We start from the raw sequence: 57,671 nt of genomic DNA, 5'->3' as shown, positions 1-57,671 counted from the left end.
GCAAACTATCGTCTGACTCTACAAAAAGTTCACGACGAATCTCTATGCCCTGTGCTCCAAGATCAGCAATACGTGTAGCTACTTGTGATTGTGCAACTTCTCCACTAACGACATCTGCAAAAACAGAAGTAGGAATAATAGTAATCGACATTGATAATCTCCTTTCAACTACAAAGTAGAGCATTACTATCTATTTCATCTGCTCGATTGATATGAAAATGTTCAACATAATAAGTGAATTTCAATTTAATAAATCGGTTTAGTAAATCGGTTTACGAGGTCAGTATAATGCAACTATTTTATAAATACAAGTCTTTTTGTAAACGTTATCTGTATTTATATGGTAAAAGGTACTTTGGACCCATTCTGAAATAAATAACTAATAATCAACTAATAAATATAAATTTATTTGCATTTAAATTCATAATTATGTATATTTATTTTTTACATATAAAGGAGATGATGTTTTTGGAAACTGTGCCGACAGTGATTCGTCAAGCAACTACAGCAGATATCGAGGCGTTGATAACTATTATGAACGAATATATTGGAGACTTTTATCAAAAGCCCAAACCGCCTGTAGAAAAGCTACATCATCTGATTACAACGTTATTGGATCTGCAATTAGGGGTACAATTTGTAGTCGAGCAAAATGATCAGACTGTAGGGTTTGCCACATTATACTTTTCATTCAGCTCGATCAAAGCTGATAAAGTCACGATTATGAACGATCTTTATCTGCAAGAGCATTTGCGTGATACCGAAGTGGAAGTTCAATTGTTTAAGCACTGCCAGACGTATACTCAAGATCATGGATTTGCTCATATGAGCTGGGTAGCTGCACCGCATAATACACGTGCGCATCGCTTTTTTGATCGAATGGGATGTACGAGAGTCGATTGGGTCGATTATATGATTGTATAGCACCAAAAAAGACCGTCTAACATCAAGTTGATCAGATGTTGGACGGTCTTTTTTTGATCACAAACGTATAGTTCTATCTTCATTCTGATGATCAAGTATTCATTTTATTGTATATTCATCGATTGTGCCGAAGATTCGCGGATCATTAATGTACAAGTAAATTGCTTTTCTTGTATAGCTGGTTGTTCTTGTTGTGTACTCTGTGCAGAAATCGAAGCAAGTAACATTTCTGCGGCTTGTCTGCCCATGTCATGCGAAGGTTGAACAATCGTAGACAATGTAGGGGTTAGCAATTCAGCAAACGGTATATTATCAAATACGATCAATGCCATATCTTGCGGAATCTGCAATTGATATTCTTTGAGAAAAGCAAGAACTTCAAGCAATACCAGATCATTACCTGCAATAATTGCTGTTGGTAATTGCTGTTGCTGTGCCCAGGTGCTTAATGTATGACGTAATTGCTTAACTTCATCCGATAATATCATCGGTGTGATCTGTGGTAATAGCTCCTCCATCGCACGTGTATATCCATGTACTCGCTCTACACGAGTAGAAATAGACAGCGGTGCTGTAAGCATTGCAATATGTTGGTGCCCCGTATGGATCAGATGTTCTGTCGCTTTATACGCAGCTTGTTCATTATCTACAACGACACGACTTACCTGTACCCCTTCCAGCTTCCGATCTACAAATACTAATGGGAAGCCTTCTTGAACTAGCTTCTGATACAAAGGAGTTAGTTGACCGGACGGAAAAGCAATCACTCCATCTACTTGCTTGGAGCGCAACAATTCCAGATCTTCACGTTCTCTTGCTTCATCTTCATCGGTATTGCATAGAATTACGCTAATGCCCTGTTCCCGACAATAACTCTCAATCCCCCGACAGATTTCCAAAGAAAATTGATGCAACATATTTGCAACGATTACGCCAATCGTAAACGTACGTTTTTGTTTGAGACTACGTGCCAGTACATTCGGACGATAATCCAATGCCTGAATCGCCGCAGCTATTTTATCTTTTGTATTACTGCTCATATATTCATAACGCCCGTTAAGATATTGGGAGACTGTACTTTTGGATACTCCTGCTTCACGAGCTACATCTGCCATTGTCATTTTCGCCATAGTTACTGCCCTTTCTCTATGATCCGAGTGTAGTTACAGATGCTCATACGGATATGGTTGATCTGTGTTTGAATATTATCATAGCGTAAGGACTCATTGTAGCACAAATGGCTATTTTTGAAGAATATCTCATCTGGTTGCTACGCTGTAAAACAAGCATAAAGATTGACATCAACAAATATGTGTATATACTCATATTTATGAGAAACGATAATTCTAATCTGCCCAAAACAATCGATTACACAGCAGAGTGCGCCTGCTTAAATTTTAGAAAAGCGTCACGTTTTATTACTAGCCTATATGATGAGTATTTAAGACCTGTAGGGCTTCGAGCGACCCAGTTATCATTGCTGATGGCACTTGAACAAGCAGGATCGGTCACTATTACGACTCTTGCTGAATTACTTTTGATGGATCGGACTACACTACCACGCGATCTAAAACCACTTGAACGAAATGGATGGGTATCAATTACACCAGGAGAGGATCGTAGAAAACGTTTTATTGCTTTGACACCTGACGGTCAGCACCTTCTTAACACAGCCTTACCATTATGGGAACAGGCACAAGTTCGTGTACAAGAGTATATGGGCGAAGATCGTTATAGAGGTTTACTTGGACAATTATCTGATATTGTGAAGCTAAATAGACAAAATTAATTTTTTTTGATCAATTAGGTGTATATACACTTATTTTAGAAAGGATCGATATATATGGCTGATATGAAAAAACATCCTACTGTTCTTCGTTATTATGAATCGGTTGCGCAATCTACCCCTGTCAAAAATGAAATTCTTGATTATGATTGGATACGTGAATTATGTCTGGACGCTGGAGCAGATGATGTCGGAGTGATTTCTATGGAACGTTCCGAATTGGATGATCAACGTGAAGATATTCTATCTGTATTTCCACATGCTAAAACGATGATTAGCTTTGTTGCTAAAATGAACCGAGAACCGATCCGTACCCCTGCTCGCTCACTTGCTAATATTGAATTTCATCATACAGGGGATAGGGTAGCAGATATATCTCATAATATCGTATCTACATTAGAAGCACGAGGCATACGGGCTTTGAATGCAGCTATGGGGTTCCCGATGGAAATGGATAAGTTTCCCGGCAAAGCATGGGTCGTTTCACTTAAACCTGTAGCGGTTGCAGCAGGCTTAGGTAAGATGGGGATTCATCGCAATGTCATCCATCCCAAATTCGGTAATTTTATTCTACTAGGCGCTATTATACTAGATGCTCCGGTTAGCAAAGAAGACCGTCCAATCGACTATAATCCTTGTCTGGAATGTAAACTTTGCGTAGCCGCCTGCCCGGTAGGTGCAATCGGTGCGGATGGACAATTCAATTTCTCATCTTGTGCTACACATAATTATCGGGAATTTATGGGGGGTTTTAGCGATTTTGTAGAGACGGTAGTAGAGAGCAAAAATACGAAAGAATTTCGGAGCGAAGTACCGGCAACTGAAGCGGCTTCATGGTGGCAAAGTTTGAGTTTTGGTGCTAATTATAAAGCGGCTTATTGCTTATCTGTTTGTCCGGCAGGCGATGATGTAATCGGGCCATTTCTAGAAGATCGCAAAGGATTTATGAAAGATATCGTAAAACCGTTGCAAGCAAAAGAAGAGACTATTTATGTGATACCTAATTCAGATGCAGAAGCGCATGTCAAAAAACGTTTTCCTCATAAAACGATCAAACGCGTTGGTAATGGATTAATACCGAATTCGATCGGTCTTCTGGTGACTCTTATGCCTCATGTATTTCAGCCAAATCAGTCAGCAGACTTAAACTGCACGTATCACTTTACATTCACAGGCAATGAAAATAGACAAACCACATTCGATATTCGAGATAAAAAGCTTCAGGTACAAGACGGTCTACAGGGTACACCCGACATCCAGATTACAGTAGACAGCAAAACATGGCTTAAAATCGTAGCGAAAGAAAAAAATGTAGGCGTAGCCTTACTCACAGGAAAACTACGGCTCAAAGGTAATCCTAAATTGCTGATGAAATTTGAAAAGTGCTTTGCATAATAGCAAATGTAGCATAATACTAGAATACATTTTTATTTTGTAATTGATATGAAAAAGAAACCCTGATAAGTGATACCGTTCAGGGTTTCTTTTTTTTAGTTTAGCATGTAATAACAGAGACATATCCCTATATAAGCTAATATTACTTATGATTTGGAGCGAGCTGTATATTCTTTTGCAAGTATAGAATACAGAGAAGAATCATGAAATTCGCCTTTATAATACCAGTGTTCACGCATAATACCTTCGCATGTCATTCCAATCTTCTGCATCACTTTCTCTGAAGCGATATTAGCCGGGCGACAGGTAGCATAGATTCGATGTACATCCAATGTCTCAAATCCATAAGCCAATATAGCACGCGCAGCTTCTGTTACATAACCGTTGCCCTGGTAATCAGGATTCAGCACGTAACCTATTTCAGCATTAGTGTTGTGGACATGGATACCAATCCCACCCATCAATACCCCTTCATCTTTCAAGCAAATAGCAAATTCATAATCTTGACGAGAAGATTGCTGTTGCTGAGCGATAGCCTCTTCAACATACGCCTTAGTATCTGCTTCAGTATTAGGCCCCCACGCAGTATATTGGGTCACCTCTGGCAATTGCGTATAAGTATGAATCGCTTCCCAATCACTATGTTGTATTTCACGAATAAGCAGTCGCTGTGTTTCTAATTGCATATATAATTCCTCCGTTTTATTGTTATTGTATTGAGATACTATAGTTATATGTAGTACAACTCTCTATACTGATGATCTTAGAGAAATCTTATTTTATTTCAAAATAATCGTCACACCAACCCGCTCCAAGTTCTCTACTACTGCATCTATTAAAGGACGATCTCCGATTTCTTCAAAAAAATCTTCTTCATCGATATGATTCTTTTCTTGGCGTACAGCTTCAATCTCTTTTTGCCATGCGTGTTGATCTAGACTATTTTTTGCTATATGACTATTCGTCCATATAAGTATAAATGGAGATAATGCTCCATATCCGCCATACGTACAGTCAATCATTGAATTAATGTTTTTGCCAAAATAACCACCTGCTCCATTCACTGCTTCTCCGATTGCACAAAAAAATGAACAATAATCTACAATACATGTACCATCGAGTTCAAAACGTTGAGGAACTGAATCGTTAACTTGCTGTATCCTGTGGGAATCATGATAAAGACTCACTATGTTCAACCAATCTCGCTTACCGTCTTCATTGTATATAGCCCATTCATTCTTTTGAGTAGGCTTACACTCTCTCCACCGTTCCCATAGCTGAAGCTGATTAACAGAAGGAATGTCGTCTGAAGAAATATTCAGATTGAATTGGACAGGTATAGTGGGAAAACCTAGCTTATGATACTTGATATCGTCATGGATAAAAATCGGATATCTTCCGATTACATTGTGATGTTTATTAAGTATTCCGATATAAGCCAGTCTAGAAAAAGATTCTTTGCGCTGTATTATGTATTGTTTGAATTCTTCTGTAAATGTAAATAGGTGAAGTGCGAGTTGGTCACTTTGATTAGCTACTGAGTGAACGGATGCATTTGAGAACTGGATAGTGTTACAATACCCGATCGTCAGGTTGCTATCATCATCTATAAGAGAATATTTGAAGGACATATTAAACAGCTCCTTTCTGTATACATTATTTTTTCATAAATGCACCTCATCTACTTAGACAAATTTATCTACATCTTAATTAGGTAATACTACTGTATATTCTGAATATTGAAAATTAAGAAATCGGTCTTTATATTCATGTATATTAGCATAGCGCCTTTTAAATTTTCTGTAAAAAAATAAGTTTTATTTATTCTGTTTGTACAAATAAATTTTGCCCATCTACTATCCAATACCAATATTTCTCAGGGATATCTTCAACAGAATTTTTATAATATCCAATCCATCCGTCGGGTACATATAATTCGTAAGAGGCAGGTTCAGGATAGTAAGATATTAATTGTTTGTGATCGAAATTTACATATAAAGAAGGGTACATATCTGAAATATCTATGTAGGTGTCTTGATATGTAGCTTGCTTCAATATATGTTTGAGTTCTTCTACTTCAACTTCGTCGTCTGCAATGTTCTCCAAAAATGCTTTTGCTGTATCTTCGTTAACTACGGGAATATTAAATCTTTCTGAAAAATCATTTGGATTTGGAACATAAAATCCCTTCTCAACATAAGCAGCAATTAACTTTTTGAAATCTAAAAACCATATCTCCTTATCTGTCACAAACCATCGGTAAGAATCCATATATTGAACTAAAACGATTATATTTTCTGCATACTTCGGCTGCGTCTTCAATTTTTCTTCTCCTTTGTCTAACATGTGCTTTTCGTTAGTTCTCATTTACAACATATTATTGATCAGATAACATAAAATGCAATTTTATTTTACTTTCAATAGTACTATCCATACCATAGATTTCAAAATAGGAAGTATCAAATGGTCGAATTTCGATTTCCGCTTCAGGATGCTGCAATCCTTCATTTTCTTCTGTATCTGGTAACCTATCAAAGTTCCATTCTACATGTCTGCCTTTCTTGATGCCTATAAATACTCCTGAATAGAACTGAATAACCCCACTTGCCTTTTCAATTAATTCGTCTGTACTTAGAAATTCCGAATAGGCATTTGAAAATAATTCTGCAAATGCTCGGTCACTACTCCCAAATACATCGAATGCAAACCAAATAAGATCAGAAGTTTCCTCTCTAATACAATTTATGATTTCAACAAGTTGTTCTCCTAAACAATTGATCTCACTTTTAAAATGCCTTTCATGGAGTCTAAGTAGAAATGTGGATTTTTTTAAATCATTATCATTCAATTTATGCTCTCCTTACATCTAATAATATATTATGTTCTAACGGATTTCGCACAAGAAATAAGAAATGAATTTTTAATGTAGTGACTCCATTGGCGATGCGTTCTCCTACAGATCGTTGTTCACCTGTAATGTAGTTAACTCCGCTAATCGTTTCTTGAATCCCCTTCACCGTTCTTACGTACCGAATCGCATCAGCTCCATAGCTTAATCCTGTTGCGAACCAAGAATGTCCATCCGCACTCAGTCCAAATGAATCAATATATGAGATTGGAGTCCCATTTACATATGCATAGCGGTTCATCGTCAATCCATCATCAATACTTCCACTCAGAATATCTCAATTGACGAAACATTTGATCTCTGGATTGTAGTACGTTTTTCATGTCGTGTACCACTTGTTTAGATCGGTTATAGCTTCATCGCATCCTAAAGATTCAATGTAGATGTCGTACAGATTTGAAGATTTAATAGTTTATACGTATAGTATGATTAGAAAATTATTAAATAAAAAGAAATCTTGAAAGATAAGTTCTTTCAAGATTTCTTTTTATTTTTTTAAAACAAACCGTTATAATTCTACTGGTTGTCCATTTTGACCTAACATCCCCATTACTTTACGATCTCGATCCGATACAATTAACGTATAATCTTCAAACAAAAAAGGGTTAGGTGGTAAATCTACTGTTACTCTCCATGCTGGTCGAATATCATCATTTTCTCTGTTTTCTCGATCTCTTTTGAACGTATATCCTTCATCAAAATATAATCTTTCGATTTGTTCATTTACGATCCCTTCCTCTTTATTTTCTTTATGATATTTTTTAGCAATTTCTATTGCTTCTTCCGGTTTTAATACAGTATCCATAGTGATCTCGTTTATTCTACGATGATGTCTAGGAAAATTCCGATCTACTTCCTCAAGTATTTTTTTTAATTCTTCTTTAGTTCTATTATATCTTTTCAATTCTACTCACCTTCCAAATCATTAATATATTCTTTTGAATGATTGATTGAGTTATCATCAAACAATTCTTCATTTTTCATAACTCTTGAAAATACATACTCTTCTCGCTCTAATCGACTAAGATTCATATACGTATCTTTCCCTATGGCTAACCATTGCTCTGCATGATATCCTTCATGATACAATTTAATTAAACTCGGATTTTTCTTGGTCCATATTTCTGCATTACTATAATCAAATCCTGCTTCATATTTCCCTGTAAGTACTTTTCTTCTTTTATCTACATTTACAGTGACTCCAACTTGTCCCCATGTTTTCTTGAATTGTCGAATCTCTTTCCTAGATGCTAAATTTTCTCCTATACTATTTTTGAGAATTTGAACTTTTCGGTAATCTAGGGTTTCATGGATAACTTTGCTATCAATACTAGTCTTCCCAAACTGCTTAATAACACAACCTCCAGCATCAATAACTCTCTCGGTTCCATACTTTCCGACATACTTCGCCCCAGGAATTGGGATCAAGCTTATTAATGTACCGACACCATTGGCTACTCGATCTCCTACAGATAGTTGTTCACCTCTAACATAATATTTCATTTAAATAATTGCTATAAATAATTTATATTCACCAAATCAGGAATAGCATTTGATAAGGATATTTTCACTGCATTAAACATCTTATCACTATCTGCACTCACTTCATCTAATTTCACAAATTTGAATCATTAATCTCTTATAGCTTGAGTTTGAACTATTAAAACGAATAATTAAACGATTTTCAAGTTATTTTAAACTACCTTTAATTATAATACCCTTGACCAACAGCCCATAATAAATATTCAAGTTTTGCAAGCAAAGCAACTTTATCCGTTGTAGAATAACTTTCTATCGGATTAGACCAATCTAAATTTTTAATTAATTCTAATTCATATTCTCCTTGAGGGTCTGCTTCTGGATACCCTCCAATATCTAAAATAATATGATCTCGAATATAACTCATCTGAAGTAAATCTTCTGTGAAATTAATCCATTTCTCATCTTCTTCATTCAATGTCTTTGGATCTAATTCTACAAAACTATTGTAGTCTACTTTCCAAGAAGACGGTATCCGTATGGGTTGCAATGTTAATATTGGTAGTTCTGGTTTAACTCTCATACTAGCCACTCCAATTTTTATATTTAAAAGACTAATAAACAGCTTTGAATATCACATAAAATAATAAACAAAACTAGCAAAAAACAGGTCTATTCTAGTAATAGTTTACTAAAATAGACCTGTTTAGTGTAATTAGATAGTATACGCAAATGTATTAATAGAATTTTTATTATTTGGTTTGGAATATTTTATTAAGAAATATTAAGTTTTTTTTTAATCTCCTTTAATTGAGCTTCAACTTCAACCTTTGCATTTGGATTGTTTATTAAATAATCTATACTTGCTTCTTTTAAATGATGATAGAAAGTAGTGTAATCTAATACTAGCGTTTGATCTTCTTCCACTGCTGGGTAATCAAAAAAATAACAAACTCCTATTTCACCAAAATAGCCTTCATCCCATTCATTTAGTTCATTCGCAAAAACACACCACACATGTTCACTTCCACCAAATCCTTTTTCTTCACAAAAATTTTTAAGTGCTTTTAAAAAGTATCCCCCTTCAAGATGTCTATAATACATATTCAATAATTCTTTTTCTGTTAAATTGTCGCTCATCACAGCATCCTCCTAAAAATTATTTTGATAAAGTCGGGAAGAAATTCGTTATTATACCGTTCTCATCAGGTATCCTGTGAATTTTAAACCATTTGAAGCTGTTCCTCTAATTTCTCTACCTATTATCTCTCCATTCTCCGTTGCTTCCTTACCCCATGCTATCATTTGGTTATTGGAGATTACATTTGGATCATATACTGTTTTGGGATGGAAAATATTTTTAAACTGATTAGGTATTACTTTTAATTCTTTATCAAGAGCAGGAAGTCTGTACTGAACCTGAAACACTCCAGAAACTGTAGAATGCGATGTTTTGGAAATAATGATATCGTCTAGGTTCCAACCTTGGTCTGTTATAATTTTTTCAAAGCTTTGTAAATTGTGTCCTCCAACAACTCCCTTATTCCCTTTTCTAACAATACCTTGAGCGTTGATTATATGATCTTCAAAATTAGCCAAGTATTTAAAACTATTTTTATTCTTGGCTACTCTTGCTATAACCCAACTACCGCCATCAATCGCTCCTTTAGTTAAGGCTTTCCCTGCAATTTTGCCTCCAGGTACCCAACTTAAGAGAACTCCGCCTCCATTGGCTACTCGATCTGCAACCGATAATTGATCTCCTGTGACATAGTTGACTCCGGTAAATATTTCTTGTAGCCCTTTGAGTGTACCTAATCCTGGCACAGCATCCGCTAAGAAACTACCAATCGTTTTAAATATCTCGTCACTATCCGCACTCAATCCAAACGAATCAATATACGAAATCGGATTCCCATACACATACCGATTCATTGTCAATACTTCCACTCGACACATCTCGGTTCACAAAGCTTTTGATCTCAAAACTCGATAGTACTTTTATACACTTAGAGATTACTAAAAACATTACAGTCGTAAGTATAGATGATTTGTTTTTGATATATTGGCATGCTTTTCTTTATCTAATTCCGTATATAGTAATAGCTCGTTTAACTTAAGGAAATAAAAAAGAAGCTTTGACGGGCTTAAGCCTATCAAAGCTTCTTTTTTAAGATTCAAATGTCATTTTATCTAGAAAAATCCCATTTTCCTTAATCACACACCTTGCTAGTCTTTGAGCTGCTCTATCGAAGTAAAATTGATTTGAATGATTCACATTATCAATCGGTTCCAATTCAGAGAACATTCTGGTTTCTTTATTTAATTGAATTTTCCCCATAATATTTTCATTAGGACCAAATCTGTAAATTACAATCTGCTCATCTTCATACTCTTTAAAAAGTAAAACAAAAGCTCCCATCTAGTAATCACCTCTAATCTATTTCCCATGGACGACCTGATTTAACAGCAGCATCATGAGCAGTTTCATAATCAGTCTTAAATATACCTTCAAATCTTGACTCAAATAATTCATGATTCAATAAATCAATATCTTTTTTAGTATAATTTCCTTGTTGTAATCTAATCCAAGCCTGAGCAATTTCATAATCTGAATGAAATCTTCCATACCCACTAGACTTTATATGCTCTTTAAAAAATACATGGTCTTTAATTCTTTGAATTCTACTTTCTTTCATTTCACTATTTATAGCTATTTTTCGAACATCAGTATTGGAAGATCTAATGTTATCATACATTTTGTCTGCTTCAGCTTCAATACGAAAATATTCATCTATTGATGAGAGATTTTTACGTCCTCCTGTTTGGATATTTTTTGTACGTTTCCCAAACTGCTTAACAATCCAACTACCCGCATCGATTGCCGCTTCGGTTCCATATTTTCCAACATACTTCGTCCCTGGGAATGGAATCAATCCCGTTAATGAACCAATTCCATTGGCGACTCGGTCAGCTACAGACAATTGTTCGCCTGTAATGTAATTGACGCCCGTAATCGTTTCTTGGAAACCTTTCACAGTTCCCAAAATAGGAACGGCATCGGCTCCGTAGCTCAATCCTGTCGTTACCCAAGAATCTCCATCCGCACTCAGTCCAAACGGATCAATATACGAAATCGGATTTCCATTCACATACGCATACCGGTTCATGGTCAGTCCATCATCAATACTGCCACTTAGAACATCTCGATTCACAAAGCGTTTGATCTCTGGGTTGTAGTACCTTGCTCGCATCTGGTACAACCCGTTTGGATCGGTCATGACTCCATCGCGTCCGTTGTATTGGAACGGTTGCTCGGTCGTGCCTTCGTGCCCTAAAGATTCACCGTAGGTGCCGTAGCTGTACGTATCGGTCAGTTGTCCGTTGGCATCGGTCAACGCTATTGTACTTCCACGACGGTCGTAGTGATAGCTTTGGTACGCTCCGTTTGCGTCTTGCCGTCCAATTAAGCCGTTACCGTACACATACCATGCTGTCGGTTTGCCTGATGCATCGGTTTCCATCAGTACTTGAGACAGAACTGCTTCTGGATTGATCACATATTTCGTTGTTGTTCCGTTAACGGTCATCGACGTGCGATGATTTTCGTTATCGTAGCCATATTGTACACCGCCAGCTTCTACCAGACGGTTACGTGCATCGAAGGTATAGTTTTGCATTTGTCCTGCCAGTGGGCCGACTAGCATATTCCCTTCGGCATCGTACTTCACAGCTTCGCCATTGACCGTAGCCAGACGATTGTCTGCACTATAGGTCATCGTCATATCGCCTGTACCGTAGACATCTGCGGTTACACTTGCTGGTTGCGTGTATACATCTGTTTGTACATCGGATGATACGTTGTCTGTGGTTTCTGGTAATCCTTCGCTTTGGATCATCACATCTTCAAGCGATGGAGATAGTCCAGGGCCATAGACATCCGAAGTAACGCCAGTCAGATCAGTGGTGATTTCGCCACCGTCTTCATTCGTCACTTGTCCTACCTGATCATACATGTAATTGTATTCGTACAATACCGTTCCATCCGCTTGCAGGTCTTTCAACGTTAATACTTGTCCTGCGGCATCGTACGTACGAACTTCTTTCGTTCCATCTGGACGGGTTGTCGATAACAAGCGACTATTCGCATCATACGTATAAGATGTTTGACGTCCTGCCCAGTCTGTTACTGTCGACAATCGACCGTTGGCATGGTACGTATACGCTACTTTTTTGCCATCTGGATACGTGAGTCCTGTTAATTGTCCTGCGGCATCGTAACTATAAGAAATGGTCTGTCCATCTCCATTAGTGAACGATTCAACACGGTTCAATTGGTCATAATTACGTACCAATACTTCGCCATTGCTACCTTTAACCGAAGTAATATTTCCATTGGCATCGTAGTCATACGACACACTACCTGCTTCATCGGTAAATTGGCTCAAGTTCCCTGCGGCATCGTAGCTATATTTACTATTGCGACCGTTTTTATCGGTATCGCTACCCAGTAATCCTACGTTGTTGTACGTGTAGCTATGGTTACCCCCTGCTTCATCTTGCTCTGAAGTCAGACGTCCAAGCAGATCGTACTGATATTTGGCGCGATTACCGTTGGCATCGACCATTTGAGTAATCTGGCTAAACGCATCAATCGTCTGCAATGTACTGCCTTGAATCGCATCTTTGACTGATGTTAATTGGTTTTTACGATCATATCCATAAGTGGTTGTGCGTTTTAATGGATCGACTGATTGTGTTAACTGATTCAGATCGTTGTACGTGCTTGTGTACGTATATCCTAGTGCATCTGTCATTTTGACCGGATTGCCTGCAGTATCGTACTCTACAGTGTACATTTTGTGATTGAGTGCATCATAGGCTTCAATCGGACGACCTAGCTTGTCGTATGCATATTTTACAGTAGCGCCTGCGGCATTGGTCTCCGTCATTAGGCGACCGGCTGCATCATACGTAAATGAACTCTTACGACCAAGTGGATCAGTGACAGCGGTCATATTGCCTTCGCTATCATAAGTGATCGAGAGTGTACCACCCAGTGCATTACGAACCGATGTTAACTGTCCATTGGCATCATAACTGTAGCTTGTAGTGTTGCCACGTGCATCAGTGACACTTGCTAGATTGTCTTGACGATCATAGGTGTAACTTACTTTATTTTTGAGCGGATCAATCATAGTGATTAATTGATCATTATCATTATATACAGCTTGTGAAAGGTTGCCTTCTGCATCGCTTTGAGTCGTCATGCGACCTGCGGCATCATAACCTACTTTCATCATCTCGCCTGTAGAAGCAGTGACTGTATCTAACTTGTATCCATTGTAGCTATAGATCGTTTTGCCACCACGTGGATCGGTTGCGGCAGTTAGCATGCCTTTGTCATTGTACTCATACGATACTTTATAACCTTCTGTATCGGTTGTACTGATTAGACGACTATTGGCATCATACGTGCTTGTAATACTGTTGCCGTCAGGTCCTGTTGCTTTGAGCAAGTTCCCTTTCGCATCATAAGTCAATGTCATCGATAGACCAGATGGATCGGTATTTTTGGTCAAATTTCCTTTGCTATCGTATTCGAACTTCGCTGTCTGACCTAGCGCATTCGTAATACTTGTACGATTACCTTGAGCATCATAGGTATAACTTGTTTTGCCGTTATTCGCATCTTGTACTTCAACCAATTGATAATTGATATTATGCACACGTTTTTGAATATCACCGTTGCGATCTGTAATCGTCGTGGTGAGCATTCCGTCTGCATTACTATAAGCAAATGTTGTTGGTTGATGAGCTGTGATCCCATCATTTTGACGTAGTATTCTGCCTTTGCCATCATAAGCATTTGAGAATACAAGCTTGCCATCTAGTGAACCTGTCAAAATTTGATTGTTCTTATTGTACGTATACGTCGTCTTGTGACTACCCGGGTCTGTTAGTGTAATCAATCGACCGGTATCGTCATAAGTAAACGTAGATGTACGACCCGCTTGATCTGCAACAGTCGCTACTTTACCGATAGCATTGTACGTTAAGACTAACTTCGCTCCACTGGTCGGTTCAGTCACAGATAGTAACTTACCTGCATTATCGTACTGCATCGTCATCGTAATTCCGCCACGTTCACCCATTGATTGCAGCGTTCCGTTAGCAGCGAAAATATAATGCGTTCCATCGTAACGCGTCAAGGTGTATGTGCCATTTGCATTTTTTTGCAATTGGTCATTACGGATTGCACGTTCTACAGGTGTATAGGTTGCTTTGTCGCTATTGAGCGTAAAGTTATTGGTGCGGAAAGCATTCCAATACACGGTCATCTGACCGGTTGTATTGTTTTTACTCAAACGTATTTCAAAGTTATGACTCCATCCTTTACCCAGACCACCATTGCCTTGTAAAAGCGCATAGTACTGAGCTTGGAAAGGAATATCTACAGTTCCATGAGCAACCATCATCGTTTTGTTAATGATTTGTGCTCCTGTAGAAGTATCAACTGGATCAGCATAATACGTCTGTTGATCATAATCGGCTGGATCGATCGTACCGACAGAAGGATTTACTACAGGTGGAACAGGAACTGGAATCGTTGTTGTAGCTTCCATTTGGAACGATCCGTATGGGCTGTACAATTCATACGTCGTTGTTCCTGTATTACGAATAACGGTCGTATTACCCGCTCCGATAGTAACAGTACCTGAACCTGTCTGTTCTTCTCCTTGTTCTGTCCAGTAACTGAACTTACTACCTACATTAAGCGTACGTGCATGATCATGTACATTGGTTGCTTTGACCAGCGCATTCGGTGCTAATGTATAAAGCGATAATGCAGGGTTCACTTGATCTTCAAAATTAAAATTGTCTTTATTTCCATTCACCAATGTATTGGCAGCTTGTTGCCCTGTAAGAATCGCATAACCACCTGCTGGAACAGATACCGAATTACCCGTTGACTTGCGATCAACATTTACAGGTTGGCCTGAAGCATCGTATACAGCCACATCGTATTTACCATCTACAGATAATGTAGCTAAACTACTTGATGTATTAGTGGCTTTCATCGTCTGATCCATAGTCAATGTTTTGACTAACAGATCATCACCTTGTGTGACTTTGATCGCTTCAGTTGGTGCATAGACTGTAATAGGTGCTACATCGACATTCGTCACTACCAGACGTGATGAAGCAGGAACAGCATGATAACTAGCTGTTGTTCCTGTACTCGAAGTGGTTAATGTGCCATTCGCATTGTACAGTTGATAACTATGATTACCTGCTAATTTGACGAAAAAGCTTCCTGGTGAAATATTACGGATTGAATAGCTTTCACCGATTTCAAGCGTTTTGATCGTTACCGGTTTACCGCTCACTGTTGCGATTTTGTATGCATCGTACGAACCTTGAACCGTTACGTTAGCTGTACCTGATGCTGCAACAACAATACGATCTCCTTTGGTCATCGCTTGTGAAGAAAGTACTCCCCAACCATACTCACGCACTTCTTTATTCGCTTTGTACTGTGCGTAATCATAAGGATTCCCATTGAAATATAAAAACATTTGATTTAGTGCATTTTGTTCAAACGCCATAGAATCATTCGTAGATAACGTTTTGATAAATGTGACTGGATTGCTTCGGTCGACGAACTTAAACGATTCGAAAGGACCATAGACCACATTGTACATGTCATCACTATTTTGAATCGCTATTTTGGCGTTAGGATCTAACGTTTGTCTAGGTGTTCCACTTAATCCAAAGCTATATTGTTTTAAAGCTCCTGTACTGTCATAAGTCGCCATATCATAGATTTGCTCAATCGTTAATTGAGAAGGAATACTGTCTATATTGGTCGCTTCTAGACTTTGACCAGGTGCTAGTGCTTTTTTCACCAAAGCAGGATTCGTACGATTCGCGATCTTAAGTGCATCATAAGAACCTTCAATCATTACTGAATGTGCTGTTGGTGTTGTAATCGCAATACGCTCTCCATGCTCTAGAAGTTCAACTCCGCTTGTTGCTGCTCGTGCTACTGCATCAATTCCACCGTTTGCATCTCGTTTGACATAATCGTAGATATTATCTACAGCGTTGAGATACACATTAAATGACTTCGCAGGTTGTGTATTCGTAATATCTACACTCTCATCGGTATTCAATACCTTCTGGAATGTAACTGGATTGGTACGTGAAGTGACTTTGAATGTGTCATATGCTCCATACATCAATCCATTGATCTCAGCCATATTTTGCACAGCTAGACGTTCACCGTTCTCTACTATTTGTGCAGTAGAACTGCTATGGTTGCGGCTATATACATTTAATACGTTATTGGTAAATAAGGCTGAATCATAATCAACGGTTAGACGTATTTGTCCTGATTTTACTCCTGTGTATTCTGCTTCTACACTTTGACGTGGAGCTAGACTATATTCTACTAGAGCAGGATTTGTACGTGCTTGAATAGTAAAAGCATCATAAGGGCCTTCTACTGTGAGATCGGTAGAGATCGTATTTGTAATCGACATTCTATTAGATGTAGGGATACTTTTAGTAGAACTTGTCTCATTTTTGCCCATATCTATAGATTGCCCTGCTTGATACTCTGCAAAATCGTATGTTCCTGTTGGATAAACAAAGAATGTTTTGCTTGTTTTATTCGTAAAATCCAGACTTTGTTTTGTAGATAATGTTTTCTTAAAGGTTACTGGATTGATACGATCTTTCCCTGTAAATAATTCAAATGCGGCGTACGCATCTATTGTTTTGACATCTGTGTTCATAACAGCTAAGCGCTGATTAGGATCTACAGAACGATATGTTGTCGCTGTACCACGATAATAGCTGTTAGGCTGATCTGCGGTATCATAATCCATCAAGTCATGTTTACCTGTAAAATAAACCATTTCGTTTGATTTATCTTTGTTGATAAACTCGGCACTCTGATTGATCGCTAATTGCTTCACAAGTAGTGCAGGATCGCTACTCGATTGAGCTGTTGTTACATCATACGGACTCAACACTACAAGCTGACTACTTCCAGAATTCGTTAGTGTCACTCGTTCTCCATTATAAAAAGGGAGTGACTTGGCGACACGGTCATGGTCTAGTGAGCGTAATGTGTCATCTGCACGATAACTCGCTTGATCATACATACCATCTGTATACATACTGAACATCGCCGGACTGGTGTTTGTTAATTTCACACTTTGCCCTGCATTAAGATATCCTTTGTATAGAGCAGGTTCGGCGCGACTACTGATATCAAATGCGTCGTAAGGACCGGATACCGTCATCGCTTGATTACCACTATTGGTGGTGATTATTTTCTCATCTTTACTAATTAGATGTCTTGCATTTACGATTGGATTATCAAAATCATCCACTTTATTGTTCTCTTTTTTGTAGACAGCATAATGATGTTGTCCACTTGCCGTAATATAAAATGAATAGTTAGACGTATTGATCGTTTTTAACGTTTCGCCTACATTCAGTACACGATTAAATGTCACTGGCTGTGTACGAGCAGTCGCTACAAATGCTTCATAAGGCCCGTTGATACTCATCGTAACATTGCCTTTGCTTGTGTTGGTTACTGCTACTCTTTCACCTGGATCAGGGTATACATGTGAAGATCCTACGTTAGGTGCATAATCATTAATACCCGCACTATCATATAGAGCATAGTCAAATTCACCTGTCACAAACAAACCTGTTTTGGTAGGAGATACGTTCTTCACTTCTACCGAATTACCTGGAGAGATATTCTGTTCCAGTAAAGCAGGATTAGTTGAATCGGATATCACTGAATTCACTTTAGGAATTTTAATTTTAATCGCTTGTCCATTGTAAGCAGGGTTGGTAATAACAACATAGTTACCAATTCCCATAATGTAGCTAGCACTTGTATTTAAAATATCATAACTATCTACAGCCCCATTGGACTTGTACTCGGCAATCTGGAAACCTTTATCTCCGTTATCAGTTAACAGTTTCATGGTATCGCCAGAGTTGTTGAGCACTTTAATACTTTTGCCGGGTGCTAATGTTTTGGTTATCATCGGCGGTTCAACTTGAGTCGTGGTATAGAATGCCCCGTATGCACCACTAACTAACATGGATGGCCCATCGACATTGGTCACAATCAATGTCTCACCAGCACCAACATACTTGGTCACTGTTTTGGTTGTACCTGTTGAACTTACAGAACCATCCTCATTATATAGTGTGAATTCGTAAGTCCCTCCATTGTCAATATAGACATAAAAAGGCTTACTTAGTTGGTTTGTTGCTTGAAACGATCCACCAATAGGAACGTTATAACGAAAATCTGCTGGTTCAGTAGAACCCAAAAAATTAATAGGAAATGCAGGAGCAACAACATCATATGCTACTGTGTCACGATTTGTTACAATCATTGATCCATTTTTCGCTACAGTTTCTGAACCTTTAGCTTTTTTACGTGTAAATGTAGGAGATGATAATTCTCCGTCTGCTCCATAATGAATATTGGCATTAATTCCACCAATATCAATCGGCTGTGAATAATCTGGATTCAAATTTTGTACGAAAACACTGTTACCTGGTAATAAATTAAATCGACTTAAAGCTTGTCCAGCAGTCGTTAATACTGTGAATGTTTTACTCTTCATATCTATAGTTAATGGTGAGGGTGAATTATTAGTTAAACGTAGTTTCTGATTAATTGCCAAAGTAATAGGAGCATATGCTGTTTTAGTATCATACAGAGATACATCTCCATTGGATAAATATTTTACATAATCGTAATTATTACCTGTAACATATACTGTTGCGGAAGTAGAATAACCATGCGTAATGTCTACACTTTGCCCTGAGCCAAGTGAATATACACCTGTTGCCGCAGAAGCAGAATGCATTTTAAAACCTACAAAGATAGCCAATAAGACAACAACAAGAAAGGCCAACCGTACATATTTATTTTTCATTAACGGTTATCCTCCTGTGTTGTCTGTTCAAATGTACGATCAGCAAATCCTGCTTGTGCTGTACCCTTTGATTTGAGAAGAACAATCTGTAAATGAACTCTGGCTTTGACTGCTTTCGCTGGAGCTTTTAAGTTAGCACCATATGTATGCCAGTCCGAATTTTGCTTGAGATTCAAAATGTTATTGTAATGTACTAATTTATTGTTTTTATCATAATAATTAATAATGACTTGCACGACAGCATCTTTTACATTGTTACTCTGCACCCAGCCATTATAAGAATAGGTTTGCCCTGCTTTGACAGGAATATCGCGGTAAATATTAGCTCCGCCTGTGCGTTTGGACGATACATCGATCCATTGTGTGTTCATCATAGAAGAAGAGGAATGGTATACATCGCTTGCTACGGTAGTGTCGCTATACACATTATGTACAACTGATTGAGGTGTCATATTTGCTATAGGTGCATATACATCTTCTGTTGCTGTACGATAACTTGCTTTAATTCCTTTCGTGGTATAAGCTGTCCACCCTGCAATAACGTTAGAAGCTTGCCGTAACGATTTACTATTAGTATTGGAGGTGACACTTAACAAGTTTCCACCCTGATCATACGTATATATCGTTTGCTTGCCATCTTTGGTGACTGATGTGACCCGACCTAGATCATCGTATTGATACTCTGCTGCATACATGAGTGGAGCTGTGAGTAACATGCTAATCATACTGAGTACTATCATCGTGCTAATCTTTCTCATTTTATTAAATTCCTCTCCCTTTTGAATATCATTGACTCATACAACTTAGTTAGCAAATGTTAGACGTTCACTATATTTGATGTTCGCCTCCTCTGTAATGACAATCTTTTTCACCTTTAGATCATTCTTTCCTTAAAAAGAATAGTCCTTACTATCTAATCAATATATGGGAAATCAGTCAACATAATTCTGGAAAATAACCGTAAATTTTCTGTAAAATATTTTTTTACGTCATTTTATATTTCATACGCTTACTTAGCTGTATAACTTCAAAGATCATATCAACACAAAAAGCCGTCTGTTTTTACCCAGACGGCTTGCTGATTTTATACCTCTAACATAGCTTTGGCTGCAATATCACTACGTTGATGCTTACCTTCAAATGTAATTTTTGCGGCTTGTTCATACGCTTTGGTGCGGGCTGAAGCGATATCTGCTCCTAAGCCAACTACACCCAGTACACGTCCACCGTTTGTCACGACTTCACCGTTCTGACCTTGCGCTGTACCTGCATGAAAAACAAGTGCTTGTTCATCGGTATGCTGTAGTCCGCTGATTGGCAATCCTTTAGCATAAGCCGCTGGATAACCGCCTGAAGCCAAAATCACACATACTGCGGCTTCCTCGCTCCACTTGATCTCAATATCTGCAAGTGTACCGTTAACCGTCGCTAGAAAAATCTCAAGTAAATCACTTTCTAGACGCGGTAATACCACTTGCGTCTCTGGATCACCAAAGCGCGCGTTAAATTCAATCGTTTTGGGCGTACCATCTGGTGAGATCATTAGCCCGGCAAATAATACTCCGCTAAATGAACGTCCTTCAGCAACCATCGCTTTAGCTGTGGGTACAATAATCGTCTCGATCGCTTGATCGATAATACTTTGCTTGATATGTGGTAATGGTGAATAGGTTCCCATTCCACCTGTATTTGGACCTAGATCATTATCGTATGCTGGCTTGTGATCTTGCGCAGCAGGCATGGGACGAACCGTTTCTCCATCGACAAAAGCCAAAATCGACATTTCTTGTCCGGCTAGAAATTCCTCGATAACCACTTTGCTACCGGCTTCGCCAAATACTTTATCTTGCATAATGGACTGTAACGCATCGATTGCTTCATCCATATCATGAGCGACAGTTACCCCTTTACCTGCGGCAAGTCCATCGGCTTTGATAACGATAGGTGTAGATTGTTGCTGGAGATAGGTGAGTGCAGACTCATAATCGTCGAACTTCGCATACGCAGCAGTTGGAATATTGTATTTATGAAGCAAGTCTTTCATAAATGTTTTGCTACCTTCGATAAGTGCTGCATTTTTGCGAGGCCCATAGACAGGAATTTGACGCTTTTCAAAAACATCGACAATTCCATCAGCTAACGGATCATCCGGGCCGATCACGACCAAACCTACTTTTTTCTCAGTGGCAAAATCAGCTAACTTTTCAAATTCATTCACTTGAATCGGAACACATTCTGCTAATTGTGCAATCCCTGCATTACCAGGTGCACAGTAGATTTTGTCTGCTTTTGAGCTTTTGGCAAGTGACCAGATGATTGCATGCTCACGTCCACCACCACCAACAACTAAAATATCCATAACGTCACGCTCCTTTGAATAGAGAAGGATTTTTCCAACTATGTTCAAGCATTATTTCACTTTTACAAAAGTCTCAAACTAGCATAATAATGCTCTACAGCGAGTACATTAAGTAAGTGCACCCAACTAACAAAGCAACAGACCGAACAAGAAATATTCGGTCTGTTTTGTTGCTTATTGCAAGTGGATTTATAGGAATACCAAGCATTGTTGATCACGATCTATCATCTACATTTCTGCACTCTTTCTAAATACTATTTTGAAGTGCTTAACTGTTAACGCATCTCACACTCTCTCAGTGAACCTATCTCCATTTTTGCAAAATCATATGATTATACTTAGTGTTTGAAATGACGTACGCCTGTGAATACCATAGCGATTCCGTATTCATTTGCCATTTTGATCGATTCTTCATCTTTGATTGATCCACCTGGTTGAATAATAGCTTTGATCCCTGCTTTGGCTGCTAATTCAACTGTATCGCCCATCGGGAAAAAGGCATCTGATGCCAAAATCGCTCCGTTTGCTTTGTCTCCTGCTTGTTCGATTGCAATTTTGGCTGCTCCGACACGATTCATCTGTCCTGCACCTACACCTACAGTCATATCATCGGCTGCTAGTACGATTGCATTGGATTTTACATGTTTGACAACTTTCCATCCGAATAACAATTGTTTTAATTCTTCGCCAGAAGGAGAGCGATCAGTCACGACTTTTAGATCGTCTGTTGTAATGGAATGCACATCGCTTTCTTGTACAACCATACCGCCTTCAATCGTAGTTACTACATGCTGTGCTGTACGTTCTTCCGATGAAGTCAGTTCACCCATTTTGAGCAAACGAATATTTTTCTTTTTCGTCAAAATTTCTAACGCTTCCGGTGTAAAGTCAGGTGCTAATACGATCTCTAAGAAAATTTCGCTTAAAGGTTGCGCTGTTGCTGCATCGATTGTACGATTTGCTGCTACAATTCCACCAAAAATAGAGGTTGGATCTGCATTGTATGCTTTGTTGTATGCTTCAGCGATCGTCTCGCCTACACCGACTCCGCAAGGGTTCATATGTTTGACAGCCACGACAGCAGGCTCTGTAAATTCTTTTACAATTTGCAAAGCCGCATTTGCATCGTTGATATTGTTATAAGATAGTTCTTTACCATGTAATTGTTCAGCCGTTGTTAATGTACCTGCTGGAGCCATTGGTTTACGATAAAATGCCGCTGCTTGATGCGGATTTTCACCATAACGAAGATCTTGAATTTTCTCATAAGTAACCGTATAACGCTCTGGCAAAGGATCTCCCAAAACTTCACATAAGTAATCAGAGATCAATGCATCATAAGCCGCTGTATGACGGAATACTTTAGCCGCTAGACGTTTACGTGTATCCAGTGTCGTATCACCTTCTGCACGTACTTCTTCTAATACTTTGGCATAATCGCTAGAATCAACGACTACACTAACAAATGCATGATTTTTAGCTGCACTGCGTAGCATTGTCGGCCCACCGATATCAATATTTTCGATCGCATCTTCATATGCAACGTCTGGCTTGGAGATCGTTTCCTGGAAAGGATATAAATTAACAACAACAAGGTCGATATATCCCAGTTCCAAATCTTTCATTTGTTGCTGATGTTCTGCGCTATCTCGAACCGCCAACAGACCACTATGTACTGCCGGATGTAACGTTTTTACACGACCATCTAGAATCTCTGGAAATCCAGTAACATCTGAAATTCCAATAACCGGTACACCTGCTTCAGCAAGTAGATTTTTAGTACCACCTGTCGAAATAATTTCTACACCCAATTGAGACAACTCGCGGCAAAAATCAACCACACCTGCTTTGTCGGACACGCTTACTAGCGCTCTTTTGATACTCATGATGGATTTATTCCTCCTTCAATTTTAAAAAGAATTTAAGCTTCCACAATCACCTGTCGTCCTTCAAGTGTTACTTTTCCTTTAGCAATCTGAGCTACAACCTGCGGATACAATTTCCGTTCGATATCATGGATCCGCTCTGCTAATGTCTCTGCTGTATCTTGTTGCTGTACTTCGATCGATTGTTGCGCAATAATCGGCCCTGTATCCATACCATTATCGACAAAATGTACCGTAATTCCAGTTACTTTCACACCATAAGATAACGCCTGACCTAACGCATCTTTTCCTGGAAAAGCAGGCAATAACGATGGATGTACATTAATCATCCGACCCATATATGGATCTACAATGGTTGGCGTAAGTAGGCGCATATAGCCTGCTAACACAATCAGATCAATCTCGCGGCGTTGCAATTCAGCTACGATTTCCAGTTCATATTGTTCACGACTGCTATATTCTTTGGGAAGAAATACATACGTATCTACACCTGCCTGAATTGCACGCTGAACTACAGGAGCCTGCGGCTTATCAGATACTAACAATTCGATCGTAGTCGCATCTGGTTCACCAAAATATCCATCTTGCCATGCATCGATCATTGCTTGAAAATTAGTGCCCTCGCCCGAAGCGAACACAGCAATTCGAAAAGGCTTCATTACACATCGACTCCGGTAAATGTTACCACTTTATTTCCTTCTTGCACTGTACCTATTTGATACGCCGTTTCGCCTTGTTCTGCTAGTAATGTCAACGCTTGTTCTGCTTGATCCGCAGGAACTACAATGACCATACCGATTCCCATGTTGAACGTAGTGAACATATCTTTATGGCTGATACCGCCTTTAGCTTGCATCAATTGGAAAATCGGCAAAATCGGCCAGTTTCCGTACTCGATATCTACATTTACATGTTCAGGCAACATCCGCGGAATATTTTCGATAAATCCGCCGCCTGTAATATGTGCCATTCCTTTGACTTTAACGGCTTCTTGTAGCGCGAGTGTAGACTTAACATAAATTTTAGTAGGCTCTAGCAATACATCACCTAGCACGGCATTACCCAGTTCTGTTACGGTGTCTTTGAGATCATATCCAGCATCTTCAAGCAATAATTTACGTACCAGTGAGAATCCATTACTGTGAATACCACTTGAAGCTAGTCCTAGCACTACATCACCTGCTGCAATTTCACTGCCTGTGATCACTTTAGCTTTATCTACGATACCTACTGTAAATCCAGCAATATCATATTCGCCTTCTGAATACATCCCAGGCATTTCAGCTGTCTCGCCACCGATCAACGCGCATCCTGCTTGACGACAACCATCTGCAATACCAGATACGATCGCTTCAATCTTTTCAGGAATGACACGATCACATGCTAGATAATCAAGGAAAAATAACGGTTCTGCGCCTTGTACTACAATATCGTTCACACACATCGCAACAGCATCAATACCGATTGTATCGTGCTTATCCATTGCAAATGCTAGCTTCAGCTTCGTACCGACACCATCTGTACCGGATACGAGTACAGGCTCATCGTATTTATCTTTGTTCAGGCCAAACAATGCACCGAAACCACCAAGCTCTGTCATCACTTCCGGGCGAAACGTTGTTTTAACGTGCTTTTTCATACGTTCTACTGCTTCATTCCCTGCCGCGATATCGACCCCGGCACTTTTATAGGCTTCTGACACTGTAAATCGCACCTTTCGTTTGGGCTTAGGAAATGGGGTGTGGTAGAAAGAGGTTGGGAGCTACAGCGCTGCGAGGAAAAGGTTGTTCTGTCGTCGCTGTTAAGATTGGATATCTTGATGGACTGCTGGGCAGTCGATATCCAACCTTAAAGGCGAGCGCTTCGCTCTTTCGAACAATCCTTTTCCTCTCCGCTTGAGCATGGTTCAACTTTTCTAAAGCACACCCTAATTCTCTAAGGTTGTTTTGGTAGTCTAGTTGGGTGAGGCTCTACTTCGTAATCGCTGGTTGTATTGGATATTAGTTCGTATTGATTCTGTGGGGCTTGCTCTTTGCTCTTTGCTCTTTGCTCTTTGCTCTTTGCTGACTAATTTTATCTTTTTATATAGATAAAGTTATATTTTTTAAAAATAGCTACCTATAGTAGGAACTTATATTCATTTTTTTTAGAGAATATCTCGCTATTCAAAATAGATTTCACGATACCCAATAAAAATAAAACGAATACTCAAAGTAAACAAATACTTTTCATGCAATTCAAAAGCATAGTTTCCTTAAAGGTTCTACTTCATCATCCCCAAATAATACTGAATATAATTCCATCCAAAATGCCTAGAACTCCATAACACTATACCTATCATACAAATAGATATCTTCCTCAAATCCATCATTCTACACATTCAAGAAGTTCCAAAAATCCCTACTGTGAGGACGACAGGACAATACAGTGCTCTACCATCTTTCTACACTCCCACTAAAAGAGAGAATGAAAGCCCACTGCTGTAGATCATTCTGATCTACCCTGCCACCCCCACTAGATCGAACTTTACATCACTCTGGAATGGTGGCTTTTGAGCGGCGGAGTGACGGGACAGGAATGAATCTGTGAGAAGCGTAGCGTTCGCCTTTGTAGATGGATTTTAACCGCACAGCGGTTGTTCAAAAAATCCATCTACAACAAGCGATCGGGAAGATCATTCCTGTCCCATAGCGGTTCCCCACTCAAACGCCCGCCACCTTTCCAAGATACAAAGCCTTCGACTAACACCCACATCCGAATTGCTCTTCGCCGCCGAAGTCGGTTTGTGTTGGATAGTCGTTGTCAAAGCATGCCATACACATGCCACCTTTGTAGTCTGTGCTGTTGTCGCCACCGACAGCTTTGATTAATCCTTCAAAGCTCAAAAAGGTGAGTGAATCAGCATTTAGTTCTTTGCGCATTTCTTCAATCGACATGGTTGATGCGATCAATTCGCGTCGATCCGGTGTATCAATACCATAGAAGCATGGATTTTTAAAAGGAGGCGATGTAATCCGTACATGCACTTCGGTCGCTCCTGCATCACGTAACATATTCACGATTCGGCGTGATGTTGTTCCACGTACAATCGAATCATCGATCATGACGACACGTTTACCTTCCACCACGCGGCGTACCGCACTGAGTTTCATTTTCACACCTTGCTCACGTAGTTCCTGACTCGGTTGGATAAATGTACGCCCGGTGTATTTATTTTTGATCATCCCAAGTTCATACGGGATACCCGTTTGTTCAGCAAATCCGATCGCTGCTGAAATACTAGAATCCGGTACACCTGTCACTAGATCAGCATCGATAAATGATTCCTGAGCCATCACCGAACCCATCCGTTTACGAGCCGCATGTAGATTGGCACCATTCATATCACTATCTGGTCTTGCAAAATAAATATATTCCATCGAACAAAGCGCTTTACGTTGCGGTTCGATATAACGATCTTCGATCAAACCATGTTGATCCAAAATCAGTAATTCTCCTGGTTGAACATCTCGTACTAACTCTGCTCCGATCGTTTCAAGAGCACAGGTCTCTGAAGCAAAAATATACGCTTCACCCAGACGACCCATCGTGATCGGACGCAATCCGTTAGGATCAGAAGCTACTATTAATTGCTCATTGGTCATAATCATAAAAGCAAAACCGCCTACAATTTGTCGGAACGCATCTTTTGCTGCTTCGACTAGAGGCTTATTTGAACGTGCGATTAAGTGAGCAACCACTTCTGTATCACTGGTCGTTTGGAAAATAGAACCCGCCTCTTCCAATTCACGCCGAATCTGCGGTGCATTGACGATATTACCGTTGGTTGCCAGTGCTAATTCACCTGCACGATAACGGAATACCAATGGTTGTGCATTGGTCAGACGACTATCTCCACTGGTGGAATAACGAACATGACCAATCGAAATATCACCTGTTAATGAACCTAATGTATCTTTATCAAAGACTTCTTTGACCAAACCCATACCTCGATGGTAATGAAACTGGTTGCGATCACTCACACACAAGCCTGCGCTTTCTTCACCACGATGTTGAAGCGCATGTAATCCATAATAAGAAAGGGAAGCGGCTTCGGAATGTCCGTAGACTCCGAAAACGCCGCATTCTTCTTTTAACGTATCAAAAATATCATTTGGACCGGTGCCTTGATTATAGTAATCACCTGTCCATAACGTCTGTTTGTTTAATTCATCAGACATGGAATCGCATCCTCCCAGACTTGACGCAGATTGTTCACCTGCTCTGCCAAGACTTGTTTGCCGTCCACTTGGATTTGAAGTTCTGTTCCTTGCACTTGACCGATACGACGTACAGGCACACCTTGAGATTGAATATGACTTTCCAACGCATCTGCTTGCGCAGGAGTCGCTGATAACAAAATACGAGATTGGCTTTCGCTGAATAACAATAGATCATGACGCAAGTTGTCGCTGCTCAGTGCCACGCTTGCACCTAATTTACCACTAATACAAGATTCTGCTAAAGCTACAGACAATCCACCTTCAGATAGATCATGTGCAGATTGTACAAGTCCACTTTGAATCGCGCTCAGTACGCTACCTAGCAATTTCTTTTCGATCTCCAAATCTAATGCTGGTGGGCGACCTTCTGTCACATTGTGCACGACTTTCTGGAATTCACTACCACCTAGTTCTGCAAATGTATCTCCTAATACGAAAATAATATCGCCTTCGTTTTTGAAGCCTTGCGTTGTAATATGATCTGTATCGTGTACCAATCCAACCATACCCACAACCGGTGTAGGATAGATCGCTCCACGTGTATTTTCATTATAAAGACTAACATTACCGCCGATTACTGGAGTATCCAGTACACGACAAGCTTCTGCCATACCATCTACTGATTTTTCCATTTGCCAGAAAATATCTGGTTTTTCCGGGCTACCAAAATTTAAGTTATCTGTGATCGCAAGCGGTTCTGCACCCGAGCAGACAATATTACGAGCGGCTTCGCTGACAGCAATTTTGCCCCCTACTTCTGGATCAAGATATACATAACGTCCATTACAATCTGTAGTCATAGCCAGTGCTTTGCGTGTACCACGAATCGTAATGACTGCTGCATCTGAACCCGGACGAACCGCTGTGCTCGTACGAACCATATAATCATATTGATCATAGACCCATGCTTTGCTCGCTACTGTTGGTGAAGCAAGAATTGATTTTAACGCACCGTTTAGATCTGTGACTTCGTCATAACGATTGGTATCCACATTTGCTTGTTGCTCATAATAAGCAGGTACTGAAGAAGGCTTATCATAGATCGGGCACTCATCTACAAGTGCGTGTACAGGCATATCGCCAACCACTTCGCCATGATGTAATAATTTCAAGCGTCCATCATCTGTCACTTTACCAACTTTGGCACAAATTACGCCCCAACGTTCAAAGATTTCCATCGCTTGCGCTTCGTCTTTTGGCTCTACTACGAACAACATCCGTTCTTGAGATTCCGAAAGCATCATTTCATAAGCTGTCATGCCATCTTCACGTTGAGGGACTTGATCGAGATACAATTCGAGACCGTTACCTGCTTTACTTGCCATCTCTGCACTAGAACACGTTAAGCCAGCCGCACCCATATCTTGAATCCCCAGAACAATACCGGAATCAATCAATTCCAAGCAAGATTCCATAACAAGCTTCTCCATAAATGGATCGCCAACTTGTACTGCGGTACGACGTGCTTCTGATTCTTCTGTTAATTCTTCTGATGCAAATGTAGCGCCATGAATCCCATCGCGTCCTGTAGGAGGCCCTACATAAAATACCGGATTACCTACCCCTTTAGCGACACCACGTTGGATTTTGTCATGATCGATCAATCCGACACACATTGCATTAACCAGTGGATTTCCGTCATAACTTTCATCAAACATCACTTCGCCGCCAACTGTTGGAATCCCGATACAGTTACCGTAACCTGCAATCCCGGATACCACATGCTCGAACAAATATTTCACACGTTCACTTTCGAGCTTACCGAAGCGTAAAGAGTTCAATACTGCTACAGGTCGTGCTCCCATAGAGAAAATATCACGGATAATCCCACCTACACCTGTTGCTGCTCCTTGAAAAGGTTCTACCGCAGATGGATGATTATGACTTTCAATTTTGAAAACAACCGCTTGATTATCACCAATATCTACAATCCCTGCACCTTCACCTGGTCCCATCAATACACGAGGGCCAGAAGTTGGGAAGCGACGAAGTAACGGTTTGGAGTTTTTGTATGCGCAGTGTTCCGACCACATTACACTAAATACGCCGATTTCTGTGTAGTTCGGTTTCCGTCCGAGAAAACCGCAGATCAACTCATACTCGCTGTCCGATACACCCATTTGTTTGTATATTTGCTGGTCTGCGACTTGCTCCGCCGTCGGTTCCTTAACGGATGTTTGCTGCGTCATGTTGATCCCTCCAAGCTTTCAAAATAGATGTAAACATTTTTTTACCATCTGCTGATCCTAACAATTCATCCACTGCACGTTCAGGGTGAGGCATCATACCTACAACATTTCCACGTTCATTACAAATCCCTGCAATATCATGTAGTGATCCATTCGGATTATGTCCGTACTGGAACACGATCTGATTGTTCGCTTTCAGTTGTTCCAATGTTGCATCATCACAATAGTAGTTACCTTCGCCATGAGCAATCGGAATCGTTATTTCTTCACCATCTGCATAATCACGAGTAAATGGAGTCTGATTGTTAACTACAGTAAGCAATGTATCATGACAACGGAATTTCATTGATTCGTTACGAAGTAAAGCACCCGGTAAAAGGCGAGCTTCAGTGAGAATCTGGAATCCATTACAAATGCCGAGCACATATTTGCCTTGCTCTGCTGCTTTGGCTACTTCTGTCATTACCGGAGCAAATTGAGAAATCGCTCCACATCTCAAGTAATCTCCATAGGAAAAGCCACCTGGAACTAAAATACAATCATACGCTGACAGATCTGTCGCTGTGTGCCATACATACTCTACCGATTCCCCTAACGTATCTTCAACTGCTTTAAAACAGTCAATATCACAGTTAGAGCCCGGAAATACCAAGACTGCAAATTTCATGGATTTAACCCTCCAGTTCGAAACGGTAATTTTCAACAACCGTATTAGCTAGCAACTTCTCGCACATCACTTTGAGGCGTTCTTCTGCTTCTTCACGATTATCTGTATCCAATTCAATCTCCATGTACTTCCCGATGCGAAGACTCTCGACTTCATTGAATCCTAACGAATGAAGTGCACCTTGAACAGCAACACCTTGTGGGTCAAGTACGCTTTGCTTAATGGTCACGTAGACAGTAGCTTTAATCATGTTATTTTTGTTCCTCCTTAGATTAGGTGATGCTGAGTTGATATTGCTGGGTGTATCAGGGTGGTGATTGCTTTACTTTGAAAATAAAGATTTAGTGATTCTTTAGATACCTCGCTATGGTCACGGATTATTCTGGTCGTCGCTGGTAAGATCGGATATCTTGAATGACCGCTGGACGGTCGATATCCGAGTCTTAAAGGCTCCTTTCAGAATCATTCCGTTCCCTTCGCTTGGATCGAAGAATCACTTTATTTGTACTTATTTATAAATGCTTAGTTTAGAGCAAAGAGCTACAATTCTGCTTGATAGATCAGATCGCAATCTCAATCAGAAGGGGGAGGTGAGCAGACAATGTTACTTGGTAGACCGCTACGATGATTGAGTAAAATTATAGAGGTTTTCGAGTTTCTTAGTATTAACTATCACTCGACAACACTCATCACCAATTAATCTTACTCCACCACTTTCATATAAAAAGTCCGCAAAGTGAACACCATAACATCCTTATCTTTTCTGCCCCACTCCTAACGAGCGCCAATTGATCTCGATCCGGGCGGAGCGGAGGGAAAGAAATCATCCGTAAGAAGCGTAGCGTTCGCCTTTAAGAATGAATATCGACTGCCAAGCAGTCATTCCAGATATTCATTCTTAACAGCGATCGGCAGGATGATTTCTTTCCCGCAGCGGTCCCCTCAGGATCCAACCAATTGCCCCCCCGTTAACTTCTGATATATGGATAGGTAGCGGTCGGATGTGGCTTGAACGACTGCGTCTGGTAAAGGATCAGGTTGGCTATTTTTGTCCCAATCTGTGCCTGCCAGATAAGACCGTACTGGCTCTTTATCCATGCTGTCGATTTCAATATCCAGTGCATAGTTGTTTTTTGCCCAAAATCTTGATGAATCCGGGGTGAAAATCTCATCAATAAGCACCACTTTGCCATCGATTAGACCGAATTCGAATTTGCAATCGGCTAAAATAATATCATGTTGATCGCAATAGTGACGGGCATATTCGTACAGTTGAATACTTTTCGCTTTCAACTCTTCCGCAAGCTCTGCACCGATACGATTTTTCATTTCGTCAAAAGAAATATCTTCATCATGACCGATATCATTTTTAGCGGCTGGAGTGAACAATGGATTTGGGAACACACCATTTTTACGCAAGCCTTCTGGCAGATCGATACCATTCACCTGACCGGTTTCTTGATATTGTCTCCATCCACCGCCTGTAATATAACCACGTACTACACATTCCATATCGATACGCTGTGCTTTGCGTGTCACCATAATACGGTTACGCAATGCATCTTTATCACGTACGATGTCCCCTAATTGATCAACATCGATATGTACAACATGGTTATCAATCAGGTGAGTCGTTTGCCCGAACCAGAAAGCACTCAAGCGATTCAACACTTCCCCTTTGTGCGGTACAGGTGGATCAAGTACATAATCGAATGCAGAAATGCGATCGGTAACAACGATCAAGTAATGCTCGCCCAGATCATACAACTCACGCACTTTACCTTTATAGATCAGCGGTGCATTGACCAAATCAACAGCTGTTGTGATTGCTTGCGATATCATGTGTTGTGTCCCCTCTTTCCTATTCCAGACCGAGTTTTTTGAAAATCGTATCAACGTGCTTCAAATGCCACGATGGATTAAATGCTTCTTCGATTTCTTCAGCATTCAATAGTTCTGTAATTGCAGGAGTCTCCAAAATAATATCTTTAAATGAACGTTGTTCTTCCCATGCTTGCATCGCACGAGGTTGAACCGTATCATACGCTTGCTCACGACTGATCCCTTTATCGATCAATTTAGTCATCACACGACCGGAGAAAGGAACTCCATACGTACGTTGAATATTGCGTTGCATATTTTCAGGGAACACCGTCAAGTTTTTGATAATGTTACCAAAGCGATTGAGCATGTAGTTCAGCAACATCGTTGCATCTGGCAAAATAATACGTTCTACCGATGAATGTGAAATATCGCGTTCATGCCATAATGTCACATTTTCGTATGCCGATACCATATGACCACGAATCACACGGGAAAGACCGGAGATATTTTCAGAGCTGATCGGATTGCGTTTGTGAGGCATAGCAGATGAACCTTTTTGACCTTTAGCAAAAGCTTCTTCTACTTCACGTACTTCACTCTTTTGCAGTGCACGTACTTCGGTTGCAAATTTATCAAGTGATGTCGCTACCAATGCGAGTGTTGCCATATATTCAGCATGACGATCACGTTGCAATGTTTGAGTAGAGATTGGAGCCGCTTTGGTGCCTAGCTTGTTACATACGAACTCTTCTACAAATGGATCAATATTCGCATACGTTCCTACAGCTCCAGAGATTTTACCGTATTGTACATTGTCTGCCGCATGACGGAAGCGCTCCAAGTTACGTTTCATTTCTTCATGCCATAGTGCCATTTTCAGTCCAAATGTTGTCGGTTCAGCATGAACACCATGCGTCCGTCCCATCATCGGTGTATCTTTATAAGCGATCGCTTTTTCTTTCAAAATTTCGATAAAATTGATAATATCTCGTTCTAAGATTTCATTAGCCTGGCGCAATAGATAACCAAGTGCTGTATCTACCACGTCTGTCGATGTTAAGCCGTAATGTACCCATTTACGTTCTTCGCCCAAGCTTTCAGATACCGCGCGGGTAAATGCAATTACATCATGACGCGTTTCTTTTTCAATTTCATAAATGCGATCCATATCAAAAGAAGCACCTGCACGTAATTTTTCTACATCTTCTTTTGGAATGACTCCTAATTCAGACCATGCTTCACAAGCGCAAATTTCCACTTCTAACCATGCTTTAAATTTGTTCTCTTCACTCCAGATATTTCTCATTTCAGGTCTGCTATAACGTTCGATCATAAGTTTATTCGTGCCTCCATATATTCGTTTGGTCTATCCATGCCAGAGCATCTTCTATATTATGACACAGCACATTGATATGTCCCATCTTGCGCTTGTGTTTGGCTTCTTCTTTCCCATATAAATGGTACTTAGGGTTCACATGTAATGAATTCGCTGATAGATCAACCTGCATCATTTTTTCAGTAATCGCCGGGATATGTTCTCCCAGAATATTGACCATAACGACAGGTGAGCGTAATGTCGTACTTCCCAAAGGCAATCCACAGATTGCTCTTACATGCTGTTCGAACTGCGAAGTATCACACGCTTCAATCGTATAATGACCGGAATTATGCGGACGAGGTGCTAATTCATTCACATATAACTGCCCATCTCCTGTACAAAACAGTTCAACCGCTAATAATCCTACTGCATTCATCGACTCTGCAATATCTGCCGCCATCTGTTCTGCTCTGCGCTGTACTGCTTCCGATACACGAGCAGGAACAATTGAGAGATGAAGAATATTATCAATATGAATATTTTCAGCTACCGGAAAAGTTTTAATTTCTCCATTCGAGCTACGAGCAGCGATCACAGACAATTCACATTGAAAATGAATAAATTGCTCTACCACTAACTCTGTGCCTGCGACGCTTAATTCGTCGTATGCTTGCTGAGCTTGCTCTTCACTGCGAATCACAAACTGTCCTTTGCCATCATAACCACCTGTAGCTGTTTTGAGTACACAAGGCGTTCCGAACTGTTGAACAGCTTGTAACGTTTCGGCTGCGCTTCGCACTTCCATATATGGAGCAACGGTTGCGCCTGCCGCTTCAATCGCACGCTTTTCACGCAAGCGGTGTTGAGTCGTGTATAGCAATTGACTACCTTGCGGTACATACGATTTCTGCTCTAATAATGCGGCTACATCGGCATCTACATTTTCAAATTCATACGTAATCACATCGGCTTGACTGGCTAACATTTCAGCAGCTTGTGGATCATCATAGCGCCCTACAATCTGCTGACTCACCTGACCACAAGGTGCATTCGTCGCTGGATCCAGTGTGATAAATTGATAACCAAGCGGTGCGCCTTGCAATACCATCATGCGCCCTAATTGTCCGCCACCTAGAATACCGATCGTAGAACCAGGTGGAATCACTTTAGAAGATCGAATCTCACTCATAGCGTATCACTCGAAGCGATCACTTCTAGACGAATCCGTTCCCGTCTAGCTTCTGCACGCTTCATCACTTCAGGGTCAAAAGCACCGATCATCTGTGCCGCTAACAATCCTGCATTTGTTGCACCTGCTTTGCCAATCGCTACAGTCGCTACAGGAATTCCACCAGGCATCTGAACGATCGATAGTAATGAATCCAGACCTTTCAGTGCAGCAGACTGTACAGGTACACCAATCACAGGTAGTAATGTTTTGGCTGCGATCATACCCGGTAAGTGTGCCGCTCCGCCTGCACCTGCAATAATCACTTTAATACCTCGTTCTTGTGCTTGTTCTGCAAATTCAAACATCAAATCCGGTGTACGATGAGCAGATACCACTTTTTTCTCATAGGCAATTTCTAATTCATCTAGCATCTGACAAGCATGTTGCATCGTTTCCCAATCTGATTTACTGCCCATTACAACAGCAACCTGTACCGACATGTGATAACCTACTTTCCAGAATAAAATTAATTTATCGTGTTCTATAAGTAATCTATCATTGTAGTTAGCATAACATTCACTTGTTCTCACAGTGTTAGAACCGCTTAACACGAAAAAAATCCGCAGATCCTGTTAGAAAGATGTTCATTTCCAGGTTCTTCGGACTTCAGGAGCTTACAGAAAGACAAAGTATGGTCATCAGCCTACACAGACGTATCACTTTAAAACAAGGGTATAGTCTGCTGTAATGACTGCAATCACATCGATCCATCTGTTTACTCTCGTAGTCCGAACATTTACGGTATTCGGGTAGAAACGTCCGGGCCATATTCCCGATTTTATACGAGTCATTATTTCATACGTTTAATAAGCTTCATGTGTTAGTGTACCAATCTACAACACATCATGTCAACTTAAAGACGAACGTTTTATGTCTCTAATATTCTATTGTTCGTATTTAAAGGCTCTCATCTTTGATTTTTTCTGTGTTATTCTATATCAAAATAAAAAAGACGCATAGAACCATTGTCACTCGGACATTGATTATATACGTCTTGATCATAGTAACTTATTCATCTTTACCTGTAGTTCGTATTGATTGTATTGCGTTTACTTCACAATCAATACTGGGATTTTAGCATGTTGAACAACATTATGACTTACACTACCCAGTACAAATTCGCGAATACTGCCTAGTCCACGACTACCGATAATAATAACATCACAGTGATTAGCTTCAGCATATTCTAAGATATTTTGTGCTGCTGCACCCTGAATCATTTCAACACTGATCGTATTACTAATTTCAGCTGCTTCTAGACGACGTTTAGCTTCTTTCGCTGTTTGGGTAGCTAATTCATACAATTCTTCGTTAGATGTAGTCGGTACAGGTACAATCCCTTCGCCTACAAAATAACGCGGAAAATCAAATACATGAATAGCATGAATTTCAGCATGTGGAGCTGCTTTGGCTAATTCCACTGCACGATCTAACGCTTTGTTTGATGCTTTGGAACCATCGTATGCTAATAAAATTTTGGAAAATAACATATTATCCATCTCCTCTATGCCAGTGGGTATCCATTGGTGGTGTGATTATGCTGCGTCTGGATTTCTGAGATCAGGATTCTGTAGGATATCTGTTGTTATGTAAGCTGGTCAACAGAATGAAGATATCATCCATCCGTAACACTTATCTAGATAATCATAAGTGTTATACATTCAGTATACTCCTTTATTACCCGTTATGCTCATTTCATGAAACGAAACAAAGACCTGACGAATCTTCATCAGGTCTTTGACTTATTACGTTATTTAGCGTATCCATGTTATCCATACATAGCCGTATACCACGATATTCAGAACCAATAACAGCGGAACGCCTATTACAAATGAACGATGTTTGGTTTTGTGTCGCTTGGTCATCATAGCAATCCAAATACCTAATGCACCACCGATAGCCGCCCAGATAAACAACGTTCTCTCTGGTATACGTTCACGACTGCGATGACGTTGTGCACGTTTTTTGTCTGTTGCCATTACGATATAAGCAACAATATTGACAATCAGCAGCCAGACTCCTAATATCTGTTCCATTTCTGCCTGCCTCCATTAATTCAATCTCTACAGTGTAAGTGTACTATTCCACCGCTTTGAATACAAACAAAGCACTATAGAAATCTTCTTGCGCATACGGAGCAATAATACCATGATACATCAATTCATCACCTGCATAAGTGTTAGGATCTGTAACACCGTTGACAGACATCGAATAACGACGATGTGGATCAAGCCCTTTTAATTTCAGACGACGAAGTGGTCCATTAGGCACACTTAACACTTGGAAATAACCTGCAAATGCTTCTTGCTGATCTTCCGAGACGAACATCCATGACGTAATATTACTTTCAAAAGGACTGAGCAAACGATAAAATTCACCAAATTGAATCAGTTCGCGCAACTCTTTATACTGAGCTACTTGTTCTTTAACTTCTTGCTTTTCTGTATCTTTAAGCTTGGTCAAATCTAGCTCATAACCGAAATTACCAGACATCGCTACATGACCACGAGTCGTAAACGAAGTCATTCGTCCGACTTGGTGATTCGGTACATCAGATACATGCGCGCCCATCGCACTTGCTGGATAGACCATACTGGTACCGTATTGAATTTTCAGACGCTCAACTGCATCTGTATCATCACTTGTCCATGTTTGTGGCATATAATATAGCATTCCCGGGTCAAATCGACCTCCACCACCAGAGCAACTTTCAAATAAAATATGTGGGAATGTAGAAGTGATTTTTTCTAAAACACTATATAGTCCAAGCATATACCGATGTGCTGTTTCCCTTTGACGATCCGCTGGCAATAGAGCAGAACCAATCTCAGACATATTACGGTTCATATCCCATTTTACATACGTAATCGGTGCAGAAGATAGCACAGCGCTAACCGACTCTACAATATAATCACATACATCTTGACGGGACAAATCCAGAATCAATTGCTCACGTCCCATAGTACGACTGCGATCCGGTACGTGCAGACACCAGTCAGGATGAGCGCGATATAGATCGCTATCTGGAGATACCATTTCCGGTTCAAACCACAATCCAAATTGCATACCCGTAGCTGTAATTTCTTTTGCCAGTTTGCCCAGACCTTCTGGTAATTTGCGACGATCTTCTACCCAATCCCCAAGTGACGTACGATCATCATCACGATGACCGAACCAACCATCATCCAGTACAAACAGCTCAATTCCTAGCTCTTTTCCTGCTGCTGCAATAGATTTGATCTTCGGTGCATCAAAGTTAAAATAAGTCGCTTCCCAGTTATTAATCAAAATAGGACGCACTTGATCACGATGTTCTCCACGACTTAGACGTGTACGATACAATTTGTGATAGGTACGAGACATGCCTCCCAATCCTTCAGAAGAATGAACCAGTACCGCCTCCGGTGTCTGGAACGTATCACCTGCTTCTAATTTCCATTCAAAATCAAACGGAGACAATCCAATCTGCATACGAGTGGTATGGAATTGATCGACTTCGACTTGAGCGACAAAGTTACCGCTATAGACAAGACTCATACCATAGACTTGCCCTTGATCTTCATTCGCATCTTTACCAAGCAAAGCGATAAATGGATTTTGCTGATGACTACTGGAACCACGTTTACTTTCGATCCGTTGCAAGCCTGGAGCAAGTGTACGGTAATGAACATGGCGTTCACGAGTCCATGCACCAGACAATTGCATCATCCGATATTCATCATCTGCCAAATCTACGCTACTGCTTAGTGCACGCTGAATATGAAGTGTTGTGGTTCCATCATTACGGAATTTCGCAGAACGTGTAATCGCATTCAATTCGTTGAATACGGTATAGCTGACTACAGCTTCAAGCCCGGTCAATTTATCACGCAATACAATTTCCAATGTATCTGCTTCCTGCTCCTGCTCTACATATGTAGCTGGTAATCCTTGAAGTTTCGGTTTGCCTGCTGTAATAGTATGACTTACATAATGTAGATCGTTGACTGTTGTGCCATTACTATGTTTAGCTTCAAAAGCAGGTTCGCCATAATCGCCACGACCATAACCTGGATATTCTTGTGGTAAGGTATCAAAAGAAAAAGTACGATCATCTTCATGATAATTCGGGCTAAATGAAGCACGTTCTATCTGTTGTAACAGACTACCAATAGATGTTCCTTGTAGACGAGGTCCCCAATATAAATGAACCAAATGAGTCGATTTCATTAATTGAATCACATAACTCGTTGAACGAGATTGTAAATGAAAAGTCGATTGAGTAGTATCGAAAAATATAGACATGGAATAATCCCTTTCTGATGGATCGGCTCAATACCGAATATCCAGTTATTCTATCGCATTTGTTTTTAGTGTAACGGTAAAATGATCAAAAGCACATAGCATAATTCCATTATTTGATGGCACTATCCTATAATATAGAGATCGCTCTTCAAACTATACTATAATAGAAAGAAAATCAACTGTTTGCTCCCTACTATCTAACCGCAATCTAACATATGCTATGAATATAAAAAATCATTTTTTTATAGAAGCTGAGTCTCGCTTATATGATCAGGCGTTTAAGGAGGATGAATTATGGCTCTCAATGTACTCGACGAACTACAATTACGATACCAACAATTATCTGCCAAAGAAAAAGAAATTGCAGATTATATTATGCGTCATAAAAATTCTATTCATAATATCAATATTCGTGATCTCTCCGAGCGCACACAAGCTTCAATGTCTACAATCACACGTTTTTGTCGCAAAGCAGGATTTAGTAATTTTATAGATTTTAAGCTAAGCTTGAATCGAGAAATTGATATTCCACGAGATGAGCTTAACTTTTTTGCACAGACAAGACATTTATACAATGAAATTATTATGGCAACTGCCGATATGATCAAGCCTCAGATGATTGAAGAAGTCGTTCAGCAGATTCAGCAAGCCAGACGTGTCTATGTATACGGATTAGGAAGCTCTGGCTTATCCGCGCTAGAGTTCAAGTATCGTCTAATGCGAATGAATATTTTAATCGATGCTGTTACTGATTCGCATATGATGATGATGAATGCGTCTTTGATGGATGAGCAAGATTTGGTGATTGGATTATCCAATTCTGGTCATACCACTGAAGTAAATAGTGCTCTACGCATTGCCAAAACAAATCAAGCTCAGATTGTCGGAATTACTAATTTCGATCATACGCCTTTTACAGAAACAACTGATCTATGTCTATTTACACCCGGCTTACAGCGTATGGGCGATATCCCGTTTATCAATAGTCAATTAGCGATTATCTATGTGCTTGATATGATCTCGATGTTATTGCTCCAAAATGAAGAACGATTATCTGCACGTCAGCGTACACTTCATGCTCTGTACAAACAAGATCATTCATAATGCCAATTCCAGACAAAGAAAAGAACCGATAATTATTTTCGGTTCTTTTTTTGATATTACTATGATTGATGTTGATAAGATAGAATGTGCAGCACAAATCTATTCTGTTGCAATCGATGCAGGACGAACTTGTTTCATTTTGTCCATAAAACGTGCTGTAATCTGTTGCGGACGTGTGATCGCTCCGCCTACTACCACGCTGTATACACCGAGTTCCAGACAACGTGCCGCCATCTCTGGTGTCATAATATTTCCTTCAGCTACAATAGGAGTCTTGATCTGACGAACCATTTCTTTTAGAATCTCAAAATCATTTTCATACACTTTCTGATGAGCTGTATATTCTGTATACCCTACTAATGTAGCCGATACCAGATCAAATCCTAATTGTTCAGCCATAACGCCTTCTTCTACAGTCGATACATCTGCCATCAATAACAGTTCAGGATATAGCAGACGAATTTGTTTGACCAGATCACCTAATGTGACACCATCCGGACGAGGACGTGAAGTCGCATCTAACGCTATAATTTCACAACCAGACTCTGCTAATTCATGAATTTCGGTTATCGTCGGCGTAATAAATACAGGATGGTCTCCATAATTACGTTTAACGATTCCAATCACAGGCAATGATACTTGTTGTTTGATTTCTTTAATATCTTGCGCAGTATTCGCTCGAATTCCTACAGCTCCACCTTCTTGAGCGGCAACTGCCATTTTTCCCATAATAAAAGAACTATGCAAAGGTTCGTGTTCTAATGCCTGACACGATACGATTAACCCTTGCTGTAATCCCAATGAATCCAAATCCATATTGTATTCACTCCATTTCCATATATTCCTCGATCTCATTTTTAATAACACTCACTTGCGGACCATAGATCACTTGTACACCGTTACCATTAATCAGCACACCTTTGGCACCTGAATGTTTCAAGCGATCCTGTGATACTTGATCTGGTTGATAGACTGATATCCGTAGACGGGTTGCACAACAATCCAGATCTTTAATATTTTCTTTGCCACCTAATGCACGGAGTATCACAGCCGGACGAGAAGTATCAACTTCACTACGATCTGTGGCTACAGCATCGGTTATCGGTGTGGTTGACCCTGTTCCACCTGTTGTATTTTCGTTCGTATCTGCTACAGTCTCATCTTCACGCCCCGGTGTTTTGAGATTGAATTTGACGATTAAGAAGCGGAATGTGAAATAGTATAGAGCGAACCACACCACCCCGATTATCGGTACATAGATCCAGTTGGTTTTGGCATTTCCCTGTAAAATACCGAATAAAATAAAGTCAATTAAGCCACCGGAAAATGTCTGACCAATCGTAATCTGAAATATATGTGCCAGCATAAAAGCAAATCCATCAAACACAGCATGAATAACATACAAGAATGGAGCTACAAACAAAAAGGCAAATTCTAAAGGTTCCGTAATTCCTGTCAAAAAAGACGTCAACGCCGCGGATAACATTAATCCACCGACAACCTTTTTGCGTTCTGGACGTGCAGTATGATAGATCGCTAATGCAGCTCCCAACAATCCGAACATCATTGTAATAAAGCGTCCTGACATAAAGCGCGATGTACCTGAGAAATATTTTTCAGTCGAAGGGTCACCTAATTGAGCAAAGAAAATGTTTTGGGTTCCTTCCACTATCTTACCAGATACTTCCATTGTACCACCAAGTCCGGTTTGCCAGAAAGGAAGGTAAAAAATATGATGCAATCCAAGCGGCCCTAACATCCGTAGAAAGAATCCATAAAATAATGTGCCTACATATCCGGTCGCATCTACGATTCCACCTAACTTGGTAATCCCTAATTGAATTGTTGGCCACACTAGAAATAACACTAACCCTACAAATATCGCTGCAAATGAAGAAACAATCGGGATAAACCGAGAACCACCGAAAAATCCTAGAAATTGAGGTAACTCAATTTTGTTATATCGATTATGAAGACCCGCTGTCACCAAACCGATAATAATACCGCCTAGCACACCTGTCTGTAACGACTGTATCCCTAGAATCATACCTTGACCGGCTGCCGCCATATATTTCAGTAACCAGTTGATTACTATTGATCAACATCGCATTGATCGAAGCATTCATCACTAGATACGCCAGTGCTGCTGCCAATCCTGCTGTTCCTTTATCCGAGCGTGCCAGTCCAACCGCTACCCCGATCGCAAAAATCAATGCTAGATTGCTAAACGTAATATCTCCTGCACTACTCATCACTTTGAAAATATACTGCAACCAGCTAATCTGTAGTACAGGATATGTACTCACTGTATTCGGATTAGAGAGTGCTCCCCCTATGCCTAGCAGTAATCCTGCTGCTGGTAATACAGCAATTGGGAGCATAAAAGATTTACCAAACCGTTGTGCCTTCTCGAAAAAAGTTTTCATTTAGTTACACCACCTGAAAATATTTTCTTTTAAATATAGATTATGAAAATATTTTCGTCAACGATTATTTTAAGAAAATAGTTGCCATTGCATATCAAAAAGCTCTTTAGCTACTATTACGGCTAAAGAGCTCTCGGTTGCGTTATTAGGTTATCTCTATTCTTTTTTCTCTTCCAAAGCAGCTTTTAGCAAATCACCTAGACTTGAACCAAACGATTCCTTCTTTTCAAATTGCTTCACTAACTTTTGCTGTTCACGTTTGTTAACCGGGCGACCGCCATCTTTATTTAACGTTTCGGTAATTCCACAACCGAGACATTGTACATACTTTCCAGCTTTTCCGTCTTTGATTTCCATTTTTTTATGACACTGTGGACAGCGACGATTCGATAACTGCTTTTCAGTCGAACGACGATAACTACAATCTTCACTTGGACAGATCAAGAATGTACCACGTTTCGATTTTTTCTCTAACATTCGTGTTCCACATTCAGGGCAATGACTGGAAGAGACATTGTGTGGCTTATAATTTACATCACTCTTCTTCACACCATCGACCATCGATTGCGCCATCTGACGAATCTCTTGTAAAAATGGAGCCGGTTGTCCTTGTCCGCGAGCAATTTTTTCTAACTGCTGTTCCCCAACGTGCTGTTAATTCAGGCGTTCGCAGTTCAGGCGACACCAATTCGATCAATTGTGCGCCTTTTCCTGTAGGATGCAGATGATTGCCTTTGCGTTCGATCGTATCAGAAGAGACTAATTTTTCAATAATATCTGCTCTAGTTGCTGGCGTACCCAGACTATGTTTTTCCATTTGTGATAACAGAGCGGCTTCTGTATATCGTTTAGGTGGCATCGTACGACCTGCTTTAACAACACAGCGAGCAATCATTTTCGATTCCCCTTGTTTGAGTTCAGGCAATTTCTGCGTTCCCCGGTGATCTGCTCCACGCTCTGATGAACGATGATGTGAATCGGTTTCTTCATCCTCATCTTCTTCATTCCACTGATCACCATATACAGCACGCCAACCTGAATCTTTGATCGTAACCCCTTTGGCATGAAACTGCTCTCCTGCGGCTTCAATAATCACTTGAACCGTATCATAAGTAGCAGGTGGATAAAATAAACTGATAAAACGGCGCGCAATCAGATCATACAATTTACGCTCATCGGTTGTAAGTGCGTTCAAGGATACTATTTCTTCTGTAGGGATAATCGCATGATGATCACTAATTTTGCTATCATCTACAATCCGTTTATCAATTTTAAGTGCATTGCGTAATAAAGGACGTGCCAGTGGCGCATATGGACCTACAGCTACACTGGATAAACGTTCTTTGAATGTATCTGTCATATCTGAAGACAAATAACGTGAATCGGTACGCGGATACGTGACGATTTTGTGTTGCTCATATAACTTTTGCAATACATTAGACGTATGCTTAGCAGAAAATCCATATTTTTTATTCGCATCACGTTGTAACTCTGTCAGATCATACGCCAGTGGATGAGGTTCTTGGCGTTCATTCTTTTTGACCGATACAATCTTCGCTTGCTTGCCTGCCAAAGACTGCTCTAACTGCTGTACATTCTGTTGTTCAAAAATACGTCCGTCTCCTTCAGCATTCCGCCATTCTGCTTGTAGATCACCCAGATCAATCTGCAATGTATGATAATCTTGAGAGCGGAAATCTTTAATTTCATTCTCACGCTTCATCATCATCCCCAGTGATGGTGTCTGTACACGTCCTGCTGATAATTGAGCATCGAATTTACAAGTTAATGCTCTAGTAATATTCAGTCCAACCATCCAATCGGCTTCTGCCCGACAACGAGCCGATTCATACAGACGGTCAAATTCTTTACCCGGACGCAATTTTGCAAATCCTTCACGGATCGCTTTGTCTGTCTGAGAAGATATCCATAATCTTTGAAAAGGTTTATTCCATTTTGCCATTTGAATAATCCAGCGTGCTAACAATTCTCCCTCACGTGCAGCATCGGTAGCTACGATCAATCCTTGCACATCATTTCGTCTCAGAAGATGCTGTACAATTTTGTATTGATGACTACTTTCTCGCAGTACTTTTAACGTCATCTTTTCCGGCAAAATCGGCAAATCGTCCAGATTCCATTTCTGGTAACGAGTATCATAATCTTCCGGCTCTGCTAGACCGACTAGATGTCCAAGCGCCCAAGTCACTATATATTTAGGGCCTTCCATATACCCTTTATGTTTCTGATGACTTCCCATCACACGCGCGATTTCTCTTGCAACTGAAGGCTTTTCAGCCAATACCACTTGCTTCATATAATTCATTCCTTTCACTTTCCTAATATATATTGATATATCATTTATTTACGGTTATTTTTCTCTTGTGTATTCGTTGCAATCAGACGTCGATATACACATCTATATATTGTAACACTTTTCAAATAAATATTAAGGTTATTACACGACCTTATACGCTGATCCAATTCTTATGATAGAACGCTATATGTACAGTCCACTTGGATATCACAAAAAAGCCGATATCTATATTTCACTATAGAATACCCGCTTTTTGTGTAATTCATTTCTAGCTATCTGTTGTTAAAATTCTTTATGAATCACTGCATCTTTTTCAGCCGCTTCAAAAATCGTCTCGATCAGTACTAACACTCGATGTACTTGTTCATTAGGTACAGCCGATTGCGCAGAGCCTTCGATCACAGACAAAAAGTTCACATAGAACTCTTCTGGCGGGTTTTGGATCGGTTCAATCGATTTACGAATTGTAGACTCTTCGGAAGGTGGAGCCATCGTTTTAGTCAATCCACGACCTGCTTGAATCGGTTTGGGTTCTACTTTTTCCACTTCTGTATTACGGGTAACGATCTCCCCGCTTAGATCCCAATCTTGAATAATCGCTGTTCCTTCGGTTCCTTTTACATACCAGCGTGGTAATTTAACATAGTTAGTTGTACCGACTTCTACAACTGCTGTTAACCCATCTTTAAAACGAATCGTTGTTGTAAATCCATCATCTACTTCTGTATCCAAAATGGTACTCAACTGAGCATGGACACTGTCGATCTTACTATCGGTAAGCAATAATAGCTGATCTAGTAAATGAACTCCCCAATCAAGCAACATGCCGCCGCCATAAGCTTTGAGCTGTCTCCAATCTCCTGGAATACCATTAGCTCCTTGTACACGTGATTCCACATGAAACACATCTCCAACAGCCCGTTTTTCAAACATATCACGAATAATCAAGAAATCTTCATCCCAGCGACGATTTTGATGCACTGTAAATTTCTGACCGGTTTCTTCTGCTACTTTGACAATGTCTAACAGATCCGCACTGTTGATCGTTACAGGTTTCTCACAAATAACATGCTTGCCTGCACGTAAAGCCTGAATCGATAATTCTTTATGTACATCATTAGGAGTAGCAATCAATACAATATCAACATTTTCATCTGATAAGACCGCTTCCATACTTTCATAAGCATGATAACCATGTTGTCCAGCAAGTTCCATCCGATAGTCTACGATATCGTACACACCAGTTACTTCAAGTGCAGGTACTTTCTCAATCAATTGCCCATGATAACTTCCCATTCCGCCATAGCCTACGATGACCAAATTGTATACCGACTTGTTTGCCATGTTGATTCCTCTTTCTATACTGGATTATAATTCCATTTAAGCCATTACCATTTTATTCTACCAAACTTTTAACTGCAACATCACATTTCTTTTGCACAAATATTAATTTTATCTGCTCCTTGTTAATGTACCGAATTTTCTTTAAAAGAACAGTTAAATATGTATCATTTTAATCATTATTTTATGTTCAAATTTAAGTCTATTTGATCTTTTGTATTGACATGTTATCTTTTTTAACACTAAAATACATAATTAATTACATGTATCAACAATAATCGATGATATCTTACAAAGGAGTGAAGTTATTTGTCTAATATCCAACATATGAAAAAGTATCAAAAAGTAATTGTTATGTGGTTTACAGTTATTGCGTTAATTGTTGCTCCATTCAGTACATATGGTGTTACCTCTTCTGCTCAAGCTGCTGGTTCTCCAGGAACCAATGAACCTTTTGTGATTACAGAAGCAACGATTGCTCAGATGCAATCAGCTATGAAAGAAGGTCGTCTAACTTCTGTTCAGCTTGTACAACAATACTTAGATCGTATTGCCAAATATGATGATCAAGGGATCAAGCTTAATGCTATTCTTACGATCAATCCCAAAGCACTTGAAATTGCAGCTCAATTAGACAAAGAACGTGCTACGACAGGAGCACGAGGGCCTTTACATGGTATACCGATTATTGTAAAAGACAATTTCGATACAGCCGATATGCCTACAACAGCAGGTTGTGTCTGTCTTCAAAATTCGATTCCAGATCAAGACGCTGATCAGATCGCTATGCTCAAAGCAGCAGGTGCTATCATTTTAGCCAAATCCAATCTGCATGAATTTGCATTTGGAATTACTACTTCGAGCTCACTTGGAGGGCAGACGCTGAATCCTTATGCACTCGATCATTACCCGGGCGGTTCGAGCGGTGGAACAGGAGCTGCTATCGCTGCTAACTTTGCAGCGGCAGGTCTAGGAACAGATACAGGTGGATCTATTCGTATTCCATCTGCATTTAACAGTCTGGTCGGTATTCGCCCTACGGTAGGCTTAAGTAGTCGTGATGGTATTATTCCACTCGCTCTCACTCAAGATGTCGGCGGGCCTATCGCACGTACAGTAGAAGATGCAGCTATATTATTACAAGCTACTGCTGGCTATGATGCAGACGATATTGCTACAGCTTATAGCGTTGGACATATCCCTGCAAATTATACCGATTCATTACAAGCAGATGGTCTGCAAGGAGCTCGTATCGGTATAGCCACAGAATTGTTCAATAATACAAAAGATAGTGAAAAATCCGTCACTCAAGTGGTCTATACCGCTGTCGATGATATAAAACGATTAGGAGCTATACCGGTTCCTATCCAAATTCCTAATTTAGGACAAATTATGAAATACCCTAGCCTTAGTGGTTACGAATTTAAATTTCAAATCAATGATTACCTGGCAAGCTTAGGAGAAGATGCACCTTATCATAATCTGACCGAAATTCTAGCATCCAATCAATTTGATCCCAAGCAAGCTGAAGCGATGCAAAAACGTAACACTGTAGCCACACTTGATACTCAAGAATATAAAGATATCGTACTCAACCGTACTAAGGTCACACGCGAATCTCTTTTAAAAGTAATGGCAGACCAGAATCTAGATGCGATTATCTATCCGACGACTACCCAACCAGCAGCTACGATTGGTGAAGAACAAGTATCAGGTGACAATAATCGGTTAAGCCCTTTTTCTGGCTTCCCTGCGATTACAGTTCCTGCTGGATTCACCAATCAGAAATTGCCGGTAGGAATTGAATTTTTAGGTAGACCATTTGATGAAAGCACATTGATCAAATTAGCATATAGCTATGAACAAGGTACTCATCATCGTCAAGCTCCTACATTAACACCATAATTATCTTTTTTAAATTTTTCATATAATCGATATAATCTAACTCGGTCATTCAGTCATTCAGTCATTCAGTCATTCAGTCATTCAGTCATTCAGTCATTCAGTCATTCAGTCATTCAGTCATTCAGTCATTCAGTCATCAAAAGTATACTCGGATAGTACAAAAGCGCAACTATATTCAAAAAAAGCTTATCCTCTACAAAGTGTATAATGCACTTCAGTAGAGAGATAAGCTTTTTTACCTTAATTATCATTATAAAGAACATACTGTTTATATTTACGATTTCAACTGTATGATTCCTTTACAGTATCACTATTCATTTGCTTTCACGTTCTATAAGAACTGCCACCAATTAAAGCGTTCATTCTAAAAAATCACTCTATACGTACATCACTAATACTCCACCCATTCACATGTGCTTAGAAAAAGTCCATTAAATGTGTGGTAGCAAAAGGAATCCGTGATTCCAAAATATGAACAGCTTCTAACTTGCCTTTCCATTTCCCCCAACTACATAAAGATAGCGGACGTTTATATCCCATCAATGCTACAGTTAATGCTTGAATATCTGTATCGATATCACTATGATCCCAGAGATCTTGTTGCAAACCTTCTGGCAAAGCTTCACGCCGACTCACTTTCGCTTTACCTTCATCATTAATAAGCACATCCCAGATCCCATTGTTCCACTCTGCTGTCGCATCATTCACCCGGATTGATAACGATTCTACTTTACCAACTGTAAATGGATATTGCTCAAGAAACGTTTTAACATTAACTATTCTCGCCATAAAATAAGGAACGATCTGTTGCTCAATACGCGGATCATTCAACAGATACGACAACGAATCATCAATCGGTGCTTGCACATTGACTTCAGTCACCATTGAATCGTGGTTGGAAATAAAAGTCCATAGTGCTTGGCGTGAACGTTCATCAAGAGATACCAATTCTTTAATATTCATTTTTTGATCTTTGATCTCATAAATAAGATAACCACAAGCTTGATCTTGAGGATTATAATAAACAGCGGTAAACAAATCACTATTCGGTACTAATTTTCGTTCCCAACGCTCGGTATCTCTTACCAGTGTTCCATTATAATTAGAAGCATATTTTTCATAAACAGCATCAAAAATATCCAAATCACGAATACCACGTTTTACTGTACCTTCAACTTGAACTTTAGCAGGTAGCTTATTCGTAGGAATAGTATATTGACGATATTCAATATAAGTCTCCCAGCCAAACTTACGATAAAATGGGAAATGAAACGGATGCAAAAAGGATATCGATTGCCCTGCTTCATTCATCTGTTGCAGTGTATGATCTAATAACTTCGCAACCAATCCCTGTCTTCTTTTTTCTGGCCAGGTAGAGACTCCAGCAATTCCACCCATATCAAAAGCTTGCCCGTGTATGTACGTTTGTAACGGTAACAATGTCAGTTGAGCGCTCAATTGCTCTTCTTCAAAAATGCCCCATGTTCTTTCCGGTTTAAAATGTTGTCTTTCTTTCTCCAGTTCTTCTGCCGTTTTACGATATTGAAAAGCATACATTCCTAATTCCGCTCGTGCATCAAAAATCTTCTAATGTTAATTGTCTGATATCCATTGCTATAGTCACCTCACTGAAAATGATAAATTACGTCACATCTGAATCATTAGCACTTTCCACATAGTATAACTTATATACTACTTCAATTATAAAACAGTCCATACAAGCAAAATAAAGCATATCATTTAAAATATACTTTTCTCATGATTTAAACAATATGATTCTGTATGGTATGATAACTCCATATGCTTCCATTATAACATTTACCATTACCTCAAAACCAATCGAGCTATATCAACATCACTTAGTCATCCCAAAATCAATAATCGATTTACAATATTGTTCAAATAGGTTATATTTAAAATAAATTAGTACCTGGTACTATAACCTAGTATTAAAATAGTTAAATACAATTATTATGCTGCCTTTTTATAAAATACCTTATCATACTCTAAATCTGTCAATCCAATCGGTTTATACAGTCATTGTATTACAAGATAATCAGCATCTAACCAAATTATCAATTACTCCAGTGTATACACATCATTCAAATCATATATAGAGGTGATCTTTATCAATCATTCAACAGCTCGTCTTACAGCATTAGGAACTTATGTCCCCGACAAACGTTTAACTAACACTGATCTTGAACAGCTAGTCGATACATCTGACGAATGGATTGTTCAACGTACAGGGATAAGAGAACGCCGTATTGCTAATGAGCAACAATTCACATCTACACTTGGAATAGAAGCAGTCAAAAATCTGCAAAAAACTTATCCAGGTACTTTGGAAGATGTAGAACTCATTATTGTGGCTACTACCACTTCAGATTATGTATTTCCAAGTACAGCTACTCAAATTCAATCTTATTTCAATATCAAAGGTGCTGGTGCACTAGATCTCAATGCTACTTGTGCTGGCTTTGTATATGCACTTCATGTAGCCAATAGCTTTATCACATCAGGTCTTCATCGCAAAATTCTAGTGATTGCCAGTGAAACAATGAGCAAAATAACAGATTATACCGATCGCAGCACATGTATTTTATTTGGTGATGGTGCCGGTGCAGCCTTAGTCGAATACGATCCAGAACAACCTAGCTTTCTAGGAACTTTTATGGATAGCGATGGTTCTGGTGGAGAACATGTATACCGTACCGGATTATCCGATCAAATCAATGATCAAGTGATGCTGGGCAATGGTAAAATCGTACAAAATGGTCGTGAAGTCTATAAATGGGCTGTACGTACAGTACCAAAAGGCATTCAAAACCTTTTAGATCAGACCAATCAATCTCTTACCGATATTAATTGGTTCGTTCCCCATAGCGCTAATCTCAAAATGATCGATTCGATTTGCGAAAAAACAGGATTTTCTCTAGACCATACACTTACCAGTGCTGAATGGTATGGCAACACTTCTTCTGCTTCAATTCCTCTAGCTTTGCAATTAGGAAGAGATGATCATAAATTAAAAAATGGAGATACCGTATTACTATATGGTTTTGGTGCAGGACTCACCCAGATGGGCATGATTTTACGCTGGAATTTAAAATAATCTTTTAAAACTAATACCTAGCTAAATACGTTTAAAATATATTTTAAATACATGCAAAGCAACATAAAAAACAAAGTAATATAAAAAGAAACAGTACAGAATAAGAGTTACTTCTGTGCTGTTTCTTTTTTATCCAATACTATTCAACCTATATCTATAATCCTTTATCACTTATCGCATTCTTTAGCCCATTAAATTAATAGAAAACTAAAAAGGATGCCTGCATAATGCAGACATCCTTTTTTATAAAGCGGGTGATGGGAATCGAACCCACGCTATCAGCTTGGAAGGCTGAAGTTCTACCATTGAACTACACCCGCGGATTAAGAGGATATGGTTAATATCAGGTATCTTATAAACCCTGAATAACCATGTTAATCAAATCTTACACATGCCAACTATAAACAAATATAGTTGTTATATGAATTAAAGCGTAGAATAAAAACGTATATAATATATACGCTCTACACTGAATAAAGATTGGAGCGGACGATGGGAATCGAACCCACGACCCTCGCCTTGGCAAGGCGATGCTCTACCGCTGAGCCACGTCCGCAAAATCTATGCGCGTGGAGGGACTTGAACCCCCACGTCGTGAGACGCTAGATCCTAAGTCTAGTGCGTCTGCCAATTCCGCCACACGCGCATATAAGAAAAATGGTGAGTCATGAAGGGCTCGAACCTTCGACACCCTGATTAAAAGTCAGGTGCTCTACCGACTGAGCTAATGACTCATACAATTTAGGCAGTAATAGTATTGATTTAACATACATATTACATATTACATCATTTTAATACTAATATCAAGCTAATTCTTTATAAGATCATAAAGGGCGACCGATGGGACTTGAACCCACGAATGCCGGAGTCACAGTCCGGTGCGTTAACCCCTTCGCCACGACCGCCATAGCAATCAAATTAATATTAAAAATAAATGGTGCCGGCGAGAGGATTTGAACCCCCGACCTACTGATTACAAGTCAGTTGCTCTACCAACTGAGCTACACCGGCATAGTGTATATGTTAATGACCCGTAGGGGACTCGAACCCCTGTTACCTCCGTGAAAGGGAGGTGTCTTAACCACTTGACCAACGGGCCGCTTAAAAAAAGTAACAGCGTAACTTTTCATACGCTTCAACCTATTAAAATCAATCTTAACCCTTCGGCGAAAAAAAAACCCCGAAGGGATAAAACTATTTTGCTTGGCAACGTCCTACTCTCCCAGGACCCTGCGGTCCAAGTACCATCGGCGCTGGAGGGCTTAACGGTCGTGTTCGGGATGGGTACGTGTGGAACCCCTCCGCCATCATTACCAAACGGGCAGGTGTGTTGCTCCCTGAAAACTGAATCCGAAAACGAAAACATCGCGTGTTAGCTTTATTGGATAAGCCCTCGACCGATTAGTATTGGTCAGCTCCATGCCTTGCGGCACTTCCACCCCCAACCTATCCACCTCGTCGTCTACAAGGGGTCTTACATACTGGGAAATCTCATCTTGAGGGGGGCTTCACGCTTAGATGCTTTCAGCGCTTATCCCTTCCGCACGTAGCTACCCAGCGATGCTCCTGGCGGAACAACTGGTACACCAGCGGTGCGTCCATCCCGGTCCTCTCGTACTAAGGACAGCTCCTCTCAAATTTCCTACGCCCACGACAGATAGGGACCGAACTGTCTCACGACGTTCTGAACCCAGCTCGCGTACCGCTTTAATGGGCGAACAGCCCAACCCTTGGGACCTACTTCAGCCCCAGGATGCGATGAGCCGACATCGAGGTGCCAAACCTCCCCGTCGATGTGGACTCTTGGGGGAGATAAGCCTGTTATCCCCAGGGTAGCTTTTATCCGTTGAGCGATGGCCCTTCCATGCGGTACCACCGGATCACTAAGCCCGACTTTCGTCCCTGCTCGACGTGTCTGTCTCGCAGTCAAGCTCCCTTATGCCTTTACACTCTTCGAATGATTTCCAACCATTCTGAGGGAACCTTAGGGCGCCTCCGTTACACTTTAGGAGGCGACCGCCCCAGTCAAACTGCCCACCTGACACGGTCCCTGTACCGGATCACGGTACGAGGTTAGAACTCAAATGCGATCAGGGTGGTATCCCAACGGCGCCTCAACCGAAGCTTGCGCTCCGATGTCTACGGCTCCCACCTATCCTGTACAAATCGCACCCCAGTTCAATATCAAGTTGCAGTAAAGCTCCATGGGGTCTTTCCGTCTTGTCGCGGGTAACCTGCATCTTCACAGGTATTAAAATTTCACCGGATCTCTCGTTGAGACAGCGCCCAAATCGTTACGCCATTCGTGCGGGTCAGAATTTACCTGACAAGGAATTTCGCTACCTTAGGACCGTTATAGTTACGGCCGCCGTTTACTGGGGCTTCGGTTCATAGCTTCGCTTGCGCTAACCACTCCCCTTAACCTTCCAGCACCGGGCAGGCGTCAGCCCGTATACTTCGCCTTGCGGCTTCGCACAGACCTGTGTTTTTGCTAAACAGTCGCTTGGGCCTTTTCACTGCGGCCCCCTCGTGCTATTCACACTACCGGGGCACCCCTTCTCCCGAAGTTACGGGGTCATTTTGCCGAGTTCCTTAACGAGAGTTCTTCCGCGCGCCTTAGAATTCTCTTCTCACCCACCTGTGTCGGTTTACGGTACGGGCACCTGCTTCCTGGCTAGAGACTTTTCTTGGCAGTGTGAAATCATGACCTTCGCTACTACAATTTTCGCTCCTCATCACAGCCTGGCCTTGCGGTATGCGGATTTGCCTACATACCAGCCTCACTGCTTGAACGGACATCCATCAGTCCGCGTCACTATCCTCCTGCGTCATCCCATTGCTCATAACGGCTTTCGGTGGTACAGGAATTTCAACCTGTTGTCCGTCGACTACGCCTTTCGGCCTCGCCTTAGGTCCCGACTTACCCTGAGAGGACGAGCCTTCCTCAGGAATCCTTGGGTTTTCGGCGGATCAGATTCTCACTGATCTTTTCGTTACTCATACCGGCATTCTCACTTGAATGAGGTCCAGCGCTCCTTGCGGTACACCTTCAATCTTCATTCAACGCTCCCCTACCCCTGATACAAATGTATCAAGCCATAGCTTCGGTGGTGTGTTTAGCCCCGTTACATTTTCGGCGCAAAGTCACTCGACCAGTGAGCTATTACGCACTCTTTCAATGGTGGCTGCTTCTAAGCCAACATCCTGGTTGTCTGTGCAACTTCACATCCTTTCCCACTTAACACACACTTGGGGACCTTAGCTGATGGTCTGGGCTGTTTCCCTTTCGACAATGGATCTTAGCACTCACTGTCTGACTCCCGGAATAAAGTCTGTGGCATTCGGAGTTTGACTGAACTTGGTAACCCTTGCGGGCCCCGCATCCAATCAGTGCTCTACCTCCACGACTCACCTTCCGAGGCTAGCCCTAAAGCTATTTCGGGGAGAACCAGCTATCTCCAGGTTCGATTGGAATTTCTCCGCTACCCCCACCTCATCCCCGCACTTTTCAACGTGCGTGGGTTCGGGCCTCCAGTACGTGTTACCGTACCTTCACCCTGGACAGGGGTAGATCACCTGGTTTCGGGTCTACGTCCACGTACTCAGTCGCCCTATTCAGACTCGCTTTCGCTGCGGCTCCGGCTTTTCACCTTAACCTTGCACGGGAACGTAACTCGCCGGTTCATTCTACAAAAGGCACGCCATCACCCATAAAACGGGCTCTGACTTTTTGTAAGCACACGGTTTCAGGTTCTATTTCACTCCCCTTCCGGGGTCCTTTTCACCTTTCCCTCACGGTACTGCTTCACTATCGGTCGCTAGGGAGTATTTAGCCTTACCAGATGGTCCTGGCAGATTCATACGGGGTTTCACGTGCCCCGCACTACTCGGGATCCGTCTCGGAGAGAAGATGATTTTAGCTACAGGGCTTTCACCTTGTCTTGCGGGCCTTTCCAGACCTCTTCGCCTACCATCTTCCTTTGTAACTCCAAAGAGACGTCCCACAACCCCAACAAGCAAGCTCATTGGTTTGGGCTGTTCCGCGTTCGCTCGCCGCTACTGACGGAATCACTCTTGTTTTCTGTTCCTGAGGGTACTTAGATGTTTCAGTTCCCCTCGTCTGCCTCTGCACACCCTATGTATTCAGGTGTGAGTAACTGGAGATGAATCCAGTTAGGTTTCCCCATTCGGACATCCCCGGATCACAGCTTGCTTACAGCTCCCCGAGGCCTTATCGTTGTTCGCCACGTCCTTCATCGGCTCCTAGCGCCTAGGCATCCACCGTGTGCTCTTAGTAGCTTAACCTAAGTGTTTCTATTTCTAGAAACGGTGTATTTCAATTTCTCGCCTACCACTGTTTGCACAGTTTGTAGAGAAGAAACCTTCTAAAACGCGATGTTTCGTTTTCGATATCCAGTTTTCAAGGATCAACAGTCTGAAAGAGGTTTACTCTTTCAAAACTGAACAACGAGTGAGTGGTGTCACCACTTGGGTGACCACAGATCCACCGAAGTGCTCTGCGTTTGTCTTTCCCGAAGAAAAGACGTTCGAATGTTTCCGTTGCAGGAAACGATTCTCCATAGAAAGGAGGTGATCCAGCCGCACCTTCCGATACGGCTACCTTGTTACGACTTCACCCCAATCATCTACCCCACCTTCGGCGGCTGGCTCCTTGCGGTTACCCCACCGACTTCGGGTGTTGCAAACTCTCGTGGTGTGACGGGCGGTGTGTACAAGACCCGGGAACGTATTCACCGCGGCATGCTGATCCGCGATTACTAGCAATTCCGACTTCATGCAGGCGAGTTGCAGCCTGCAATCCGAACTGAGACCGGCTTTTAAGGATTGGCTCCATCTTGCGATATTGCTTCCCGTTGTACCGGCCATTGTAGTACGTGTGTAGCCCAAGTCATAAGGGGCATGATGATTTGACGTCATCCCCACCTTCCTCCGGTTTGTCACCGGCAGTCTGCTTAGAGTGCCCACCATGATGTGCTGGCAACTAAGCATAAGGGTTGCGCTCGTTGCGGGACTTAACCCAACATCTCACGACACGAGCTGACGACAACCATGCACCACCTGTCTCCTTTGTCCCGAAGGAAAAGACTATCTCTAGTCCGGTCAAAGGGATGTCAAGACTTGGTAAGGTTCTTCGCGTTGCTTCGAATTAAACCACATACTCCACTGCTTGTGCGGGTCCCCGTCAATTCCTTTGAGTTTCAGTCTTGCGACCGTACTCCCCAGGCGGAATGCTTAATGTGTTAACTTCGGCACCAAGGGTATCGAAACCCCTAACACCTAGCATTCATCGTTTACGGCGTGGACTACCAGGGTATCTAATCCTGTTTGCTCCCCACGCTTTCGCGCCTCAGCGTCAGTTACAGCCCAGAAAGTCGCCTTCGCCACTGGTGTTCCTCCACATCTCTACGCATTTCACCGCTACACGTGGAATTCCACTTTCCTCTTCTGTACTCAAGCTCTCCAGTTTCCAGTGCGACCCAAGGTTGAGCCTTGGGCTGTGACACCGGACTTAAAAAGCCGCCTGCGCGCGCTTTACGCCCAATAATTCCGGACAACGCTTGCCCCCTACGTATTACCGCGGCTGCTGGCACGTAGTTAGCCGGGGCTTTCTTCTCAGGTACCGTCACTCTGAGTGCAGTTACTCACTCAGACGTTCTTCCCTGGCAACAGAGCTTTACGATCCGAAAACCTTCATCACTCACGCGGCGTTGCTCCGTCAGACTTGCGTCCATTGCGGAAGATTCCCTACTGCTGCCTCCCGTAGGAGTCTGGGCCGTGTCTCAGTCCCAGTGTGGCCGATCACCCTCTCAGGTCGGCTACGCATCGTCGCCTTGGTGAGCCGTTACCTCACCAACTAGCTAATGCGCCGCAGGCCCATCCTCAAGTGACAGATTGCTCCGTCTTTCCAAATTCGTTCAGGCGAACAAATCATATATTCGGTATTA

At 40.8% G+C, this 57,671-nt stretch carries 39 protein-coding genes, 7 tRNA genes, 3 rRNA genes, 2 pseudogenes and 1 riboswitch (1 of these 52 running past the window's edge); of the genes and pseudogenes, 6 read left to right on the top strand and 45 right to left on the bottom strand.

The features are described from left to right. Window positions 1–151 carry the beginning of a PfkB family carbohydrate kinase gene (locus QE450_RS00255; RefSeq protein ID WP_307295700.1) on the bottom strand. 1,751 nt of this gene lie to the left of the window's left edge, so the window shows 151 of its 1,902 coding nt (coding positions 1–151); its start codon is at window positions 149–151; its stop codon lies beyond the left edge, outside the window. Window positions 152–477: 326 nt separating this feature from the next. Between QE450_RS00255 and QE450_RS00250 the strand changes: the two genes are divergently transcribed. Then, entirely contained in the window at window positions 478–924 is a 447-nt protein-coding gene (locus QE450_RS00250) for a GNAT family N-acetyltransferase (RefSeq protein WP_307302536.1), read from the top strand. A gap of 104 nt (window positions 925–1,028) precedes the next feature. On the opposite strand, the gene QE450_RS00245 is transcribed toward QE450_RS00250, so the two are convergent. Then, complete coding sequence (locus QE450_RS00245; RefSeq protein WP_307295697.1) at window positions 1,029–2,054, bottom strand: LacI family DNA-binding transcriptional regulator; 1,026 nt, start codon at window positions 2,052–2,054, stop codon at window positions 1,029–1,031. Window positions 2,055–2,254: 200 nt separating this feature from the next. Between QE450_RS00245 and QE450_RS00240 the strand changes: the two genes are divergently transcribed. Further along, a complete protein-coding gene (locus tag QE450_RS00240) occupies window positions 2,255–2,713 on the top strand; it encodes a MarR family winged helix-turn-helix transcriptional regulator (protein ID WP_274170973.1) in 459 nt (152 codons plus the stop codon). Window positions 2,714–2,767: 54 nt separating this feature from the next. Then, on the top strand, window positions 2,768–4,105 hold the full coding sequence (locus QE450_RS00235; RefSeq protein ID WP_307295694.1) for an SCP2 sterol-binding domain-containing protein: 1,338 nt from the start codon (window positions 2,768–2,770) through the stop codon (window positions 4,103–4,105). Between the two features lie 146 nt (window positions 4,106–4,251). Here QE450_RS00235 and QE450_RS00230 read toward each other — a convergent pair whose 3' ends face one another. The 28 genes from QE450_RS00230 to QE450_RS00095 form a co-directional block, all read right to left on the bottom strand. Beyond that, window positions 4,252–4,791 carry a GNAT family N-acetyltransferase gene (locus QE450_RS00230; protein WP_307295692.1) on the bottom strand — a complete coding sequence of 180 codons (540 nt, stop codon included), beginning with the start codon at window positions 4,789–4,791 and terminating at the stop codon, window positions 4,252–4,254. 93 nt (window positions 4,792–4,884) lie between these two features. Further along, the gene (locus QE450_RS00225; protein ID WP_307295689.1) at window positions 4,885–5,736 is read right to left on the bottom strand and encodes a barstar family protein; all 852 of its coding nucleotides are present in this window, start codon (window positions 5,734–5,736) and stop codon (window positions 4,885–4,887) included. Window positions 5,737–5,926: 190 nt separating this feature from the next. Beyond that, window positions 5,927–6,427 carry a hypothetical protein gene (locus tag QE450_RS00220; protein ID WP_307295688.1) on the bottom strand — a complete coding sequence of 167 codons (501 nt, stop codon included), beginning with the start codon at window positions 6,425–6,427 and terminating at the stop codon, window positions 5,927–5,929. A gap of 55 nt (window positions 6,428–6,482) precedes the next feature. Next, window positions 6,483–6,953, bottom strand: coding sequence for a hypothetical protein (locus QE450_RS00215; RefSeq protein ID WP_307295686.1), 471 nt, complete (start codon window positions 6,951–6,953; stop codon window positions 6,483–6,485). A 1-nt stretch (window position 6,954) separates the two neighbouring features. Beyond that, complete coding sequence (locus tag QE450_RS00210; RefSeq protein WP_307295684.1) at window positions 6,955–7,254, bottom strand: pre-toxin TG domain-containing protein; 300 nt, start codon at window positions 7,252–7,254, stop codon at window positions 6,955–6,957. Between the two features lie 267 nt (window positions 7,255–7,521). Further along, window positions 7,522–7,917, bottom strand: a complete 396-nt coding sequence (locus QE450_RS00205; RefSeq protein WP_307295682.1) for a hypothetical protein — start codon at window positions 7,915–7,917, stop codon at window positions 7,522–7,524. A gap of 2 nt (window positions 7,918–7,919) precedes the next feature. Next, window positions 7,920–8,516: a zincin-like metallopeptidase toxin domain-containing protein gene (locus QE450_RS00200; RefSeq protein ID WP_307295680.1), complete on the bottom strand. Its 597-nt coding sequence runs from the start codon at window positions 8,514–8,516 to the stop codon at window positions 7,920–7,922. 202 nt (window positions 8,517–8,718) lie between these two features. Further along, the gene (locus QE450_RS00195; RefSeq protein WP_307295678.1) at window positions 8,719–9,075 is read right to left on the bottom strand and encodes a hypothetical protein; all 357 of its coding nucleotides are present in this window, start codon (window positions 9,073–9,075) and stop codon (window positions 8,719–8,721) included. A 191-nt stretch (window positions 9,076–9,266) separates the two neighbouring features. Then, on the bottom strand, window positions 9,267–9,632 hold the full coding sequence (gene cdiI / locus QE450_RS00190) for a ribonuclease toxin immunity protein CdiI (RefSeq protein WP_307295676.1): 366 nt from the start codon (window positions 9,630–9,632) through the stop codon (window positions 9,267–9,269). 51 nt (window positions 9,633–9,683) lie between these two features. Beyond that, on the bottom strand, window positions 9,684–10,427 hold the full coding sequence (locus QE450_RS00185) for a pre-toxin TG domain-containing protein (RefSeq protein WP_307295674.1): 744 nt from the start codon (window positions 10,425–10,427) through the stop codon (window positions 9,684–9,686). A gap of 235 nt (window positions 10,428–10,662) precedes the next feature. Further along, window positions 10,663–10,914, bottom strand: a complete 252-nt coding sequence (locus QE450_RS00180) for a hypothetical protein (protein WP_301264037.1) — start codon at window positions 10,912–10,914, stop codon at window positions 10,663–10,665. A 13-nt stretch (window positions 10,915–10,927) separates the two neighbouring features. Beyond that, complete coding sequence (locus QE450_RS00175; protein WP_307295671.1) at window positions 10,928–19,477, bottom strand: RHS repeat-associated core domain-containing protein; 8,550 nt, start codon at window positions 19,475–19,477, stop codon at window positions 10,928–10,930. After that, window positions 19,477–20,235, bottom strand: a complete 759-nt coding sequence (locus QE450_RS00170; RefSeq protein WP_301263980.1) for an RHS repeat domain-containing protein — start codon at window positions 20,233–20,235, stop codon at window positions 19,477–19,479. Before QE450_RS00170 ends, QE450_RS00175 begins: the two co-directional genes overlap by 1 nt. A 326-nt stretch (window positions 20,236–20,561) precedes the next feature. Next, window positions 20,562–21,836, bottom strand: coding sequence for a phosphoribosylamine--glycine ligase (gene purD / locus QE450_RS00165; protein ID WP_307295668.1), 1,275 nt, complete (start codon window positions 21,834–21,836; stop codon window positions 20,562–20,564). 338 nt (window positions 21,837–22,174) lie between these two features. Next, window positions 22,175–23,722, bottom strand: a complete 1,548-nt coding sequence (gene purH / locus QE450_RS00160) for a bifunctional phosphoribosylaminoimidazolecarboxamide formyltransferase/IMP cyclohydrolase (RefSeq protein WP_273614848.1) — start codon at window positions 23,720–23,722, stop codon at window positions 22,175–22,177. Window positions 23,723–23,757: 35 nt separating this feature from the next. After that, a complete protein-coding gene (purN, locus tag QE450_RS00155) occupies window positions 23,758–24,381 on the bottom strand; it encodes a phosphoribosylglycinamide formyltransferase (protein WP_307295666.1) in 624 nt (207 codons plus the stop codon). Further along, complete coding sequence (gene purM / locus QE450_RS00150) at window positions 24,381–25,424, bottom strand: phosphoribosylformylglycinamidine cyclo-ligase (RefSeq protein WP_274170988.1); 1,044 nt, start codon at window positions 25,422–25,424, stop codon at window positions 24,381–24,383. Before purM ends, purN begins: the two co-directional genes overlap by 1 nt. A gap of 1,039 nt (window positions 25,425–26,463) precedes the next feature. Beyond that, window positions 26,464–27,942: an amidophosphoribosyltransferase gene (gene purF, locus QE450_RS00145; protein ID WP_069328924.1), complete on the bottom strand. Its 1,479-nt coding sequence runs from the start codon at window positions 27,940–27,942 to the stop codon at window positions 26,464–26,466. Continuing rightward, a complete protein-coding gene (purL, locus tag QE450_RS00140; protein ID WP_307295664.1) occupies window positions 27,927–30,173 on the bottom strand; it encodes a phosphoribosylformylglycinamidine synthase subunit PurL in 2,247 nt (748 codons plus the stop codon). Before purL ends, purF begins: the two co-directional genes overlap by 16 nt. After that, entirely contained in the window at window positions 30,151–30,840 is a 690-nt protein-coding gene (purQ, locus tag QE450_RS00135; RefSeq protein ID WP_204825655.1) for a phosphoribosylformylglycinamidine synthase subunit PurQ, read from the bottom strand. The genes purL and purQ overlap by 23 nt, the downstream gene beginning before the upstream one ends. A 4-nt stretch (window positions 30,841–30,844) precedes the next feature. Continuing rightward, on the bottom strand, window positions 30,845–31,090 hold the full coding sequence (purS, locus tag QE450_RS00130; protein ID WP_069328921.1) for a phosphoribosylformylglycinamidine synthase subunit PurS: 246 nt from the start codon (window positions 31,088–31,090) through the stop codon (window positions 30,845–30,847). 692 nt (window positions 31,091–31,782) lie between these two features. Then, window positions 31,783–32,682 carry a phosphoribosylaminoimidazolesuccinocarboxamide synthase gene (locus QE450_RS00125; RefSeq protein WP_307295657.1) on the bottom strand — a complete coding sequence of 300 codons (900 nt, stop codon included), beginning with the start codon at window positions 32,680–32,682 and terminating at the stop codon, window positions 31,783–31,785. 19 nt (window positions 32,683–32,701) lie between these two features. Continuing rightward, window positions 32,702–33,997, bottom strand: a complete 1,296-nt coding sequence (purB, locus tag QE450_RS00120) for an adenylosuccinate lyase (protein WP_204825657.1) — start codon at window positions 33,995–33,997, stop codon at window positions 32,702–32,704. A 4-nt stretch (window positions 33,998–34,001) separates the two neighbouring features. Beyond that, complete coding sequence (gene purK, locus QE450_RS00115) at window positions 34,002–35,171, bottom strand: 5-(carboxyamino)imidazole ribonucleotide synthase (RefSeq protein WP_307295654.1); 1,170 nt, start codon at window positions 35,169–35,171, stop codon at window positions 34,002–34,004. Beyond that, window positions 35,168–35,653 carry a 5-(carboxyamino)imidazole ribonucleotide mutase gene (gene purE, locus QE450_RS00110; protein ID WP_204825659.1) on the bottom strand — a complete coding sequence of 162 codons (486 nt, stop codon included), beginning with the start codon at window positions 35,651–35,653 and terminating at the stop codon, window positions 35,168–35,170. The genes purK and purE overlap by 4 nt, the downstream gene beginning before the upstream one ends. A 264-nt stretch (window positions 35,654–35,917) precedes the next feature. Then, window positions 35,918–36,019, bottom strand: a riboswitch (purine riboswitch). Window positions 36,020–36,262: 243 nt separating this feature from the next. After that, on the bottom strand, window positions 36,263–36,703 hold the full coding sequence (locus QE450_RS00105) for a universal stress protein (RefSeq protein ID WP_204825660.1): 441 nt from the start codon (window positions 36,701–36,703) through the stop codon (window positions 36,263–36,265). 264 nt (window positions 36,704–36,967) lie between these two features. Next, entirely contained in the window at window positions 36,968–37,249 is a 282-nt protein-coding gene (locus QE450_RS00100; protein WP_307295646.1) for a DUF1294 domain-containing protein, read from the bottom strand. Between the two features lie 43 nt (window positions 37,250–37,292). After that, window positions 37,293–39,497 (bottom strand): alpha-galactosidase, encoded by a 2,205-nt coding sequence (locus tag QE450_RS00095; protein WP_307295645.1) that lies wholly within the window; start codon window positions 39,495–39,497, stop codon window positions 37,293–37,295. A gap of 294 nt (window positions 39,498–39,791) precedes the next feature. Here QE450_RS00095 and QE450_RS00090 point away from each other — a divergent pair, with 294 nt between their 5' ends. Beyond that, a complete protein-coding gene (locus QE450_RS00090; RefSeq protein ID WP_307295643.1) occupies window positions 39,792–40,601 on the top strand; it encodes a MurR/RpiR family transcriptional regulator in 810 nt (269 codons plus the stop codon). A 99-nt stretch (window positions 40,602–40,700) separates the two neighbouring features. Here QE450_RS00090 and QE450_RS00085 read toward each other — a convergent pair whose 3' ends face one another. From QE450_RS00085 to QE450_RS00070, 4 genes and pseudogenes are all read right to left on the bottom strand, one after another. Then, complete coding sequence (locus QE450_RS00085) at window positions 40,701–41,417, bottom strand: N-acetylmannosamine-6-phosphate 2-epimerase (RefSeq protein ID WP_307295642.1); 717 nt, start codon at window positions 41,415–41,417, stop codon at window positions 40,701–40,703. 7 nt (window positions 41,418–41,424) lie between these two features. Continuing rightward, a pseudogene (locus tag QE450_RS00080) lies at window positions 41,425–43,027 on the bottom strand (PTS transporter subunit EIIC). Window positions 43,028–43,183: 156 nt separating this feature from the next. Beyond that, a pseudogene (locus QE450_RS00075) lies at window positions 43,184–45,344 on the bottom strand (DNA topoisomerase III). 282 nt (window positions 45,345–45,626) lie between these two features. After that, window positions 45,627–46,688, bottom strand: a complete 1,062-nt coding sequence (locus QE450_RS00070) for a Gfo/Idh/MocA family protein (RefSeq protein WP_307295640.1) — start codon at window positions 46,686–46,688, stop codon at window positions 45,627–45,629. Window positions 46,689–47,039: 351 nt separating this feature from the next. Between QE450_RS00070 and QE450_RS00065 the strand changes: the two genes are divergently transcribed. After that, window positions 47,040–48,590, top strand: coding sequence for an amidase family protein (locus QE450_RS00065; protein ID WP_373462031.1), 1,551 nt, complete (start codon window positions 47,040–47,042; stop codon window positions 48,588–48,590). Between the two features lie 417 nt (window positions 48,591–49,007). On the opposite strand, the gene QE450_RS00060 is transcribed toward QE450_RS00065, so the two are convergent. Further along, window positions 49,008–50,147: a GNAT family N-acetyltransferase gene (locus QE450_RS00060; RefSeq protein ID WP_307295636.1), complete on the bottom strand. Its 1,140-nt coding sequence runs from the start codon at window positions 50,145–50,147 to the stop codon at window positions 49,008–49,010. A 571-nt stretch (window positions 50,148–50,718) separates the two neighbouring features. Here QE450_RS00060 and QE450_RS00055 point away from each other — a divergent pair. Further along, complete coding sequence (locus QE450_RS00055; protein ID WP_307302534.1) at window positions 50,719–51,705, top strand: ketoacyl-ACP synthase III; 987 nt, start codon at window positions 50,719–50,721, stop codon at window positions 51,703–51,705. Window positions 51,706–51,954: 249 nt separating this feature from the next. Here QE450_RS00055 and QE450_RS00050 read toward each other — a convergent pair. From QE450_RS00050 to QE450_RS00005, 10 genes are all read right to left on the bottom strand, one after another. Further along, window positions 51,955–52,025 (bottom strand) — tRNA-Gly (locus QE450_RS00050). A 161-nt stretch (window positions 52,026–52,186) separates the two neighbouring features. Next, window positions 52,187–52,261: transfer RNA gene (locus QE450_RS00045), tRNA-Gly, on the bottom strand. Between the two features lie 8 nt (window positions 52,262–52,269). Beyond that, a tRNA-Leu gene (locus tag QE450_RS00040) sits at window positions 52,270–52,351 on the bottom strand. A gap of 12 nt (window positions 52,352–52,363) precedes the next feature. Further along, a tRNA-Lys gene (locus QE450_RS00035) sits at window positions 52,364–52,439 on the bottom strand. A gap of 98 nt (window positions 52,440–52,537) precedes the next feature. Next, window positions 52,538–52,610 (bottom strand) — tRNA-His (locus tag QE450_RS00030). 30 nt (window positions 52,611–52,640) lie between these two features. Beyond that, a tRNA-Thr gene (locus QE450_RS00025) sits at window positions 52,641–52,716 on the bottom strand. A gap of 16 nt (window positions 52,717–52,732) precedes the next feature. Continuing rightward, a tRNA-Glu gene (locus QE450_RS00020) sits at window positions 52,733–52,804 on the bottom strand. Window positions 52,805–52,906: 102 nt separating this feature from the next. Next, window positions 52,907–53,023 (bottom strand): 5S ribosomal RNA (gene rrf / locus QE450_RS00015). A gap of 63 nt (window positions 53,024–53,086) precedes the next feature. Beyond that, window positions 53,087–56,010, bottom strand: a 23S ribosomal RNA gene (locus tag QE450_RS00010). Window positions 56,011–56,288: 278 nt separating this feature from the next. After that, window positions 56,289–57,671 (bottom strand): 16S ribosomal RNA (locus QE450_RS00005); the annotation flags it as partial.

It is taken from the genome of Paenibacillus sp. SORGH_AS_0306 (assembly GCF_030819345.1).
GTDB classification, from domain to species: Bacteria; Bacillota; Bacilli; order Paenibacillales; family Paenibacillaceae; genus Saccharibacillus; species Saccharibacillus kyungheensis.
The sequence above is the reverse complement of the archived record's forward strand: the minus strand, read 5'-3'. Positions and strand labels throughout refer to the sequence as shown.

What these genes read in the sequence shown, in the direction of transcription:
- purB (WP_204825657.1), bottom strand. Translation starts at nt 33,997, where the DNA reads ATGATCGAACGTTATAGCAGACCTGAAATGAGAAATATCTGGAGTGAA.
- purS (WP_069328921.1), bottom strand. Translation starts at nt 31,090, where the DNA reads ATGATTAAAGCTACTGTCTACGTGACCATTAAGCAAAGCGTACTTGAC.
- purH (WP_273614848.1), bottom strand. Translation starts at nt 23,722, where the DNA reads ATGAGTATCAAAAGAGCGCTAGTAAGCGTGTCCGACAAAGCAGGTGTG.
- QE450_RS00210 (WP_307295684.1), bottom strand. Translation starts at nt 7,254, where the DNA reads ATGAACCGCTATGCATATGTAAATGGGACTCCAATCTCATATATTGAT.
- QE450_RS00235 (WP_307295694.1), top strand. Translation starts at nt 2,768, where the DNA reads ATGGCTGATATGAAAAAACATCCTACTGTTCTTCGTTATTATGAATCG.
- purE (WP_204825659.1), bottom strand. Translation starts at nt 35,653, where the DNA reads ATGTCGGTACAGGTTGCTGTTGTAATGGGCAGTAAATCAGATTGGGAA.
- QE450_RS00175 (WP_307295671.1), bottom strand. Translation starts at nt 19,477, where the DNA reads ATGAAAAATAAATATGTACGGTTGGCCTTTCTTGTTGTTGTCTTATTG.
- purN (WP_307295666.1), bottom strand. Translation starts at nt 24,381, where the DNA reads ATGAAGCCTTTTCGAATTGCTGTGTTCGCTTCGGGCGAGGGCACTAAT.
- QE450_RS00180 (WP_301264037.1), bottom strand. Translation starts at nt 10,914, where the DNA reads ATGGGAGCTTTTGTTTTACTTTTTAAAGAGTATGAAGATGAGCAGATT.
- QE450_RS00105 (WP_204825660.1), bottom strand. Translation starts at nt 36,703, where the DNA reads ATGTTATTTTCCAAAATTTTATTAGCATACGATGGTTCCAAAGCATCA.
- QE450_RS00060 (WP_307295636.1), bottom strand. Translation starts at nt 50,147, where the DNA reads ATGTATGCTTTTCAATATCGTAAAACGGCAGAAGAACTGGAGAAAGAA.
- cdiI (WP_307295676.1), bottom strand. Translation starts at nt 9,632, where the DNA reads ATGAGCGACAATTTAACAGAAAAAGAATTATTGAATATGTATTATAGA.
- QE450_RS00185 (WP_307295674.1), bottom strand. Translation starts at nt 10,427, where the DNA reads ATGAATCGGTATGTGTATGGGAATCCGATTTCGTATATTGATTCGTTT.
- purL (WP_307295664.1), bottom strand. Translation starts at nt 30,173, where the DNA reads ATGACGCAGCAAACATCCGTTAAGGAACCGACGGCGGAGCAAGTCGCA.
- QE450_RS00200 (WP_307295680.1), bottom strand. Translation starts at nt 8,516, where the DNA reads ATGAAATATTATGTTAGAGGTGAACAACTATCTGTAGGAGATCGAGTA.
- QE450_RS00125 (WP_307295657.1), bottom strand. Translation starts at nt 32,682, where the DNA reads ATGATATCGCAAGCAATCACAACAGCTGTTGATTTGGTCAATGCACCG.
- QE450_RS00245 (WP_307295697.1), bottom strand. Translation starts at nt 2,054, where the DNA reads ATGGCGAAAATGACAATGGCAGATGTAGCTCGTGAAGCAGGAGTATCC.
- QE450_RS00170 (WP_301263980.1), bottom strand. Translation starts at nt 20,235, where the DNA reads ATGAGAAAGATTAGCACGATGATAGTACTCAGTATGATTAGCATGTTA.
- purD (WP_307295668.1), bottom strand. Translation starts at nt 21,836, where the DNA reads ATGGATATTTTAGTTGTTGGTGGTGGTGGACGTGAGCATGCAATCATC.
- purF (WP_069328924.1), bottom strand. Translation starts at nt 27,942, where the DNA reads ATGTCTGATGAATTAAACAAACAGACGTTATGGACAGGTGATTACTAT.
- QE450_RS00195 (WP_307295678.1), bottom strand. Translation starts at nt 9,075, where the DNA reads ATGAGAGTTAAACCAGAACTACCAATATTAACATTGCAACCCATACGG.
- QE450_RS00230 (WP_307295692.1), bottom strand. Translation starts at nt 4,791, where the DNA reads ATGCAATTAGAAACACAGCGACTGCTTATTCGTGAAATACAACATAGT.
- QE450_RS00070 (WP_307295640.1), bottom strand. Translation starts at nt 46,688, where the DNA reads ATGGCAAACAAGTCGGTATACAATTTGGTCATCGTAGGCTATGGCGGA.
- QE450_RS00240 (WP_274170973.1), top strand. Translation starts at nt 2,255, where the DNA reads ATGAGAAACGATAATTCTAATCTGCCCAAAACAATCGATTACACAGCA.
- purK (WP_307295654.1), bottom strand. Translation starts at nt 35,171, where the DNA reads ATGAGTGAGATTCGATCTTCTAAAGTGATTCCACCTGGTTCTACGATC.
- purQ (WP_204825655.1), bottom strand. Translation starts at nt 30,840, where the DNA reads ATGAAATTTGCAGTCTTGGTATTTCCGGGCTCTAACTGTGATATTGAC.
- QE450_RS00225 (WP_307295689.1), bottom strand. Translation starts at nt 5,736, where the DNA reads ATGTCCTTCAAATATTCTCTTATAGATGATGATAGCAACCTGACGATC.
- QE450_RS00090 (WP_307295643.1), top strand. Translation starts at nt 39,792, where the DNA reads ATGGCTCTCAATGTACTCGACGAACTACAATTACGATACCAACAATTA.
- QE450_RS00095 (WP_307295645.1), bottom strand. Translation starts at nt 39,497, where the DNA reads ATGTCTATATTTTTCGATACTACTCAATCGACTTTTCATTTACAATCT.
- QE450_RS00065 (WP_373462031.1), top strand. Translation starts at nt 47,040, where the DNA reads ATGTGGTTTACAGTTATTGCGTTAATTGTTGCTCCATTCAGTACATAT.
- QE450_RS00100 (WP_307295646.1), bottom strand. Translation starts at nt 37,249, where the DNA reads ATGGAACAGATATTAGGAGTCTGGCTGCTGATTGTCAATATTGTTGCT.
- QE450_RS00085 (WP_307295642.1), bottom strand. Translation starts at nt 41,417, where the DNA reads ATGGATTTGGATTCATTGGGATTACAGCAAGGGTTAATCGTATCGTGT.